Source organism: Neisseria sp. HMSC056A03 (assembly GCF_001815685.1).
In the GTDB taxonomy this organism is placed as follows: domain Bacteria; phylum Pseudomonadota; class Gammaproteobacteria; order Burkholderiales; family Neisseriaceae; genus Neisseria; species Neisseria subflava.
On the sequence record NZ_KV821587.1, the window covers coordinates 66,341 to 114,597 of the forward strand.

Genomic DNA, 48,257 nt, shown 5'->3' on the forward strand with positions numbered 1-48,257 from the left:
ACCAAATTTCCAGTTTTCAGACGACGTTTTCTGCTCATAAACCTAAGCGTTATTTCTCTGCTTTCAACACCCGCTGACGGCGCGTTTCGCTCAATACCATGCCTGCGCTGACGGAAACGTTCATGCTTTCTACCGTGCCAAACATCGGAATCGATACCAGCATATCGCAATGTTCGCGCGTCAGGCGGCGCATGCCTTCGCCTTCGTTGCCCATTACCCAGGCCACGCTGCCGGGCAAGTCGCAGTGGTAAAGGTCGGAGTCGCCGCCCATGTCCGTGCCGACAATCCAAATGCCGTATTCTTTCAGCTCACGCAAAGTACGGGCAAGATTGGTTACGGTAATATACGGCACAGTTTCCGCTGCGCCACAGGCAACTTTGCTGACAGTCGCATTCAGGCCAGCGCTTTTGTCTTTGGGCGCAATCACGGCATGCACCCCCATCGCATCGGCAGTACGCAGGCACGCGCCGAGGTTGTGCGGATCGGTAATGCCGTCCAATACCAGCAAAAACGGAGGTTCGCTCAGGTTTTCCAACACATCTTCCAAGTGAACATGGTTTTTGGAAGCATCGATAAACCCTACTACGCCCTGATGGCGCGCCCCTTTGCTGATGGCATTCAGGCGGTCGGCATCGGCAAAATGTACGCGCACGTTTTCAGAGGCCGCTTTATCCAATACATCGCGGGTGCGCGCATCGGATTTGCCCTCTTGGATATAGAGTTCGGTAATCGATTTCGGGTTTTGCCACAAACGGGCATTGACGGCGTGAAAGCCATAGATGAGTCGTTGGTTTGCCATGTTTTTGCTTTATCAAAAAATTCAGACGGTCATTATAACAAGTAAGGCCGTCTGAAAATTTTTTATTTCATCAAATAACCGAGTATGCCCGAAGTGCCAACGCCGATTAATACCGTTACCAACATCGAAAACCGGCTGGCGGCCAATACCGTCAAAGCAATAGCAATCAACTCATGCAGTTTATCCGATACAAAATAAGGCGCAATCACAGAAATCAACACACAACCCGGCGCAGCCTCCATAACCACTTGCGCGCGACGGCTCAATGTACGGTTGCGCAAGGCAAAAAAGCCGATTAATCGGGTTGAATAAGTAACGGCCAACATGCTTAAAAACAGCAGAAACGATTGCAGCGACAACAAATCCTTCATTTTTGCTCTCCCCACAAATACGCCGCCAACAAGCCCGACAACGTTCCGGCAGGAACATACCATGCGCCATCCACGGTCAAATAGGTTACGCACGCCACAATCAGGCTGACAAACCAAGGGCGAGAAGCTGCAAAGCTTTTCCACATCCCGCGCAGCAACACCAAAAACACCGCAGGAAACGCCATGCCGAAGCCCCAAGCCGCCACATCGCCAAACATCGGGCCGATTGCCGCGCCAAATGCCGCAAAACCAATCCAAGTCACATACAAAATAAAGCACACGCCCGCATAAAACGGCATATTGAACGCTGGCAAACCTGCCGCCTTACGCTTTTGAATTTCAGCAAACGCCATTGCCCAGCTTTCGTCGCACATAAAAAACAGCGCGGGCATCGCCTTTTTCAGCGGCATATCCCTCATATACGGCGCAATTGCCGCACCCATCAGGATATGGCGCGAATTGATCATAAACGTAACCGTTGCAATCAGCAGAATCGGCAAGGGATTTGCCCACAAATTGACTGCGGCAAATTCAGAGCCTCCGGCAAAGTTCATACCCGTCATCAACAACATTTCCAGCCAACTCATGCCTTTCTGCCCGCCCTGCATACCCAAAATCAGCGCCCACGGCAACAAGCCAATCAGCATGGGGGAGCATTCTTTGATACCGCGCAGAAATTCCGAGCGAGGAGAAGCAGTGTGATTCATTTTGATTGGAATGGTTTATTAAAAAGAAGCGACGTATTATAAAGCAGGCCGTCTGAACAAGGTATAATACGGAAAAATTAGATTTATTTACGGAAACCGATATGACCCACACCGTCCATTTGCAGTTTGAAGAAATTGACAATACCGTGTTGCAACGCCTGTGCGGCGCGCTCGACAGCAATCTCGAAGCCTTAGGCAAAGCCCTTGATATCCAAATCAGCCGCCGCTTCGAACATTTCACCTTCATGGGCGAGTTGGCACACGCCGGCCGTCGTGCCTTGCTGTCGCTTGCCGAAGCCGCAGAAAAAGGCGACTTGGACGACAACGCCATCAGCCTCGCGGCCGTCGAAGCAAAAACCGCAGATGAAAAACACGAAGAAAAACACCACGACCAACAATACTATTTCCGCACCAAACGCGGCAGCATTGGCGGCCGCACCCCGCGCCAAAACGGCTATATCCGCGCCTTGCTCAACCACGATGTCGTATTCGGCTTAGGTCCTGCCGGTACAGGTAAGACCTATCTTGCCGTTGCCGCTGCAGTCGATGCCATGGAAAAACACCAAATCGAACGCATCGTTTTGGTGCGTCCCGCAGTCGAAGCAGGCGAAAAATTAGGCTTCCTGCCGGGCGATTTGGCGCAAAAAGTCGATCCCTACCTGCGACCACTTTACGATGCACTGTATGATTTAATGGGCTTCGACCGCGTAACCAAACTGATGGAAAAAGGTTTGATTGAAATTGCGCCGCTGGCCTATATGCGCGGCCGCACCTTAAATGGCGCGTATGTCATTTTGGACGAAGCACAAAACACCACGCCCGAACAAATGAAAATGTTCCTGACCCGTATCGGCTTCGGTGCCAAAGCAGTCATTACCGGCGACATCAGCCAAATCGACCTGCCGCGCAACATCAAATCCGGCTTGAAAGATGCACACGAAAAACTGTGCGATGTAGAAGGCCTGTATTTCCACACCTTCACCAGCGAAGACGTTGTCCGCCATCCTTTGGTGCAGAAAATCGTCGAAGCCTATGAAGCAGCAGAAGAACAAGCTGAAAAGAAAAACGGCGAATAATCTTTTCAAACACTCAAGGCCGTCTGAAAATCAAATTTCAGACGGCCTTACTACATCATTCTCCCCATAATACTGCTATAATCCAAAAATCAAGTAAAACAACGACTTCAAAAGGAAAAATATGACCCTCAAGCCACCCGTCCGAATCGCCGTTACCGGCGCGGCAGGCCAAATCGCCTACGCCACCCTCTTCCGTATCGCCGGCGGCATCATGCTCGGACGCGACCAACCCGTTATCCTGCAGCTGCTCGACCTGCCGCAGGCACAACAGGCATTGCGCGGCGTGATTATGGAAATGCAGGATTGCGCCTTCCCACTCCTTGCCGACATCTTCGCCACAGACGACCCCGAAGTCGCCTTCAAAGATGCCGACATCGCCCTCTTGATTGGAGCGCGCCCGCGCGCACAAGGCATGGAGCGCGCCGATTTGCTGCACGCCAATGGCGAAATTTTCAAAGTGCAAGGCGCGGCATTGAACAAAGTTGCCAATCGCAACGTTAAAGTCCTCGTCGTCGGCAATCCGGCCAATACCAACGCCTACATCGCCATGAAATCCGCACCCGACATCCCGCCGGAAAATTTCACCGCCCTGATGCGTCTTGACCACCACCGCGCCTTCAGTCAAATTGCCGAAAAAATCGACCGCCCGATTACTTCCATCGAGCAAATGTGCGTCTGGGGCAACCACAGCCCGACCATGTACGCCGACTACCGCTACGCCACCAGCAACGGCGAGTCCGTCCAAGATATGATTACCGAACCCGACTGGAACACCGAAGTTTTCATGCCGAAAATCGCCGGACGCGGTGCCGCCATTATCGCCGCACGTGGCTCATCATCTGCGGCCTCCGCCGCCAATGCCGCCATCTACCACCTGCGCGACTGGTTGCTCGGCAGCAGCGGTAAATGGATAACCATGGGCGTTCCATCCGACGGCTCTTACGGCATTCCCGAAGGTTTGATTTTCGGTTTCCCCGTCATTTGTGACGAAGGCAGCTACCGCATCGTCCAAGGCTTGGATTTGTCGGACGAATTCAGCCAAAAACGTATTGCCGCCACGCTGGCCGAATTGGAAGAAGAGCGTTCAGCCATCCAGGATCTACTCTAAAACAAAGGCCGTCTGAAAACCAAATTTCAGACGGCCTTTACCGTGCAGCCTTATTCCGCTACATCAATGCACAAATATTTCAGTTCCAAATACTCATCCGCACCATATTTGCTGCCTTCACGTCCCAAACCGCTGCGTTTCACGCCGCCAAACGGTGCTACTTCATTACTGATTAAGCCCGTATTGATGCCGACCATGCCGTATTCCAAGGCTTCGCCGACGCGCCATTGGCGGGCAGTGTCGGAGGTGAAAAGGTAAGCTGCCAAACCGTATTCCGTATTGTTCGCAGCCTCGATGACTTCGGCTTCGGTTTCAAAACGGAACACCGGACACAAAGGCCCGAAGGTTTCCTCGCGAGCTACCGCCATTTGCGCCGTAACGCCGCTTAAAACAGTCGGCTCAAAAAACGTTCCGCCCAACGCACTGCGTTTGCCGCCGGTCAGACAACTTGCGCCTTTAGCCAATGCGTCGGCGATGTGCTGCTCAACTTTCTCCACTGCTTTTTCCTCAATCAACGGTCCTTGGTTTACTCCATCCTCCAAGCCGTTGCCCAATTTGAGCGACGCCACTTTTTCACTTAATTTGCGGCAAAATTCGTCGTAAATGCCGGATTGGGCGTAAACGCGGTTGGTGCAGACGCAGGTCTGACCGCTGTTGCGGAACTTACTGGCGAGCGCGCCTTCAACGGCTTTGTCCAAATCGGCATCATCAAACACAATAAACGGCGCGTTGCCGCCCAGCTCCAAACTCAGTTTTTTAATGTCTGCCGCGCTGTCGGCAAAAATTTTTGCACCGACTTCGGTCGAACCGGTAAAACTGATTTTGCGCACGGTCGGGTTCGTGGCAAATTCATGGCTGATTTCCGAAGCGCGACCGCTAACGACGGGAAGCAAATCCTGCGGCACGCCAGCTTCGTAAGCCAGTAGCGCCAGCGCATATGCGCTCAGAGGAGTGAGCGATGCAGGTTTGACAATCATCGCGCAGCCCACTGCCAAAGCAGGCGCGGCCTTGCGTGCAATCATCGCAGATGGGAAGTTCCACGGTGTAATCGCGGCGGTAACGCCGACGGGCTGTTTCAACACGACCAATTTTTGCGACGCTTTCACGCTTGTCAGCACATCGCCGTCAATCCGCCGCGCTTCTTCGGCAAACCAGCGCACAAACGAAGCCGCATAATCGATTTCGCCGCGCGCCTCGGTCAGGCTTTTGCCCTGCTCCATCGTCATAATACGCGCGAGTTCTTCTTTGTTTTCTTTAATCAAAAAATACCAACGCCACAACACATCGGCGCGCTCCAACGCAGTTTTTGCCGCCCATAATTTTTGTGCGGCTTCCGCCTTTTGAATCAAAAGCTTCAGGCCGTCTGAATCAGTCTTACGGACAAATGCCAAAGCCTCGCCCGTTACCGGATTGCCAACTTTGAGGCCGTCTGAAATCGGGGAAAAGGAAATATCGGGGTGGTTGAGCAGTTGGGAAAAGGTTTTCATGGGAAACGACCTTTCTAAAACCGAGGATATATGTTCATTATCATATTCACACCATGAAAGCGCAACTGAATTGCAAAATAAGCCGACAGCAAATGCCGTCTGAATATCTTACAGCCGGCCTTTGTTTTAGCGACATCATATCCATCTTAATAACGAATGAAATACGATTATTAATACTCTACCTCAAAAGGATAAGACACATGTATTACAACAATTTGTTATAATACGAAACTCATCTCAACCCTCATCCAAAATTCCATTTTCAGACGGCCTTTGTCTGTTTATAAGGCCGTCTGAAATGTTTTCCGTCCATCCTCTTCTGTCAAGCCATGATTCCATCTGATTTCATTGACGAGCTTTTGTCCAAAGTCGATATTGTCGATATTATCGACGAGCAGGTTCCGCTGAAGAAAGGCGGGGCGAACTATATGGCCTGCTGTCCGTTTCACAAGGAAAAGACACCGTCGTTTTCGGTCAGCCCGACCAAGCAGTTTTACCATTGCTTCAGTTGCGGTGCTCATGGTTCGGCGATTGGTTTTGTGATGGAACATCAGGGGCTGTCGTTTCCGGAGGCGGTGCAGTTTTTGGCTGATCGCGTCGGTATGACGGTGCCTAAAGTTCGCGGGCAGGAAGACAATCCCGAAATCCGTGCCGAACGTAAAAAAAAGCAACAAACTTTGGAAGAAACAACAGCGGCGGCAGCGGATTTTTATGCGCAACAGTTGAAATTCAATCCAGCGGCGAAGGCTTATTTAGACAAACGCGGCTTGAGTGCGGAAGTCATCGCGCATTATGGCTTAGGCTATGCGCCTGACGGTTGGCAGCCTTTGGCACAAGTGTTCCAACCCTATCCTAATACTGCGTTGGTGGATACGGGCATGGTCATTGATAACGAAGGCAAACATTACGACCGCTTCCGTCATCGGATTATGTTCCCTATCCGTAATCCTCGCGGTCAGGTAATCGGTTTTGGCGGCAGGGTGTTGGACGACTCCAAACCCAAATACCTGAACTCGCCCGATACGCCGTTGTTTGACAAAGGGAAAAACCTTTACGGGCTATATGAAGGGCGTGCTGCCGTAAAAGAAGCTGGACGGATTTTGGTGGTCGAAGGCTACATGGACGTAGTCGCATTGGCGCAGTTCGGCGTCGGCTACGGCGTAGCGGCTTTGGGTACGGCAACCACGGCGGAACACGTCAAAATCCTGATGCGTCAGGCAGACAGTATTTATTTTTGTTTTGATGGCGACAGCGCGGGACGTAAAGCGGCTTGGCGCGCGCTGGAAAATGCATTGCCGCAATTAAAAGATGATAAATCGCTGCATTTTTTATTCTTACCCGAAGAACACGACCCAGACAGCTACATCCGCGCCTATGGCAAAACGCAATTTGAAGATGCCTTGTTAAACCAAAGCAAGCCCCTATCGGAATACTTTTGGGAACATCTTTCAGACGGCCTCAACCTCAATACGCAAGAAGGCAAAGCAGAATTGGTCAAAACCAGTTCTCCGCTTTTGGCTCAGATTACCGCGCCGGCATTGGGCTATCTTCTGAAACAAAAACTCAGCGAGCTGGTGGGCATTGACCCAGACAACCTTGCCCAGTTACTCGGACAAGAAGCGCCAAAGCGGCACGTCAAACAAAAAAGTTACAAACTGCCGCCTATTTCTGTCAAACAACCAACCATGCTGACACTGGTTCAAAGACAGATACGCAGCCTCTTGATAAATCCGGCTTGGGCTTCATATATAGACCTGCCCGATTATCTGGCTTTAAGCGGCGACTTTGCCTGCCTTGCCAATTTGGCCGAAACCATCAAGCATCATGATACGACTCCTGCAACTGCACAAGTGCTTGAATATATGCGCGGTTCGCCCTATGAGGAAACCGTCAATCAAATCTTTTTATCGACCCTTCGCTCTGAAGAAATGGAAGGGGATAACGAAGAAGATTGCGAAAGTTTCCAAATCGGCATGAAAAAGTTGTTAAATGAATTAAAATACAGTCAAATCGAAACTTTAAAGCAAAAAAGTATTCAAACTGGTTTGACCGAAAATGAAAAAAGACTATTGCTGTCGCTTTTGACGGCAAAGCAAAACTAACCCCTCAGGCCGTCTGAACAATCTAAATACACGCTGCGAAACATGACACGTAGAACACTCCATCTGTAATATTTTCAGACGGCCTCAGAGTATTAAAGTGAAATCTGATTTCACAACAAAAAGCTCTGCTCCGCCTTCAGGTACGGCCACATCACCGTAAACCGTCGGCATCCTATCAACCTAGAGAGCAATCCATGTCTAAAAATCAAAACTACGAAGAATACCAAGACCAAGACGACAACCGTCCCTTGAGTATCGAAGAGCAACGCGCGCGTCTGCGCCAACTCATTATCATGGGTAAAGAACGCGGCTACATCACTTATTCCGAAATTAACGACGCCCTGCCCGACGATATGTCTGATGCCGAGCAAATCGACAACATCGTCAGCATGATTTCCGGCTTGGGCATCCAAGTAACCGAGCAAGCCCCTGATGCTGAAGACATCCTCTTGAGCGACAACGCCGCCGCCATGACCGATGACGATGCCGTTGAAGAAGCCGAAGCAGCACTCTCCAGCGCAGATTCAGAATTCGGCCGCACTACCGACCCTGTGCGCATGTATATGCGTGAAATGGGGCAAGTCGATCTGTTGACGCGCGAAGACGAAATCATCATCGCCAAAAAAATCGAAAATGCACTGAAAAACATGGTGCAGGCAATCTCAGCCTGCCCAGGCTCGATTGCTGAAATTCTGGCTTTGATCGAGCAAGTCCGCAACGATGAAATCCGTGTGGATGAAGTCGTTGAAGCCATCATCGACCCTAACGAAGTCTTATTGAACGAATTGGGCTTGGGTCATTTGGAAAATGCCAAACCAGATAACGAAGAAGGCGAAACCGATAGCGATGATGAAGATGGCGACGATGAAGATGAAGACGGTTCAGGTAGCGACTCTGAAGCCATATCAGCCGCCCATTTGGCCGAACTGAAACAAAAAGTTTTGGAACACTTCGCCTTTATCGAGAGCGAATACGGCAAAATGATCAAGCAGTTGGAAAAACACGGCAGCCAACATGCCAACTACCTGAAACACCGCGATGCCATTGCCAACAAACTGTTGGAAGTCCGTTTTGCCACACGTCAAATCGAAAACCTGAGCAGCAACCTGCGCAGCCGCGTTGAAAACATCCGCAAACTCGAACGTGAAATCCGCGACATCTGTATCGACCGCGTCCGCATGGAACGCGACTACTTCATCAAAAACTTCCTGCCCGCCATTACTGATTTGAAATGGGTAGAAGAAGAAGTAGCCAAAGGCCGTGTATGGGCAAATGCGTTGGATCGTTTCCGCCACGCCATCCTCGAAAAACAAATCGAGCTGGCAAATATGGAAGCCGAAACCCGCATTTCCATCGAAGAGTTGAAAGAAATCAACAAAAACATGGTGTTGAGCGAAAAAGAAACCTCAGCAGCCAAACAGGAAATGATTCAAGCCAACCTGCGCCTGGTGATTTCCATCGCCAAAAAATACACCAACCGTGGCTTGCAGTTCCTTGATTTGATTCAGGAAGGCAACATCGGCCTGATGAAGGCGGTCGATAAATTCGAATACCGCCGCGGCTACAAGTTCTCAACTTACGCCACATGGTGGATTCGTCAAGCAATTACCCGTTCCATTGCCGACCAAGCACGTACCATCCGTATTCCGGTTCACATGATTGAAACCATCAACAAAATGAACCGTATCTCGCGCCAATACCTGCAAGAAACCGGTGAAGAGCCTGATTCTGCCAAACTGGCCGAGCTGATGGAAATGCCGGAAGACAAAATCCGCAAAATCATGAAAATCGCCAAAGAGCCGATTTCCATGGAAACACCGATTGGCGATGACGATGATTCGCACTTGGGCGACTTCATCGAGGATGCCAACAACGTTGCGCCGGCAGAAGCTGCGATGTACACCAGCCTGCACGAAGTAACCAAAGAAATCCTCGAGAGCCTGACACCGCGCGAAGCCAAAGTTTTGCGTATGCGTTTCGGTATCGATATGAATACCGACCACACTTTGGAAGAAGTCGGCAAACAATTTGACGTAACCCGTGAACGTATCCGTCAAATCGAAGCCAAAGCCCTGCGCAAGCTGCGCCACCCAACTCGCAGCGACCGCCTCCGCAGCTTCCTCGACAGCGAAGAAAACAAATCGTAAAAGCAAACCGCAGGTTGAAAGACCTGCGGTTTTTTATTGAAATACGAAAAGGCCGTCTGAAAAACCAAATCTCAAAAGATTCAATGGTTTCAGACGGCCTTAAATTTATTTTGATAACTTATTCAGCCTCAGTGGTTTTCTTTTTCGGACGACGGCGGCGACGTTTGGGTTTTCCATCAGTTGATCCACTTTGTTTCTGACGTTTGTGATCATTGGCCGCAGTCATTTGCTGACGGGTTTCCTCATCGGCATGTTGGAAAGTTGTCCACCAAGAAGCCATCTCTTTATCAACCTCGCCAACCTCGCTACGCAAAATCAGGAAATCATAAGCGGCTCGGAAACGGGCTTGTGATAGCAGGCGATACGGGCGTGCGCCGCGCATATTGTCAAATTGCGGCTGAAATTGCCAGATTTCACGCATGGTTGCAGAAAATCGTTGCGGCACGCCCCAACCTTTCTCTACCGTATCCCGCATAGTGTTCATCGCATCCATCAATGCAGGGACTGATTTTTGTCCATTACTCAGATTTCGTTGCCACATAACATTTAGTGTCGGCCACAATACCGCCGCCAATACGAAACCGACGGAAACGGACTTATCCGCACGGATACGCTCATCGGTATTTTTCAACGCCAACATAATCATACGTTTGTCGGCCGCTTCGGCAGTTTTCAAAGCATCTAAAAGCAGATGGATGCCTTCGGGAATGCCCAACTCGTTCAACTGTTTCAAACAGGCACAGGAATAACCGGAAAACAGGATTTTCAGAATTTCATCAAAAAGACGGGCCACCGGCTCATTTTTCAGACGGCCTGCATATTCGGCAATCGGCAAAGCAGTTTGCTCTTCTACTTCAAAACCCAACTTGCCCGATAAACGTACAGCGCGAAGAATACGGACAGGATCTTCCTGATAGCGTTCGGCAGGATCGCCTATCATCACCAATTTTTTATCGGCAACATCAGCCACGCCCTGATGGAAGTCCCAAATCTCCTCTTTAATCGGGTCGTAATACAGCGCATTGCAAGTAAAGTCGCGCCGCATGGCATCTTCTTCAATACTGCCGTAAGTATTGTCCTTCATAATACGGCCTTGCGCATTTTGCTGAACCTTATCGCCACCGCGGAACGTCGTGACTTCAATGGTTTCAGGTCCGATCATCACATGAACGATTTGGAAGCGGCGGCCGATAATGCGGCTGCGGCGAAATACTTTGCGGATTTGCTCCGGTGTGGCATCGGTTGCGATATCAAAGTCTTTGGGCTCGACCCCGAGCAACAAATCCCGAACGGCACCGCCCACAACATAAGCCTGAAAACCGGCTTCATGCAGGCGTTTGGCAATTTTCTCCGCGGCAAAGCTCAACATATCCGCACGGATACCGTGTTGCTCAAGCGGGATAATTTCCTTTTCGGGTAACGATTTGACGTGTTTTTTAGGCAACACTTTATGTAGCCATTTTTTTAACATAAGCAGCTCTTTTCACAATAAAAAAAGGCCGTCTGAAACTTGTCTGGCTTAAGCCTTTGCACAATATTCTGCCGCAGAAGGGGCAAAACATTGAGCAAAGGCTTCAGACGGCCTAAAAAAGACGTGCCATTATACCTTATGGAAGTTCAATTAATTAGCGTATTGGCAAAAAATATCGGCTATAATGACGGTCTGACAACGATTCAGGCAGAACATCATGTACCACTACAAATCCGAAGCTACCCAATTCCTCGACAAACTCATGGAAGACAATCCCGAAATGGAAGCGCAACGCCTCGAAAACCGCCATTTGCTGTGGGATGTTACCCTCAATCCGACTGAACAGGCTGAATTTGAAGCGGCCAAAGTCAACAAAAAACCCTATACCTACTACCAAGACTAATCCCGTATCGGCATGACGACCAACACGTACAATACCGATCCGGCATTACAACATTACCTCAACAGCATCGGTCAATCCGAACATCCCGTTTTGACCGCATTGCGCAAGCGTACCCAATCACATCGTCTGGGAAAGATGGCCATCGCCCAAGAGCAGGCAGCAATGTTGGTGTGGTTGGCCAAATTATTGAATGCCCAAAAATATTTGGAAGTTGGCGTCTTTACCGGTTACAGCAGCACCGCCATGGCGCTTGCCCTCCCCGAAGACGGCAAAATCACGGCCTGCGACATCAATGTAACCTTTACCGATATTGCCCGCGAAACATGGCAGGCAGCAGGCGTAGCGCATAAAATCTTGCTTCATCTGCAACCGGCTTTGCTGACTTTGGACGATTTGATTGCGCAAGGCGAATCGGAAAGCTACGACTTGGCGCTTATCGATGCCGACAAACCGCCTACGCCGAAATATTTCGAACGCTGTTTGCAACTGGTACGGAGTGGCGGCGTGATTGCCATCGACAATATCTTGTTGGGAGGACGCGTCATGAATGAAGCTGCCGAAAACGATCCGCCCAGCTTGGATATCCTGCGCCATTTCAACCAAAATCTGCCGCACGATACACGCATTATTCCCATTACCCTGCCTGTCGGCGACGGTTTGACATTGCTACTAAAAAAATAAAACGACACAATCCGATGAAAACATTATCACATTCCCTGTTTCTTTTGCCGCTTACTCTATTGGCCGCATCGTGCGCCGTTTCCCATCCTCCCCAACCTGCCGACAATCCAAACTTTGTCCTGCCGGATATTCCGCGTGAGCCTTTGCCTGAAAAAAGTATCCCTTATCCGCGCTTGGACGAACAAACCCAGATTGACCACTTAGGTATACAAATTGCCCGACTGGAACGCACGGTTGAAGAATTAAATCAACGCTTACACACATTGGAACAACAACGAAACATCAAACGTCCGACTACTTCAGCTTCCAAACCCAAAGCCCAGCGATTAGACGATCACAAGCTGAAAATGAACTATTTGGCCAATGGTGGCGGCGTGCCGTCAGAAACAGACTCAGCTTCGCAAAACGAACTGCGCCTTTATAATCAGGCGCAAAAATACTATCAGCGCAACAACTTCTCTGCCGCAGTGGCCATTTTGAAAGAGGCTGACGGCGGCAACGGTAGCGAAATTGCCCGCCGCAATATGTACCTACTCCTGCAAAGCCAACAACGTCTGGGCAACTGCGAATCTGTTATCGAAATCGGCAACCGCTACGCCAACCGATTCCGCAACAGCCCGCAAGCTCCCGATGCCATGTACAGCATCGGCCAGTGCCAATACAAACTGCAACAAAAAGACATCGCCCGCAGCACATGGCGCAAACTGATACAAAGCTTCCCCAACAGCAAAGCGGCAAAACGCGCTTCCATCAGTCTCAAACAAAGATAAACGTTCAGACGGCCTTGTCATCCCCAAGGCCGTCTGAATATTTTTTACCCTTAATCCATTCAAGCAAAAGGAACTCCTCATGATCCAAGTCGGCATTATTATGGGCAGCAACAGCGATTGGCCGGTGATGCAGCAGGCAGCACAATTTCTCAAAGAATTCGGCGTTGAATACGAAGCGCGTGTCGTCTCTGCACACCGTACGCCTGATTTGATGTTTGAATACGCCGAAACCGCACGCGAACGCGGCATCAAAGCCATCATTGCCGGAGCAGGCGGCGCGGCGCATTTGCCGGGCATGGTTGCAGCCAAAACCACAGTTCCCGTCTTAGGCGTTCCCGTTCCCAGCAAATATCTGCGCGGCGAAGACTCCCTGCTTTCGATTGTGCAAATGCCCAAAGGCGTTCCTGTTGCCACATTTGCCATTGGCGAAGCCGGTGCGGCCAATGCAGCGCTATTTGCCATTTCACTTTTGTCCAACGAAAATCCTGAGTTGGCTGAAAAACTGGCGGCCTTCCGTGCCAAACAAGAACAAACCGTTCTAGCCATGGAATTGCCCGAAGCATAAGGAACTAAGGCCGTCTGAAAGTTGTAAATGGAAACTTTGATTTCGTTTTATGATTGTTCAGACGACCTTTTTTCTTTTATCAAATTAAATTAATGCCATGAAAACCCTAGCATTCGTCCTACTCTCCACCCTGCTTTGTGCCTGCCAAATTCCAAGCACTCCTACTCAATCAACTGCCACCCCATCTCAGCAGCAAGCCCAAGATACAACCGGCAACCTGATTATCTTCTATGATGCCCAAACCGGTTCTGAGCTATTGCTAAAAGCAGTGAAAACCTCCGGTGCAACTTTGGTTTACGAATACAAAAACCTGAACGGCATTGCTATTCGTCCGTCCTCCAAGACCAGTATTGAAGATGCTATTGCCTATTTCAAGAAAGTAAACGGCGTATTGTCTGTCGAACAAGACCGACTGCTTAAACTTCAATAAACAAACTATTTTTTGACCAAATAAAAAAGGCCGTCTGAAACGCATCACTACGATTTCAGACGGCCTTTACCTTTTCAATAAATCAAATCATGCCGCTGCCTTGCGCTTTAGGCTTGGCTTGACCGAATTCCAATTTGCTCAGTGCAGACAGATAAGCCTTGGCAGTCGCCACCAACACGTCGGTATCTGCGCCTTGACCGTTGACCACTCGATCGCCACGTTGCAGGCGGACAGAAGTTTCGCCTTGGCTTTCTGTACCTTGTGTCACCGCGTTGACAGAGTAAATCTGCAAGGTCGCGCCACTTTGAGCCACGCTTTCAATGGCTTTAAAGATCGCATCAACAGGGCCGGAGCCGGTAGCGGTAGCGTGTTTTTCTTCGCCGCGAATACTGAACACGATATTGGCACGAGGCTCTTCACCAGTTTCGGTGCTGATTTTTTGAGAGATGAATTTGTAGCTTTCAGCATTCAGGCTGCCCATTTCATCAGACACCAAAGCGTGCAAGTCTTCATCAAAGATTTCGCGTTTCTTATCCGCCAGCTCTTTGAAGCGTGCGAATGCCGCATTCAACGCCTCTTCGCTTTCCAACTCGATGCCTAAATCAGCCAGCTTGGTTTTGAAAGCATTACGGCCGGACAATTTGCCTAAAGTCAGGCGGTTGGTTGACCAGCCGACTGATTCGGCAGTCATGATTTCATAGGTTTCAGGGTGTTTCAACACGCCGTCTTGGTGGATGCCTGATTCGTGCGCAAAGGCGTTTGCGCCGACTACTGCTTTGTTTGGCTGAATCGGATAGCCGGTGATAGTAGATACCAGTTTGGAAACCGGCACAATTTGCGTGGTATCGATGCCGGTTTCCAAGCCAAACAAATCATGACGCACCTTCAACGCCATCACGATTTCTTCAAGGCTGGCATTGCCTGCGCGTTCTCCCAAACCGTTGATGGTACATTCCACCTGACGCACACCTGCCTGAACAGCAGCTAATGAGTTAGCAACCGCCATACCCAAGTCATTATGGCAGTGGGTCGACCAAACTACTTTGTCGCCATTGGGAACGCTTTTGATGATGTTGCTGATACGCTCGTACCATACGGAAGGGATGGAGTAGCCGACAGTATCGGGAATGTTGATAGTAGTCGCCCCCGCTTCGATAACCGCCGTAAAGATTTTGGCAAGGAAGTCCAAATCCGAACGCACTGCGTCTTCGGCAGAAAATTCCACATCGTCAGTGTATTCTTTGGCAATTTTCACCGCTTTGACCGCCGCATCGATGACCTGCTGCGGCTTCATTTTCAGTTTGTGCTCCATGTGGATCGGGCTGGTAGCGATAAAAGTGTGAATACGTTTATTCGGAGCGGGGGAAACAGCTTCGCCTGCTTTGCGCACATCGTTTTCAACGGCACGCGCCAATGAGCAAACTGTAGATTTGGTAATGATTTTGGCAATCGCATTAACCGATTCAAAATCGCCCGGACTGGCTGCTGCAAAACCTGCTTCAATCACATCGACACCCATCTTTTCCAACTGGCGGGCAATACGGATTTTCTCCTCTTTGGTCATGGATGCACCGGGCGACTGCTCGCCATCGCGCATGGTAGTGTCAAAAATAATTACACGATTGGTCTGTGTCATTTCTGTTCTCTCCAGATATTCGTTTTTTTGTAAAAAAGCATTCAAATCAAGCGGTCTGCCTTGCGCTTCCGCCAAAGTGGTCAGTTTTTGCAACTGAGCCAAAGGCAGGGAACCGCGTGTACGCCATTTGTAGATAGCCGCTGTGGTCGCAGCATTTTCTGGGTCGTGCTGTTTCAGGGCTTCGGCCAGCGCGTTTACGCCGCCAAAATAGGCAACCAAACGGTCAATGTCTAATTGCATGATGTTCCTTGTCCAAATCTGATTAAGATTATTGTGTTCTGGTTGTGCATTATACTCATTTTAGACAAAACGACAATCTATTTTTATCAAAATATTGGTATAAATTTTAAAACCTGAGAAATTTTTATACATTTTGTCTAATTTAGACTATTAAAAGCTCCTCTCAAACCGAACATATCCTAAATATAGTAAACTAATCCCCTATTTCCCCGATTTGAAACACATTATGCCCCACACCATCCCTACCAACCGCTCCGACATCGAATGGCGCAACGAAAGCACACAAAAGCCGCCCAAGCAGGCGGTTTACATCCAAGAAGCAGGTGCAGCAGAAATTTTAAAAAATGCCCACGAACAAACTGCAGCTGTTTGGACTGGCGATTTTCACAATGCCAAGCAAGTCTTGGTCGCAATGAAAAAACGTATCCGCAGGCCGTCTGAAAAAAAGAAAAGCGCACCTGCCGATATTCAGACGGCCTTTCACGCCCACCGTATGAAACAGGCGCAACAAAGCCGTTTGCTCAATATGCTTGCCGTTGAAATCCAACCGAATTTTCAACTGGACAATGCACGCGCACCCGACATCTACGCCGCCCTGTACGATGTTTACGACACACCAAACGACAAACCGTTTCTCTTACCGCTGAATCAATTACTGGGCTTTATCGGTGCGCACGAATGGCACAAAAAAGGCATAGACATTCCGCAGCTTGACGGAAAAATCCATGTTCCTTTCGGCGTATTCTCTCCACTGCGTGGCGAATATTTGGATTTAATCGCCCAAGCGCCACTCACTCCCAATATTCAGACGGCCTTTGACATCGGCACCGGCTCAGGTGTTATTGCCGCAGTTTTGGCCAAACGAGGCATACCCGACATCATTGCCACAGACACCAACCCCAAAGCAATTGCCTGCGCCACAGCAAACCTCGAACGCTTAGGCTTGGATAAAGCTGTCAGCATTCAATCGATTGATTTGTTTCCAGAAAGTTGCGCCGACCTTATCGTCTGCAATCCGCCTTGGCTGCCGGCAAAACCGACCTCCGCCATCGAGACTGCCCTTTACGACCCCAATCATGCCATGCTGACTGCGTTCCTCAACGGCGTACGCAAGCACTTAAATCCAAACGGCGAAGCCTGGCTGATTATTTCCGACTTGGCAGAACATTTACATTTGCGCGATAAAGACTTTTTACAACAATGCTTTCAGACGGCCTCGCTCAATGTAGTTGATATTTTGAAAACCAAACCGCAACACAAAAAAGCAATAGATGAATCCGATCCTTTGGCGTTTGCCAGAAACAAAGAAACTACTTATCTATACCGTTTGAAAGCGATATAAAATCAAGGCCGTCTGAACATTCAGACGGCCTTTAAGCATTTCCATAAAAGAAAACGGCATATCCGTAAAGATATGCCGTTGATGGGAGCAGGGACTGCTATATTTGGCAGTAGTTTGTGTTTTAGTCCTCTTGCGCCGCTGTTTGCAGGTAGTTTGGCAAACCAACTTTGCCAATCAATTCCTGCTGAGTTTCAAGCCAGTCGATGTGTTCTTCGTTGATGTCTTTTTGTTTTTCCAACAAATCACGGCTGACGTAGTCTTGTTGCTCTTCTGCAAGAGCGATGGCTGCAACCAGAGCATCATGTTTTTCATACTCTTTTTTCAGATCGCAGGCAATGATCTCTTCGGTAGATTCACCGATCAGCAGTTTACCCAATTCTTGCAGATTAGGCAGGCCTTCCAAGAATAAAATACGCTCGATCAAATCGTCTGCGGATTTCATTTCACGGATGGACTGTTTGAAGAAATGTTCACCTAATTCTTCAAAGCCCCAGTTTTTCAAAATACGGGCATGCAGGAAATATTGGTTGATGGTAACCAAGAGCAAGCCCAAGTTTTTATTCAATTCGCGGATAACTAAGCGATCGCCTTTCATTTTCAGCTCCTTATACGCTTAATTACAGTTGGCTTTGGTAGTAGTTGCCTTCGCCGACGAGTTCGATCAGGCGCAGTTGTTGTTCCAGCCAGTGCGCGTGATCTTCTTCAGTGTCTTTCAACTGGGCAGTCATCAAATCACGGGTAACGTAGTCTTGTGCTTCTTCGCACAGTTTGATGCCTTTTTTCAACGCATCGCGTACTTCGTATTCGGTGTTCAAGTCCGCTTTCAGGCAGGAAACCACGTCGGTACCGATGTTCAGTTCGGCACGGGTCATTTTAGGTGTGCCGCCCAGCATCAGGATACGGCGGATGAAGTCTTCAGCGTGAGTGGTTTCTTCTTCCATCTCGTGGTTCAGACGTTCGAACAGTTTGGTGTAGCCCCATTCGGAGTACAGGCGAGAATGGATAAAATATTGGTCGCGAGCAGCCAACTCGCCAGACAATAATTCGTTCATGTAATCAATAACTGCTTGGTTGCCTTGCATAATTCTTTCTCTTTCTTTTAAAAGTTGACGATCACGAAATGAAGATTCATGTGTTGTTATGGAATGACGTAATTGTATGCATAAGCAGCACTTTTGACAAATTTTCTATTTAAAATACAAACAATTATCAAAAAATTTAACCCGCCTAAAAGGCCGTCTGAAAAATTAATTGCCTGTTTTTAATAACATTTTTTTGACATTAGTATTAAGAATTTATTGCATTATTCAAAAACATTTACATTCGTTAACCATAAATAAAAGCAAATAATCCAACAAAATCAATCAAATTTAATTATGAATTATTCTCAACTGCTTTTGCCTCATTTTTTTGAATCTTCTACTCCGTCAACATTTAGGAATCGTGCTATAATTACCAGTTATCTTTTTTTTAAGCACCTAGCTGAAACACATAAATCATCATGAAACAAATCCGCAATATTGCCATCATCGCCCACGTCGACCATGGCAAAACCACATTAGTTGACCAATTGCTGCGTCAGTCCGGTACATTCCGTTCCAACCAGCAAGTAGAAGAGCGCGTAATGGACAGCAACGATCTTGAAAAAGAGCGCGGCATTACCATTCTCGCTAAAAATACTGCCATCGAATACGAAGGCTACCACATCAACATCGTAGATACCCCGGGACACGCCGATTTTGGTGGCGAAGTGGAACGTGTATTGGGCATGGTTGACTGCGTCGTACTGTTGGTTGACGCACAAGAAGGCCCTATGCCGCAAACCCGTTTCGTGACCAAAAAAGCCTTGGCTTTGGGTCTGAAACCTATCGTTGTCATCAACAAAATCGACAAACCGTCTGCCCGTCCAAGCTGGGTTATCGACCAAACATTCGAATTGTTCGACAACTTGGGCGCAACCGACGAACAATTGGACTTCCCTATCGTCTATGCTTCCGGCCTGTCCGGCTTTGCCAAATTGGATGAAAACGACGAGAGCAGCGATATGCGCCCTCTGTTTGAGACCATTTTGAAACACACGCCTCCTCCAAGCGGTAACGCAGACGCAACACTGCAACTGCAAATTTCCCAACTGGACTACGACAACTACACCGGCCGCCTCGGTATCGGCCGCATCCTGAACGGCCGTATCAAACCCGGCCAAGTCGTTGCCGTCATGAACCATGAAGAACAAGTTGCCCAAGGCCGTATCAACCAACTTTTGGGTTTCCAAGGCTTGGAACGCGTACCTTTGGAAGAAGCTGAAGCTGGCGACATCGTGATTATTTCCGGTATCGAAGACATCGGTATCGGCGTAACCATTACCGACAAAGACAATCCTAAAGGCTTGCCTATGTTGAGCGTGGACGAACCGACCCTGACCATGGACTTTATGGTCAACACTTCCCCTCTGGCCGGTACTGAAGGCAAATTCGTAACTTCCCGCCAAATCCGCGACCGCCTGCAAAAAGAATTGCTGACCAACGTTGCCCTGCGTGTTGAAGATACAGCCGATGCCGACGTCTTCCGCGTTTCCGGCCGCGGCGAATTGCACCTGACCATTTTGTTGGAAAACATGCGCCGCGAAGGCTTTGAATTGGCAGTCGGCAAACCGCGCGTGGTATTCCGTGAAATCAATGGTCAAAAATGCGAGCCTTACGAAAATCTGACTGTGGACGTACCGGATGAAAACCAAGGCGCCGTTATGGAAGAACTTGGCCGTCGCCGTGGCGAATTGACCAATATGGAAAGCGACGGCAATGGCCGTACCCGTCTGGAGTACCACATTCCTGCCCGCGGCCTGATCGGTTTCCAAGGCGAATTCCTAACCCTGACCCGCGGTACCGGCTTGATGAGCCATGTTTTTGACGACTACGCACCGGTTAAACCTGATATGCCCGGTCGTCACAACGGCGTACTGGTTTCTCAAGAGCAAGGTGAAGCTGTTGCTTACGCCCTGTGGAACTTGGAAGACCGCGGCCGTATGTTCATTTCTCCAAACGACAAAGTCTACGAAGGTATGATTATCGGTATTCACAGCCGCGACAACGACTTGGTGGTAAACCCTCTGAAAGGTAAAAAACTGACCAATGTCCGTGCCAGCGGTACAGATGAAGCGGTGCGCCTGACTACGCCTATCAAATTGACTTTGGAAGGTGCGGTTGAGTTCATCGACGATGACGAACTGGTTGAAATTACGCCACAATCCATCCGCCTGCGTAAACGCTACCTGAGCGAATTGGAACGTCGCCGTCATTTCAAAAAACTGGACTAATTCTGTTTGATTGATACGTTTTAAAATTAAGGCCGTCTGAAAAGTGTTTCGGAAATCTTAGATTTCATTTTTACACTTTCAGACGGCCTTTTATCATCTGTTCAAATAAAGTAAATCGGTAAAGTAAATCGGCATTTCTTCTGCTTGTACCGCCGGTTCATCAGCGCGATCATTCTTACGATATTGCCCCGGCGATATCCCATATTGCTTTTTAAATGCCTTGCCAAAATGCGTTTCCGATTGAAAACCCACCGAGAGTGCAACCGATAAAACCGAATCCGCCGTCTGTTTCAACAATAATGCCCCCTGCTGCAAGCGGATACTGTTAACAAAGGCATGTGGACTTGTTCCCGTCTGCTGCTTAAATACCCGCATTAACTGGGCGCGAGATAAGTTGGCAATCGCAGTCATTTTCTCGATATTCCATTCCTCTTCCGGCTTATCCACTACTGCCTGAAGCAGATTCCGCAAGCGTTTGTCCTGCCAACCATTCAGCAAACCGCTTAATTGCGCTTCCCCATTTTTCTCCAGGCTGGCTCGAAGTAGAAATACCAGTAACACCGAAGCCAACGCGTTCACAACTGCTACCGATCCGGACAAAGCCTGACCGCTCTCATATTGCAACAATGCCACCAAATACTGCAAAGAAGGATGGTTAATATTTAGTAAAACCGTATCAGGCAGCCCCGCCATAATATCTGCCTGCGCTTCATATTCAAACCGCGCGCAGAAAAGATGCAAGGCCGCATCGCCTCCTGCATGACTCTGCTTGACTTTAAATGCGCCTTTTTCACTCGTCAGCACGTTGACACCGAGATTTTCACAACTGCTATCGCTGCTCAAAGTATGCCCTACGCTGCGCGGAAAAAAAACGATATCCCCCGCACTCAGCAGCCTGGCCTCTTGCTCCCCGTCAATTCGGATATAACCCGAACCGGCAGTTACGATATGCACCAAACCATGCGCACGCTTTGGTTCATGCCGCACATACCATTCCCCCTGAAACAGACATTGAACATCCACGCTGCCTTTTACCTGCGCCAATTCGACCAGCCTATCCAAAATATCCATAGTGTTTTTTTTACCAATAAATGAGATGTTTTGATGATTTAAATCTTCCAATTATTGCAATAATACACACACCAAACACAAACGGATAGGATTTTTTTATCTTATCCACTCACATTAAGAAAGGACATATTATGTTTAAAGACTGGCCTGAACATACCGCCTTGGTAAAAAAATCATTCGGCGAACTGGGTAAAAACCATCCTAAAATGCTGCAAGCCTACGGCGCACTGGATCAAGCAGCCGCCGCCGAAGCACTGGATGCCAAAACACGCGAACTGATCGCCATTGCCGTTGCCATTACCACACGTTGCGAAAGCTGCATCAGCGTGCATGCCGCCGCAGCAGCCAAAGCAGGTGCAACCGAAAGCGAAATCGCCGGCGCCTTGGCCACCGCTATCGCATTGAATGCTGGTGCCGCTTATACCTACGCTTTGCGCGCTTTGGAAGCAGTAGAAACCCAACGCTAATCGGTTTGTAAAATCAGGCCGTCTGAAAGCTGACTCCCCTTTCAGACGGCCTGATGAAATGCTAGACTGATAAAGTTATCATATTGTTTTCTGTCTAATAGGAGATTGAACCATGAAGAAACTGCTGACCGCCGTACTTTTTGCCGCCGCTATTGCCACTCCTTTGGCCGCTTCCGCAGCCTCTATGCCTAAGGTTGAAAAAAGCGCGGCACAACCTGCAAAAGCAAAAGGCGTTTGGATTGATGTCCGCTCTGCCGAAGAATTCAAAGAAGGCCATTTGCAAGGTGCACTCAATATTCCGCATGACCAAATCGTTGACCGCATCAAATCCGTCAGCCCGGATAAAAATGCGCCGGTAAACCTCTACTGCCGCAGCGGCCGCCGTGCAGAAGCCGCGCTGGCTGAGCTGAAAAAAGCCGGCTACACCAACGTAACCAACCATGGCGGTTATGAAGACTTGGTGAAAAAAGGTTTGAAATAAACCTAGTTGATTTTAAAAAGGCCGTCTGAAACTTTTCAGACGGCCTTTTTTGCCATTACAGACAGCAACTTCCAAATCTCAAACGTTTGCTGAGACCGGTTTCGTGAATCAATTGTTTGATAACCAAGATATTGGTGTTATCGGCCAATGCGCGAATGCTGTGTGCTTCCATCGGCTCAAGACGGATAACTTGCAAGCCTTCGGTTTGCAAAACTTCGTCCACCGTTTTGATTTCGGCTTTTCCGTTTAAAACCAAAAGCAAAATAATCGCATCCGCCTCATAGGCCGGAATTTCATTATCCTTCTGCAGTGAAAGCTGAACAATCTCCTGATTGCCGTCTGAAGCAATCACGCCGCCCAATAAAGCTTTGGGGTCTAACTCATAATGTTTCATTATTATCCTTTCCGCCCAAACGTTGCCGATTCATGGACAATCGCTCAAGCAAACCAGTACAATACCGCCCATCTTACCGATAGACACAATATTGTCACATGAACATATTAATCTCAAACGACGATGGTTATCTTGCGCCCGGTTTGGCTGTTTTGGCAAGAGTGTGCGCAGAATTTGCCAATGTCAGGGTGGTTGCGCCCGAACGCGATCGCAGCGGCGTCAGTAATTCCCTGACTTTAGACCGTCCTTTACAACTGAAACAGGCGGAAAACGGGTTTTACTATGTCAATGGCACTCCTACCGACTGTATTCATGTCGGCCAGCACGCCCTTGCCGACTTCAAACCCGACTTAGTCTTGTCCGGCATTAACAACGGCGCAAACATGGGCGACGATACACTTTATTCCGGTACGGTTGCCGCCGCAACGGAAGCCTATTTAATGGGCATTCCCGCTATTGCTTTCTCGCTTGCCGATTCCAGCGGCCGTTATTGGGAAACCGCGGAAAAAGCCGCTTGGATACTGCTTTCCTACTTTCTCAAACGTCCTATTTCCGAACCCATCTTATGGAACATCAATATCCCTGCCGTCGCACCTGAGGATATCCAAGGCATAAAAATTACACGGCTCGGCCGTCGTCATCATGAACAAAGCATTGTTCCCATGTATAATCCACGTGGCGAACAAATTTATTGGATTGGTCCGGTCGGCGATGTTTCCGACAGCGAAGAAGGTACCGACTTTGGCGAATGCGCGTCCGGCTTCATCACGATTACCCCCCTGCAAGTCGATTTGACTGCCTACGGACAAATGGAGCAAACCGCTTCCTTTTGGTCAGAAATCCCTGCGCCTTAACAGTCCCTAACAGCCGAACACTTGAGAAACAAGCATATTTTTATTATGATATGCCTCGACGAGAACAATTACCCGAATACGAAAGTCATTAACATGTTGAAAAAAAGTGTATCTTATGCCGGATCGGCAGCTTTGGTTTTATTACTTGCAGCCTGTGCCAGCCAACAACCGGCTCCTGTAGTCGTCGGCACACAAAGCGGTGGTTCAACAACAAGCTCTACCGCTGACAATCCTTACGGTGCAGCGCCTTACAATACCAACACCAGCCCAGCGGCAGATGCTCCATACACTCCGCCGGCAAGTACACCTGCTCCAACGTACAACAGCGGCAGCACCGGCACTTACACGCCTTCTTACGCACCTGTTGATATTAATGCAGCGACACATACTGTTGTTCGTGGTGATACCGTTTACAACATCTCCAAACGCTACAACATTACCCAAGACAATCTGCGTGCATGGAATAACCTAGCCGACAACACCATCAGCATTGGTCAAACCCTGCGCGTAAAACCTGAAGGCTACGTTGCACCTGCAGCTTCTGCAAGCAAACCTTCTACTCCAACAACGACAACCACTGCTCCAACCCCAAGCACTCCTGCTAATACACCAACCGTGTCTACCGGCAGCAGCCGCAACGTCAGCGGCATCACATGGCAGCGTCCGACTACTGGTAACGTTATCGCCAACTTCGGCGGTAGCAACAAAGGTGTAGATATCGCCGGTACGCAAGGCCAGCCGGTTGTTGCAGCGGCAGACGGTAAAGTCGTTTACGCAGGCTCAGGCTTGCGCGGTTACGGCAACTTGGTCATCATCCAACACAACTCCTCATTCTTGAGCGCATACGGTCACAACCAACGTCTGCTGGTTAATGAAAACCAAACCGTTAAACGCGGTCAAACCATTGCGCACATGGGTAATACCGATGCATCTCGTACCCAGTTGCACTTTGAGATCCGTCAAAACGGCAAACCGGTCAATCCGGCAAATTATGTTGCCTTCTAAGCTGATTCAAGCAACCTAATTTCAATTCAATCCCTGCCTAAATGTCATTTAGGTAGGGATTGTTTGTACCGGTTTCCCATGAAATTTCATCTTCCCTTTCTTTATGCCCTGCTATTGGGCGGTTGCGCCGCGTTTTTGCCATCATTGGACGAACGCACCCAAAGCAGTTATCTTGACATACCTGCAACCCCACGGCTGGACAGCGCATTAGGCATTCCTTCTACGTCCTCCAAGACCGATGTTTCCCATATCTATCTGCTGAACGATGCCCATGAAGCCTTTGTCGCCCGTGCAGCCCTGATTGAATCCGCCGACCATACCCTCGATTTGCAATACTATATCTGGCACAACGACATATCCGGCAAGCTTCTGTTCAACCTGATTCATCGCGCGGCCGAACGCGGCGTCCGTGTGCGTTTGCTTCTGGACGACAACAACACCAACGGCATGGATGATCTCCTGCTGGCACTCGACAATCATCCCAATATCGAAGTACGTCTGTTTAATCCCTTTATTTTCAGAAAATGGCGTGCACTCGGCTACGTTGCCGACTTTCCGCGACTCAACCGCCGAATGCACAACAAATCGTTTACCGCCGACAACCGTGCCACCATTTTGGGCGGACGCAATATCGGCGACGAATATTTTAAGGTTAACGACGATACCATCTTTGCCGACCTCGATATCCTCGCCACAGGCCGCGTCGTAACCGAAGTTTCCCAAGATTTCGACCGCTATTGGGCAAGCCACTCCGCCTACAACGCGACCAGCATCATCAAGCGGGGAAACCTGCAAAAAGGATTGGCAGAGCTCAATTACACCGACCAAGATAAAAACCAAACGCTCATCCGCTACCGTCAAAGCATCGAACACTCCAACCTATATCAAAAAATGCAGAGCAACCTTATGGAGTGGCAAAGCGTCAGCACACGCCTGATCAGCGATGACCCGGCCAAAGGCTTAGACCGCGACCGGCACAAACCGCCTATTTCCGAACGCCTACAAGATGCCCTCAAGCAACCCGAAAAAAGCGTTTATCTTGTTTCCCCTTATTTTGTACCCACAAAATCGGGCGTTAAGGCCATAGAAAAGCTGATTCACAACGGCGTGGATGTTACCGTCCTGACCAATTCCCTCCAGGCAACCGACGTTGCCGCCGTCCATTCCGGCTACGTCAAATACCGCAAGCCCTTGCTTAAAGCAGGAGTCAAACTTTACGAGCTCCAGCCCAACCACGCCGTTCCGACCTCCAAAGACCGCGGCTTGACCGGTAGCTCCGCCACCAGCTTGCATGCCAAAACATTCATCGTGGACGAGAAACGCATTTTCATCGGTTCATTCAACCTCGACCCACGCTCCGCACGCCTCAATACCGAAATGGGCGTCGTCATCGAAAGCCCCGAAATCGCAGGCCAAATGCAGCGTACCCTCGTAACGACCACACCAAGCTACGCCTATCAGGTAACGCTTGGCAATTACAACAAACTATACTGGTATGACCCAAGCGAAAAACGAACTTACGCACACGAACCCGAAGCCAAGTTCTGGAAACGGATTACTTCAAAAATCCTGTCCATCCTACCCATAGAAGGATTATTATAGAGGCCGCCTGAAAACAGAAATCATGCGGCCGGAGGAATTTACCATGTCTCGACTCATCTGCAAAACCCTATTTGTTTGTACCGCCAGCCTATTGTTGGCCTCCTGCGGCACTACCGGCAAACACAAATCCCACAAGCCGCAAACAACCGCCAGAAAAGTCCAACCTGTCCGCATTTCCCATATCGACCGCACCCAAGGTTCGCAGGAATTGATGCTTCACAGCCTAGGCCTGATCGGCACACCCTACAAATGGGGCGGCAGCACCACAGCCACAGGCTTTGACTGCAGCGGTATGATCCAATACGTCTATAAAAACGCCCTCAACGTCAATCTGCCACGCACCGCGCGCGATATGGCCGCAGCCAGCCGAAAAATTCCCGACGGCAAATTGAAAGCCGGCGATCTTGTCTTTTTCAATACCGGCGGCGCACACAAATACTCCCATGTCGGCCTCTACATCGGCAACGGCGAATTTATCCACGCCCCCAGCAGCGGCAAAACCATCAAAACCGAAAAACTTTCCACTCCGTTCTACGCCAAAAACTATTTGGGCGCACATACCTTTTTTACTGAATAAATCAAGGCCGTCTGAAAGGTTTTGCCCCGTCATTTTGAAAGTAAAAACCATCAAGGATATATCATGCACACAGAATCCGTTCTAACCCTCCTCAAAACCCTGCAAAACCAAATCTGCGCCGCGCTGGAGCAAGAAGATGGCGAAGCCAAATTTGTGCATGAAGCATGGACTGGGAAGCTGGGCATTGGCGAAACCCGCGTATTGAAAAACGGCGCAGTATTCGAGCAGGCCGGTGTGAATTTTTCGCATGTAAAGGGAACAAAAATGCCGGCTTCTGCCACGGCCCATCGTCCGGAATTGGCAGGCGCGGCATTTGAAGCCATGGGTGTGTCGCTGGTCATTCATCCGAAAAATCCTTATGTCCCGACCAGCCATGCCAATGTGCGCTTTTTCATTGCCTATCCTGAAAATGCCGAGCCGGTTTGGTGGTTTGGCGGCGGCTTTGATTTGACGCCGTTTTATCCTTTTGAAGAAGATATCGTGCATTGGCATACAGTGGCGCTGGACGTATGCGCGCCATTTGGCGAATCGGTTTATCCTGAATTCAAACAATGGTGTGACGAATATTTCTATTTGAAACACCGTAACGAAACACGCGGCGTGGGCGGCCTGTTTTTTGACGATTTAAACCGCTGGAATTTCGATACCTGCTTGAATTTTATCAAGGCAGTCGGGGAAGGCTATATCGCAGCGTATCTGCCGATTGTGGCAAAACGCAAAAATACGCCTTATGGAGAACGTGAACGAGATTTCCAACTCTACCGTCGCGGACGCTATGTGGAATTTAACTTGGTTTGGGACAGAGGCACGCTGTTCGGCCTGCAAAGCGGCGGTCGTACGGAAAGCATTTTGATGTCCATGCCGCCTTTAGTACGCTTCGAGTATCAATATGCGCCGGAAGAAGGTTCTCCAGAAGCCGCATTAAATCAATTTTTGGTAGCGCGAGACTGGCTGCAGGAATTCGGAAAATAATATCTGTTTGCAATCAGGCCGTCTGAAAAGCTGTTTTTAATCATAAATCCTGCTTTTTCAGACGGCCTTTGCTTCAATTGCTTTGAATTTGCATACCTTTGCCTATTGCGCTGTTTCATCTCTATAGAGTTTTTGAGACAATGCGCCCATATAAAAATCACCTCACAAACCACACTAAAAAGGAATAATCGGTGAAACGCATTTTCTTATTTATTGCGACCAATATTGCAGTTTTGGTTGTCATCCGTGTTATTTTGGCCATCTTGGGCATCAACAGTACCGACCAAGTCGGCAGCCTGTTGGCTTATTCCGCCGTCGTCGGCTTCAGCGGCTCGATTGTCTCCCTGCTGATGTCGAAAACCATCGCCAAACATTCGGTCGGCGCCGTCGTCATCGACCAGCCCCAAAGCGAAGAAGAAGCTTGGCTGTTGGCAACTGTTCAAGCGCAAGCCCGCCAATGGAATTTGAAAACGCCGGAAGTCGCCATTTACGACTCTCCCGAGCCTAACGCCTTTGCAACCGGCGCAACCAAAAACAGCTCGCTCGTCGCCGTCAGCACCGGCCTGCTCGACCACATGACCCGCGATGAAGTCGAAGCCGTTTTGGCGCATGAAATGGCGCACGTCGGCAACGGCGATATGGTAACGCTGACGCTGATTCAAGGTATTGTGAATACTTTTGTCGTCTTCTTGGCGCGTATCGTTTCCAGCATGGTGGCGCGCAACAATGACGGCAGCACTTCGCAAGGTACATATTTCATGGTCAGCATGGTATTGCAGATCGTATTCGGCTTCCTCGCCAGCATCATCGTGATGTGGTTCAGCCGCCAACGCGAATACCGCGCCGATGCGGGTGCTGCAAAACTGGTGGGCGCGCCGAAAATGATTGCCGCCCTGCAACGCTTAAAAGGCGGTACCAGCAACCTGCCGCAAACCATGACCGCAATGGGCATTGCCAGCGAAGCCAAAGATTCTTGGTTCAGCACCCATCCTTCTTTGGACAACCGCATCAACCGTTTGAAAAACCGCTAATCGAAAACATCAAGGCCGTCTGAAACATCCATTTCAGACGGCCTTTTTTTATTTCTTCATCAAAGCCCGCTTGATGATAATCATCCAGTCTTTCTTATCCAACAGCGGGCGCTGGTTAAACACGTCATATTTGCAACCGTCCAGCTTCTGCAAAATCAACTGGCCGCCGACAATAATCATGCGCAGTTCAAAACCGATTCGCCCTTTGAGGGTTTTGCCCAACGGCGAGCCTGCCTTCAGCATTTGAAAGGCACGTTGGCACTCGTGCGCCATCAATCGTTGAAAAGCAAAATCGGCTTTGCCGGCCGCAATCTGCTCTTCACTGACTTTGAACTTCTGCAAATCTTCCTGAGGAATGTACACGCGCCCTTTTTGCCAATCTACCGCCACGTCCTGCCAGAAATTAATCAGCTGCAAGGCAGTGCAAATGCCGTCACTTTGCGCCATACTCACTTCATCGATTTGCCCGTACAAATGCAGCATAATGCGCCCCACCGGATTGGCGGACAAGCGGCAATAGGCAATCAATTCGCCAAAGTTTTCATAACGGGTTTTGACCACATCCTGACTGAACGCCGCCAGCAAATCATAAAACGGCTGCAACGGTAATTGAAACGGCTCAATCGCTTCGTTATGCAAACGCTGCATCAATACCGTTTGCGGCTTCCCGCCTTGTGCAATGCGGTCTAACTCTGCCTTCAGTTCGTCCAATTGGCGCAGGCGTTCGGCTGCTTCGGCATTGCCTTCGTCGGCAATATCGTCTGCCGTCCGCGCAAAAGCGTAAATGGCGTGAACCGGCTTGCGCAAACGGCGCGACAGCACAATGGAGCCGACTGGGAAGTTTTCGTAATGATTGACTGACATGGGAAATCCGAAAATTTAAAATAAAGTGTTTTTGCTGACAGGCCGTCTGAAATTCAGACGGCCTTACGTTTGGCCGCAAAGAAATCCTGCAATACGTTTTGGCATTCTTCTGCCAATATGCCGCCCAAAATTGCAGTATGCTTGTTCAGACGTTTGTCGGCAAACAAATCGACCACGCTGCCTGCCGCACCGGTTTTGGCTTCGGCCGCACCATAAATCACGCGCCCGACCCGCGCCTGTATCAAGGCAGATGCGCACATGGGGCAAGGCTCTAAGGTAATGTACACATCGCAATCTTCCAAACGGTAGTTTTGCAAGGCCTTACCTGCGACGGCAAGCGCATTGATTTCGGCATGGTGGCTGACATTGTGGTCGCCAATGCAGGTATTATGTGCCGCAGCGATTGCTTCGCCTTGATATACGATGACTGCGCCAACGGGCACTTCACCCAAGGCCGCCGATTGTCTGGCCTGTTCTATCGCCAGCCTCATAAAGGCTTCCATATCGCTTTGCGAAGGGAAAACGGCAACAGGCGGATGGTTTTTCAAAGCCTCGCCCAGCTCCGTCTTTCTCTCCTCGGAAATATGCCGGACATCCACACCTAAAACCAGCGCATCCAGTTGCCATAAGGTGCTTTTGGTTACGGTCAAACCCGACGCTTTCAGCAATAGAAATGCGCGGACTGCGCCGATTTCCTGTAAATCTTCCAGTGTACGAATACCCAATTCTTTTAGTGTGGACAATGTTTTAGGCGCAAGTGGTGGCGTAGTCAGCATGGATTATTCCTGAAAATGCTGACGCGCCAAGGCCAAGGCCGTCTGAACATAATCGCTGTCTGCGTAAGGATCTAACGTGTGCGCCAAAGGAATTTTCCGCAACCAGGTCAACTGGCGTTTGGCAAGCTGGCGCGTGGCGACAATGCCTTTTTCGACAAAGGTGTCATAATCGGTTTCGCCTTCGAGATAATCCCAAGCCTGACGGTAGCCCACGCAGCGCATAGACGGCATATCGGCATGCAGCTGCGGATAATCGCGGCGTAAGCCGTGCATTTCATCTAGGAAACCGTGTTCCAGCATATTTAAAAAGCGTTTTTCGATTTGGCGGTGTAACAAATGACGGTCTTCGGGGATAAGGGCAACCGTGCATAAATCCAATAAAGGCGCAGCCTGCTTCTGCTCTGTGAAATGTTCGTTCAAAGGCTTGCCGGTCAGAAGATAGACTTCCAAAGCGCGTTCAATACGCTGGCTGTCATTGGCTTTCAGACGGCCTGCCGTAATCGGGTCAACTTCCTGCAAACGGCGATACAGGCCTGCCAGACCGTGTTCGTTTTTTTCTGCCTGAAGTTGTGCGCGCACCGCCGCATCCGCGCTGGGCAAATCGTTCAAACCTTCCGTCAGCGCGTGGAAATACATCATCGTGCCGCCAACAATAAACGGATAGCGACCGCGTGCATGTATTTCGTTCACCAAGCGCACGCAATCGCCGACAAAATCCGCCGCGCTGTAACTTTCCAGCGGCGAGATAATATCAATCAAATGATGCGGTACGGCGGCAAGCTCTTCGGCAGTCGGCTTGGCCGTACCGATGTCCATGCCGCGATACACCAGCGCGGAATCCAAACTGATGATTTCTACCGGCAACGATTGGGCAATATTTAAGGCCAGTGCGGTTTTACCGCCGGCGGTCGGGCCGAGTACGGCGAAGGCTTTGGGCGCGTTCATAAGAAAACGGAAAAATTAAAAATGCGATTATAGCAAACCCGGGCAAACCATATTTCAGGCCGTTTGAAACATTTGCTCTACATTATCAAAAGCGTTACACTTGCTGCGCCGTTTCAGACGGCCTTTTATATTGATTTCAAACCTGCTGCTGCCGTCATTGCGCCGGCAGTCAAGCCGTCAGCGACACTGCGTCGCTGTAAACACGAAAGAACACACTATGACCGTATCTCCCGTAGCCTTGCGCCGTCAAACCGAGCGCAAGCCGCATCCGACTGCGCGTTATTGGAAAAAATGCGATGTCGAGGCTTTGTTTGGACTGCCTTTCCTCGACCTCGTTTTCCAAGCCGCCGAAATCCACCGCCAAAACTTCAACCCGCGCGAAATCCAACTCTCCACCCTGCTCTCCATCAAAACCGGCGGTTGCCCCGAAGACTGCGCCTACTGCCCGCAATCGGCACACCACAACACCAATCTGGGCAAAGAGCAAATGATGGATGTGGACGAAATCGTCGAAAAAGCCAAAATTGCCCAATCTCGCGGCGCCAGCCGTTTCTGTATGGGCGCAGCATGGCGCGGCCCCAAACCCAAAGACGTGGCTGTCGTTTCCGAAATCATCAGCGCGGTGAAAAGCTTGGGCATGGAAGTGTGCGGCACCTTCGGTATGCTCGAGGACGGCATGGCTGAAGACTTCAAAAAAGCCGGCCTGGACTACTACAACCACAACCTCGACACCGACCCCGAACGCTACAACGACATCATTCACACGCGAAAACACGAAGACCGCATGGACACTTTGGGCAAAGTCCGCAACGCCGGTTTGAAAGTCTGCTGCGGCGGCATCGTCGGCATGAACGAAACCCGCGCCGAACGCGCAGGCCTGATTGCCAGCCTCGCCAACCTCGACCCGCAGCCCGAAAGCGTACCGATTAACCAGTTGGTCAAAGTGGAAGGCACGCCGCTTGCCGATGCCGAAGATTTAGACTGGACGGAGTTCGTGCGCACCATCGCCGTGGCACGGATTACCATGCCGCACAGCTACGTCCGCCTGTCGGCAGGCCGCAGCAATATGCCGGAATCCATGCAGGCCATGTGTTTCATGGCTGGTGCAAACTCGATTTTCTACGGCGACAAGCTGCTGACTACGGGCAATCCGGACGAAGACGGCGACCGCCTGCTGATGGAAAAATTGAATTTGTATCCACTGCGCTTTGAATTGGAAGAGGAATACAAAGCCGCGCAGGAAACGCCTAAAATCAAAGTCGACTATTAACCGCCATCATAAAAGGCCGTCTGAAACTTTTTCAGACGGCCTTTTATCGTTATTCAACATTAAAACTTTCAATCTTCCGTATCCACTCTTCCTTTTCCGCCTCGCTCAAAAACGAAGCGCGGAACGAATTGGCGCACAAGGTTTTGATTTCTTCCGCACTCAAATCTAAAGCCTCGGCAAGCGCTTCAAAATTGCGGTTCATATAGCCGCCGAAATATGCCGGGTCATCGGAATTGACGGTTACCAATACGCCGCGTTGCAACATACAGCGCAAATTATGTTTTGCCATTTCAGGGAACACTTTTAATTTCAAATTGCTCAACGGGCAAACGGTCAACGGCATTTGCTCTGCAATCAAACGCGCCATCAAGGCCTTGTCTTCTTCCGCCCGTACGCCATGATCGATACGGCGGACATGCAGCAAGTCCAAAGCCTCATAAACATATTCCGGAGGGCCTTCTTCTCCGGCATGTGCCACCGTCAACAAACCCTCCGCCCGCGCCTGCGCAAACACGCGCCCAAACTTGGATGGCGGATGCCCCAGCTCGCTCGAATCCAAGCCTACGCCGATGATGTGTTCTTTATAAGGCAAAGCCTGATTTAAGGTTTCAAATGCGCTTTCTTCCGACAAATGCCGCAGGAAACACATAATCAAACGCGTACTTATACCCCATTGCTGCTCGGCTTCACGGCAGGCGCGGACAATGCCGTTAATCACGGTTTCAAACGCCACGCCACGCGCAGTATGGGTTTGCGGATCGAAAAATATTTCCGTATGCACGACATTGTCTTCGCGGCAACGCTCAAGATACGCGCGGGTCAAATCGTAAAAATCTGCCTCGTGCAGCAAGACGCCGGCACCGGCATAATAAATATCCAAAAACGACTGCAAATTGTGGAAATCATAAGCCTGCCGTACCGCATCGACATTTTCATAAGGAATCGCTATGTGGTTGCGCTTGGCGATTTCAAACATCGACTCCGGCTCAAACGTCCCTTCGATATGGACGTGCAACTCGGCTTTGGGCAGGGCTTGGATAAATTGTTTGATATTCATATTTTCTCTGATTTTCGGTTTATATTTAATATTGAAGGCCGTCTGAAACTTTCAGACGGCCTTTGACCATTTATCTGTTAAAAACCATTTTCCATCATGATTTCGCCGGGGATGCGGTTGCGGTGCATGGCGTAGCCCAAATCCATCAGGGCTTGGAAAGTGTCTTTGACCATTGCCGGATTGCCGCAAACCATAAAGCGCGTATCAGCCTTGGTAAACTTGAAGCCGACTTTTTCTTCCAGACCGCCATTCTTCAGCAATTCGGGAATACGTTTGCCGCTCAATGCACCTTCTGTTTCCTCGCGTGTGGTAACCGGAACAAAAGTGAATTTATGGAAATATTCTTCAATCAGCGGATGCTCTTTCAAATCGGCAAGGCGCTGGTTGAAAATCAACTCGTCGGCGTAAGAGACGGAATGCGCCAAAACCAAACGGTCGAAACGCTGCCAGATTTCAGGCTGCTCGATAATGGAGAGGAAAGGCGCAATGCCGGAACCCGTGCAGAGCATGACCAAATCTTTGCCATCGGGGAAACGCTCGGGCAAGAGGAAACCGGTAGCCGTTTTATCCAGCAAAATGGTATCGCCCTCTTTCATCGCAGCAAAACGCGCCGACATCGGACCGCCTTCGATTAACACCGCGAAATACTCAAGCGTATCGGCGTATTCGGCAGACACGACAGAATACGCGCGCCAAATAAAGCCCTCGCCGTCACGGAAACCAAGGCGCGAAAACTGCCCTGCCGAAAAACGGTAGGATTCGGGACGGCTGATGGCAAAAGTCATCAGCTTAGGCGTATGGTGTTTGATCCACAAGACTTTTTCTTCGGTAAACTTGGCTTCTGGAGAAGCTGCCATAATAGGTTTCCTTGATATTCGGTATCAGTTTCAAATAGGGCTTATTATAAAGATTCAAAAGGCCGTCTGAAATATTTATTTTCAGACGGCCTTTAAGATTATTCACGGCGCAAACGGATACTGATGCCTTTTTGTTCCAAAATCAAATCGTTACCGTCAAAACGATAGTTCCACACGCTTTGTTTGCGCAAAAACGCATCTTCCAGCTTCATGTCTTCACACAGCATCATGCTTACCGCAATATGGCCAAAATCAATTTTGTCCGAACCAATCGTATTGGCTTGGAACATCATACCGTTACACCCCATCTTGCCATACGCCTTAGGCATCTCGCTCAAATCCAGATAGGCATCAGTACCGGCCAAATCTTTTTCGGTGAATTTATTGAAAGCGACAACACGCCATTTGGCGGCTAAAGTAGGCTGCGCCGTTTGTTGAGTTTGTACCTGAGATTTAGAGGCTTGTTCAGACTGAGATACTGAAGAAGATGTACAAGCTGCCAAAGCCACCATACTCATCAATGCACCGAATAATGTTTTCATATCCATTCCTTATGTATTACTAAAGGCCGTCTGAAAAACGATTCACCTTCAGACGGCCTTTACGTCTTATTTACAAAGTCGTATCCAATGCTTTGGAAATATCATTCCAAATATCGTCAACATCTTCGATACCGACAGAGAAACGTAGCAGGCCGACTTTGATGCCCATCTCCATTTTCACATCATGCGGCACGCCGCTGTGAGACTGGGAATAGCAATGGTTGACCAGACTTTCCACGCCGCCGAGGCTGGAAGCCATTTTGACCAGTTTCATGTTTTTAATCACGCTATTGGCCGCTTCACGCGTGTCATTTTTGAGATAAACCGTAACCACGCCGCCGATGCCTTTGGGCATTTGTGCTTGGGCGAGTTCATAATGTTCGTGCGACGGCAGGCCGGGATAGAACACTTTTTCTATGGCAGGATGAGCTTCCAAACGACGCGCAATTTCGAGTGCGTTTTGGCAATGGGCGTTCATGCGCAGAGCCAGCGTTTTAATACCGCGCAAAACCAACCAGCAATCCATCGGGCCTGCAATCGCGCCGGTATGCACCATCATGTCGTGCAAAGGCTGAGCCAGCTCTTTGGTTTTGGCAACGACTACGCCCATCAGTACGTCGGAATGGCCGCACAAATATTTGGTAGCGGAATGGAACACAAAATCGCAACCCATATCCAACGGCTGTTGCAAATATGGCGTGGCAAAGGTGTTGTCGATACCGACCAGCGCACCGGCTGCTTTGGCTTTCGCTGCGAGGACTTTAATGTCTACCAAGCGCAAAAGCGGATTGGACGGCGTTTCCAGCCAAACCAATTTGACATTGTGCGCTTTGAGCAGCTCGTCCAGATTATCCGGATTGCCCAAATCGGCAAAAACAACGTTCACACCCCATTTTTGATAAACATCAACCAATAAATCATAAGCACCGCCGTAAATATCGGCGACGGCAACAATGGTATCGCCCGGGCACAGGAAAGTACGCCACACGGCATCAATCCCCGCCATACCGCTGGAAAACGCAAAGCCGGCCGCACCGTGCTCCAAATCGGCAACGGTATCTTCCAATACCTGACGGGTCGGGTTGCTCAGGCGCGAGTAGCGGTAAGGCACATTTTCGCCAATCTCGTGCAACGCAAACATACTGTTTTGATAAATCGGCGGCATCAGCGCACGGTTGTGTTCGTCGCAATCGTAGCTGGAATGAATGGCTTTCGTGGCGAATTTCATTTGGTCTCTGCCTATGTAGATGTGAATAATCGAAGATTTTATCACTATCTGAAAAATAGAAACAATCAATGCAGGGGGATAAAGCAAGTGATATAATCTCGCATTTGCAAATCGGTCGACACGAGCCGATTCCCTCCACACGCATCTCAACAATCCTATCATGAAGGACATACCACGCATGAACGCCATTGCAGACGTGCAATCCAGCCGCGATTTACGCAACCTGCCGATTAATCAGGTCGGCATCAAAGACCTGCGCTTTCCAATCTCCCTTAAAAGCAAAGAAGGCGAACAATCCACCGTCGTCCGCCTGACCATGACGGTTTTCCTGCCTGCCGACCAAAAAGGCACGCATATGTCGCGCTTTGTCGCTCTGATGGAAAAACAAACCGATGCTTTGGATTTCGATACGCTGCACAAGCTGACCGCCGATATGGTTGCCCTGTTGGATTCGCATTCCGGCAAAATCAGCGTTTCCTTCCCGTTTTTCCGCAAGAAAAGTGCGCCTGTCTCCGGCATCCAATCGTTGCTTGACTATGATGTCACCCTGACCGGCGAAATCAAAAACGGTACATACAGCCACAGTCTGAAAGTGATGGTTCCGGTTACTTCATTGTGTCCGTGTTCCAAAGAAATTTCCCAATACGGCGCGCACAACCAACGTTCGCATGTGACCGTCAGCCTGATTGCAAACGCGGATGTAGCCATCGAAGAAATCATCGATTACGTTGAAGCGCAGGCAAGCTGCCAGCTCTACGGTTTGCTCAAACGCCCTGACGAGAAGTATGTAACGGAAAAAGCATACGAAAATCCGAAGTTTGTCGAAGACATGGTTCGCGATGTGGCCACTGTGCTGATTGCCGATAAACGCATCGAATCTTTCGTCGTCGAAAGCGAAAACTTTGAATCGATACACAACCATTCCGCTTACGCTTATATCGCTTATCCTTAAAGCCGAGCCGAAGAGAAACAAAGGCCGTCTGAAAATTTCAGACGGCCTTTGCATAGATTGAACGATAACATGAGACTATCGGTCATATATGGGCAACCCTATTTCGATATAATTCAAAAGTATTAGATTTCTCTCGCAATATTTGACATAAATTAAGCCGATTGTTTTTCCATCATTTATAATGACGGTTCCTCAACGGCATCTCCGTAGATACTATGAAAAAATTCCTTTATTTCCTCATTGCATTTTTAGGATTGAGCAGCTTCGCATTCGCAGTAGACGCCAATGATTTGCTGCCTCCAGAGCAAGCCTTTGTACCTCAAGTCAATGTAACTGATCAAGGCATCAGCGTGCAGTTCAAAATCGCTGACGGCTACTATATGTACCAGTCCAAAATCGTTGCAGCGACCAATCCTGACAAAGTCTTGGGCGAACCCAAATTCAGCAAAGGCGAAGAAAAAGAAGACGAATTCTTCGGCAAACAAACGGTTTACCACCATACCGCACAGGTTGACCTGCCTTACAAACAAGCCGCACCGCAATACAAACTGACGCTGACTTATCAAGGCTGTGCCGAAGTGGGTGTGTGTTATCCGCCGGTGGACACCGAGTTTGACGTAAAAGGCAACGGGGTTTATCAGCCTCAAAGCGATGAGCCGGTCTCTGCCAAAGACCGATTCTTGCAACCATCCGCCTCTTCAGACGGCCAAATGCCCGCCCAACCCAGTACAAACAATCCCGACAGCAGCCGCTTCAAGCTCTCTTGGGATACTTTAAACGCTAACCTGTTGGCGTTTTTTGTCGCAGGTTTGGGCTTAAGCTTTACCGCCTGTATGTATCCGCTCCTGCCGATTGTTTCCAGCATTGTCGTAGGCGATAAAAAAGCCGGAAAAGGCCGCGCGTTCACCTTGTCGATGGTGTATGTACAAGGTTTGGCATTGACCTATACCTTGGTTGGCGTGATTGCCGGTTTGACAGGCGCGCTCTTGACCGTATGGCTGCAACAGCCTTGGGTTGTGCTTGCCGCTGCCGCATTGATGGTGGTACTGGCGATGTCCATGTTCGGCCTCTTCAATATCCAACTGCCAAACTCCGTCCAATCCTATTTCCAAAACCAAAGCAACAAACTCTCCGGCGGCAAAATCATTTCCGTTTTCATCATGGGTATTTTGTCCGCCCTGATTGTCGGCCCTTGCGTTGCGCCTCCACTGGCATTTGCTCTGGGCTATATCGGCCAGACCGGCGATGCCGTATTGGGTGGCCTTGCGCTCTATACATTAGCACTCGGCACAGGCGTACCGCTCATCATCATCGGTACATTCGGCGGCCATATCCTGCCTAAAGCAGGCGATTGGATGAACGGCATCAAATACGCATTTGGCTTTATTTTGCTGGCCGTTGCCGTATATCTTGCCACACCGCATCTGCCTTATTTCGCAGTAGTCAGCCTCTACACCTTGCTGATGATTGTTCCCGCCCTTATGCTTTTGGCGAAATCCGGCAAACAAAAAGGCCGTCTGAAAACAGTTGCCGCCGTATTGGGCTTTTTACTGCTGATTGGCGGCTCATGGTTTGGTTGGCAAAGCTTCAATAAACAAACCACCGCCCTGCACCACTTCTTAACGCTGGTTCCGCCATCCGAAGCCGGACAAGAAACCGACCACGGCAAGATGTTTACCGATGTCGGCGAACTCAAAGCCGCTATGGACGCCGCTTTGAAAGCTGATCCAAGCAAGCCCGTGCTGATTGATTTCTACGCCGACTGGTGCGTATCCTGCAAAGAAATGGCCGCCTACACACTCAACCAACCACAGGTACACGAAGCAGTCGATATGCAGCGCTTTTTCCAAATCGACGTGACCGCCAACACTCCCGACCATCAGGCCTTACTGAAAGAATACGGCCTCTTCGGTCCTCCGGGCGTGTTTGTTGTCCGTGCCGACGGTAGTCATAGCGAAGCCTTATTAGGCTTTGTCAAACCCGATGCATTCATTGAATGGTATCGCAAAAACGAGAAATAGCCGTCTATAAAAAGGCCGTCTGAAAACAGATTTTCAGACGGCCTTTTCTTATGTTTAAAAATTAAAATTCATCTTGATGCCAACGCGTAGAACGCAAAATGCTGGAATCCACATCTTGAATATTGCGGTGACCGGTAAACGCCATGGAAATATCCATTTCTTTATACAGGATTTCCAGCGCACGAGTTACGCCTTCTTCGCCATACGCACCCAAACCATACAGAAACGCCCGGCCTATCATCGTACCTTTCGCACCCAAAGCCCAAGCCTTCAAAATATCCTGACCGCTGCGGATACCGCTGTCCATCCAAACCTCGATGTCGCTGCCCACCGCACTGACCACATCAGGCAAAGCCTTAATGGCAGACACAGTATCGTCAAGCTGACGGCCGCCATGATTGGAAACGACCAATGCGTCCGCTCCGCTTTTCGCTGCCTTTTCCGCATCTTCAGGTTCCATAATGCCTTTAATAATCAGCTTGCCGCCCCATAAATCTTTAATGCGCGCCACATCGTCCCAGCTCAGGCGCGGGTCGAATTGTTCGGAAGTCCATGAAGACAGCGAAGACAAATCACCAACGTTTTTCGCATGACCGACGATATTGCGGAAGGTGCGGCGTTCCGTGTTCAGTATTTTCATACACCATTCCGGTTTGGTCGCCAAATTGATTAAATTGGCAATGGTCGGTTTCGGCGGCGCAGACAGGCCGTTTTTAATGTCTTTGTGGCGCTGACCTAAAACCTGCAAATCGGCAGTCAAAACCAAAGCCGAACAATTAGCATCCTTCGCACGCTTAATCAAGTTCTCCATAAACTCGCGGTCGCGCATCACATAAAGCTGAAACCAAAACGGCGAGCTGGTGTTTTCAGCCACATCTTCAATCGAACAAATGGACATGGTCGACAGCGTAAACGGAATACCAAATTTTTCCGCCGCCCGCGCCGCCAAGATTTCGCCGTCGGCGTGCGCCATGCCCGTGAAACCGGTCGGTGCAATCGCCACCGGCATTTTCACATCCTGTCCGATCATTTTGGTCTCAAGGCTGCGTCCTTCCATATTAACCAATACTTTTTGACGGAAACGGATGTCTTTAAAATCCGAAGTATTTTCACGATAAGTGGTTTCCGTCCAAGAGCCTGAGTCAATATAGTCATAAAACATACGCGGCATTTTACGTTTGGCAACAAGGCGCAAGTCTTCGATACAGGTTATTTTGCTTAAATCAGATTTCATTGTCGATTGCCTCTGTTAAGGTAAAGATGGACGATCAAGGCCGTCTGAACATTTCAAACACCTCATTTATTTTACTCCATCAAAACAACTAAATTTTAAGAATAATTTTGATAATCTATATCAGTATCAATATTAAATCAAAACATTTTAACCCTGCCATCCGTAGGGTTGATAGCCTTTTTTCAGACGGCCTCAAATCCAAATTACAGAAAAATAAAGAAAATATTTTCCGATTTAAAAATCAGCCAATGCCACCATTTAAACAAACAATCAAACCGAGCCGCCACATACTTGACTGAAACACTCAGATATTAGACAATTCTCCCCACTAATAAAAACGCCCCACACAGGCAACCACACCATGAGACTGACTACCAAAGGGCGATTTGCAGTAACCGCCATGATAGATTTGGCGATGAACGCGCAAACCGGCGCTGTTAAACTCAGTGCCATCAGCGAACGACAAAGCATATCGCTTTCCTACCTCGAACAATTATTTAGCAAACTGCGCCGTGCCGGATTGGTTGAAAGCCTACGCGGCCCCGGCGGAGGCTACATCCTTGCCGCTCCCGCCGAGCAAATCAATATTGCACAAATCATCTCCGCAGCCGAAGACCGACTGGATGCCACGCAGTGCGGCAGCAAAGCAAACTGCAACCACGGCGCCCCCTGTCTGACCCACGACCTTTGGGAAAACTTAAACAAAACCATCAATGATTACCTCAGCGGCGTTACGCTGCAAAGCATCATTGAACAAAAAAACTGCAGCGACAGCAGTCATGTCGTTACCTTTACACACATTCATTAAACCGACTTGCGGCAAAGACCGCAGGCAGATGACCAAACGAAAGAGCAAACCATGACCGTCAAAACCCCCGTATACCTCGACTACGCCGCCACCACTCCCGTAGACCGCCGCGTTGCCGAAAAAATGATTCCCTACCTGTCCGATATTTTCGGCAATCCAGCTTCTAACAGCCACAGCTTCGGTTGGGAAGCAGAAGAAGCCGTAGAAAAAGCACGCTCAGACATCGCAGCCCTGATTAACGCCGACCCTAAAGAAATCGTTTTCACCAGCGGCGCAACCGAGTCCAACAACCTCGCCATCAAAGGCGCCGCGCACTTCTACAAATCTAAAGGCAATCACCTCATCACCGTCAAAACCGAGCACAAAGCCGTACTCGATACCATGCGCGAACTCGAACGCCAAGGTTACGAAGTAACTTATCTGGACGTACAAGAAAACGGTTTGGTTGATTTAGACGTACTGAAAGCCGCCATCCGCGAAGACACCATCCTCGTTTCCGTCATGTGGGTAAACAACGAAATCGGCGTAGTTCAAGATATTCCTGCCATCGGCGAAATCTGCCGCGAACGCAAAATCATTTTCCACGTCGATGCCGCCCAAGCCTGCGGCAAAGTGCCTGTTGACGTAGAAGCCGCTAAAATCGACCTGCTGTCCATGTCCGGTCATAAAGTGTACGGCCCCAAAGGCATCGGCGCACTGTACGTCCGCCGCAAACCCCGCGTCCGCCTCGAAGCCCAAATGCACGGCGGCGGCCACGAACGCGGCTTCCGCAGCGGCACCCTGCCGACCCACCAAATCGTCGGCATGGGCGAAGCCTTCCGCATTGCCAAAGAAGAATTGGCACAAGACACTGCGCACTACTTGAAACTGCGCGATATCTTCCTCAAAGGTATCGAAGGCATCGAAGAAGTTTACATCAACGGCGACCTTGAACACCGTGCTCCAAACAACCTGAACATCAGCTTCAACTTCGTCGAAGGCGAAAGCCTGATTATGGCAGTGAAAGAACTCGCCGTATCCAGCGGCTCCGCCTGTACTTCCGCAAGCCTTGAGCCAAGCTACGTTTTACGCGCACTCGGCCGCAACGACGAATTGGCGCACTCTTCCCTGCGCATCACCTTCGGCCGCATGACCACCGAAGAAGAAGTGCAGTTTGCAGCAGAACTGATTAAATCCAAAATCGGCAAACTGCGCGAACTGTCGCCACTGTGGGAAATGTTTAAAGAAGGTATCGATTTGAACTCGATTGAATGGGCGGCGCATTAATCCGCATTTATAAAAGACCGTCTGAAAATCAAATTGAGAAAGGTTTTCAGACGACCTAAATATAAAAATTTTATTTCATATTGAACACTGATTACAAATGGAAGAAATAAATACTGTTATTAATATTATTGCAGGTCTTGTCAGTATTTTCTCGGCTGTTAAAGCATGGGGATGGAAAAATGAAACAGAGAAATTAAGAGATGAAATATCTAATCGTAGAGATTTGCATGATATGGTTTTGAATCTACGCTACTGTTATGAAAAAATTGGGAAATTACCTGCTAAACATTTACGAGGAGTGAAAATTGATGCAGAGATCGCAGAAATTGAGAAACTTATGGCAACAGTATCGCAATTAGCTATTGCTAGTGATGATAAATTTTCGAATCCTGTGCTGGGACAAAAGATCAATGGTTGGAAGAATACTCTCGCTAAATATAATCGCTATTATGAACAAGAAAATTCGGAAGAGTCTATCCTGGAAATTAAACATACCTTGCAATCAGATATTGCATCAATGATTTCAAATGGAAATAAATATTTATAAAAGGATAAAAAGATAAAAGGATTTTATGATGTTAGATGAAAGACAGTATTTTGACGTACAAAAACTTCTAGAAAATCAAAAGGAAGAAATTGCAAAAATTAAATTTCATATAAGTATGTTGAATAACTATCAAAATTATGTGAATAATCCGATCGGATCGTTAGTTATTGAGTTTGATTGGTCTGAAGAAGATTTAGATAAAGCCCATGATATATTTGAAAAATATGATAAGAAAATACTTGAAGGAGGACTAGACGGTAATCTACATTCCTTGATGGAAAAAGATTTTAATGAGGATTTAAATCTTGGTTATCAAGAGGTTAAATCTGTTGTATTAGCTTTCTTTCGAGAAAGTCGGTGGGTTAATGTCTGTGTGGAATTTGTAAAATCATATGAATATGAACCAATTGAATTTAGTGAGATTATTTCTTATATCAAAAAATTAAATCAGCAAGCGTAGGTTGGGTTGAAAACCCAACAAGCCTATCAATCTACTCGAAATGTTGGGCTTAACAACCAAACCTACCTAATAAATAAAAAGGTCGTCTTGAAAATCCCAAAAAACCTTTTTAGACGACCTAAAAACCACCACATTAGAATTAAAACCAAGGATATAGAACCATGAACGAACAAGAGCTCGACCTCGACAATCTCGACAACCTACTCGAAGATTTTGACGGCGTTACCGTAGAAGGCGGCGTTGATTCAGAGAATGATGACGGCTGCGAAGGCGGCGCGTGCAAAATTTGAATTTCAGGTCGTCTGAAAACCGGCAAACAAACCACTTAAACCATCAAAAAACATTAAGGAAACCACATCATGGCATACAGCGATAAAGTAATCGACCACTATGAAAACCCCCGCAACGTCGGCACATTCGACAAAAACGACGAATCTGTCGGCACCGGCATGGTCGGCGCGCCGGCCTGCGGTGACGTAATGCGTCTGCAAATCAAAGTGAACGACGAAGGCATCATCGAAGACGCTAAATTCAAAACCTACGGCTGCGGTTCGGCCATCGCTTCGTCCAGCCTGATTACCGAGTGGGTCAAAGGCAAAAGCTTGGATGACGCGCTGGCAATCAAAAACAGCGAAATCGCCGAAGAGTTGGAATTGCCTCCAGTTAAAATCCACTGCTCTATCTTGGCTGAAGATGCGGTAAAAGCAGCCGTTGCCGACTATCGCAAACGTCAGGAAAACAAATAACCGGATTCAACGACCCCTTGTCGGCAGGTGCCCAAGACTCCTAGCGAGTCTTCGAGAAAAGCAAATCTGGTGATTTATTCCCCTCTTAAGCAGACAGGGTGAATTGAGAGCACAGAAACTTCATCCTTTTGAAGTTGCCGCCAAATTTGGGACTGCCTGCCAATCTATCCCCTCTCCCCGCGGGAGAGGGCAATAAATCGCAGCTTATATTTAATTTAGTCGTTATACCTGCAAAATCAAAGGAGGCGAAATGCCTTTTACTGATGAAGAAGTCCAATCCCTACTTGCTGTCGAAGGCATAGATAAAACCATATTGCAGCGTTTGCAACAAATGGGATTAGATGATATTGCCAAGCTGGCGGCGGCAGATTTAGACGATATTTTGGAACGGGGCGCACAATTAACCGGCTCGACCTGTTGGAGAAATAGTCCGCAGGCTAAAGCTGCCATTGCCGCCGCAATAGAGTGGGCAAAACAGCGTTTTCAGACGGCCTGATAATCAAGATGCCGTCTGAAATAAAAAAGCAGGCAAAACAGAAAATGATTGCGAAATGAGGAAAAAAGCATGATTACTATCACAGAAAACGCAGCCAAACACATCAACAGCTACCTGACCAAACGCGGCAAAGGGTTGGGTGTGCGCTTGGGTGTGAAAACCAGCGGCTGCTCGGGCATGGCATACAACCTTGAATTTGTCGATGAAGTGAACGAGGATGATCTGATTTTTGAAGAACACGGCGCGCGCGTTTATATCGATCCAAAAAGCTTGGTTTATCTAGACGGCACGCAAGTCGATTACACCAAAGAAGGCTTACAGGAAGGTTTCAAATTTGAAAATCCGAATGTCAAAGACTCTTGCGGCTGCGGTGAGAGCTTCCACGTTTAAAATATAAAAAATGGCGGGAAAGTATCAAAACCATCCCGCCATTTTTTGACTTCTTGCCTATTATAGCTGCCCTTGCCTTTTCTTTTTCGTTCTACTTTGTGTCGGAACAAATCAGATTTGACTAAGGCTTTTAAGGCATTGTCTCGTATTTTGCCTTTATTGTGTTGTACCTTACCGGTCATATTGTTTTCCTTTCGTATAAACAGTTTTTGGATTATATCGTAAAATAATCTTCTTCTTTAGATTTTTTCCTTTAATATCATGTCTCAATACTTCAACCTCTTCCAGCTTGAGCCATCTTTCAATATTGATACCGAAGCACTCGAACAGACCTATCGAGCTTTAGCTGCCCGTTTTCATCCCGATAAATTTGCTTCCGCCTCAGCTTTTGAGCAAAAACAAGCCGTCATGATGTCTTCTACAATTAATGATGCCTACCGCACATTAAAAAGCCCTATTGATCGGGCTGCTTATCTCTTGAAAAGCCAAAATATCGATGCTGATGCACCTGAACACACTTCGTTTTCACCAGAATTCCTCATGCAGCAGATGGAATGGCGAGAAACATTAATGGATGCACAAATGGAACAAAACCATGATGCCATCCGAGCGCTGGATCAAGAAATCCAAGAAGTACAAAGCAACCTATATCAAGATTTGCAACAAGCATTTGAACAACAGGATTATGAATCGGCCGCACAATGGGTACGGCATGGACGCTTTCTTAATAAACTTCGTAATGAAATTGCTTCAATCTTATAAAGTACATATGCTGTTACGTTTACCCAAGTTTTATAGCAAATGATTTTATATGCAAAACAAAAACCGTATCAGATAAATCTGATACGGTTTTCTTATGTTAACTACCTATTAACGTTTTTTACCGGTAACAGTAGCAACAGCCAGGTTTTCGTTACGTTTCAGAGAAACGCTTTCAACACCTTCCGGCAGTTTGATGTCTGACAAGTGCAGAATGTCGCCGGCAACTACTGATGCACAATCCAATTCCAAGAAAGCAGGAATATTTGCAGGCAAAGCAACTACTTCAACAGAAGTGTTCAACAGAGATACGCGGCCACCTTGCAGTTTAACAGCTTGAGAGTTTTCAGCGTTAACAATGTGCAGAGGAACGCGGATGCGTACAGGTTGATCAGCTTTTACAGCTTGGAAGTCGATGTGTTGAACTTCGCGACGAAATGGGTGCATTTGGAAGTCACGCACGATAACGTCTTTAGTTTCACCGTTCAAAGACAGTTTAATCAAAGCAGTATGGAAAGATTCTTTTTCCAATGCGTAGAATACAGTTTTGTGGTCTACAGCGATAGCAACAGGCTCTTGACCTTCACCGTACAGGATGCCAGGGATTTGGCCTTCGCGACGCAGGCGGCGGCTCGCACCAGTGCCTTGGGCTTCGCGAACAGAGGCTTGAATTTCGTAAGTCATGTTTAATACTCCAATTTAAATAAAATTGTCGTCATCGGCCGCGACCAGCTTAAGACGACATCGGGTTATGGCAGCAACATGCCGCCAGTCATCACATCTTCATTGAAAAGATATGAGACGGATTCTTCATTGCTGATACGGCGTACCGTTTCAGCCAGCAAACCGGCAATGGTAACTTGACGGATGCGTTCACATTTTTTAGCTGCTTCAGACAACGGAATCGTATCTGTCACAACTACTTGGTCAATTTCGGAAGAAGCAATTCGATTAACTGCTTCGCCGGAGAATACTGCATGGCTGGCGTATGCCAGTACACGATCTGCACCGCGCTCTTTCAGGGCGACGGCTGCTTTACACAAAGTATTTGCCGTATCGATCATATCATCTACGATCAAGCAAGTACGGCCTTGAATATCGCCAATAATGTTCATCACTTCAGCCACGTTGGCTTTAGGACGACGTTTGTCGATAATGGCCAAATCAGCATTTAAAGATTTAGCAACAGCACGTGCACGTACAACACCACCGATATCAGGGCTGACAACAGTCAGATTGTCGATACGTTGTTGTTTAATATCGTTCAACAAAATCGGGGTGGCGTAAATATTATCTACCGGAATATCGAAGAAACCTTGAATTTGGTCAGCATGCAAGTCAACAGTCAATACACGGTCGATACCTGCTGAGTACAACATATTCGCTACCAATTTAGCAGAAATCGGTACACGGACAGAGCGAGGACGGCGATCCTGACGCGCATAGCCAAAGTATGGAATCGCGGCAGTAATACGACCGGCAGAAGCACGTTTAAGTGCATCGGCCATAGTCAAAATTTCCATCAGGTTGTCATTGGTTGGCGCGCAGGTAGGTTGCAAAATAAACACATCGCGACCACGCACATTTTCCAACAATTCAATGGCTACTTCGCCATCAGAGAATTTGGAAACAGTGGCTTCACCGAGCGAAATATCCAAATGTTTGACAACACGTTGCGCCAATTCCGGATTTGCATTACCGGTAAACACCATTAAACTGTCATAAGCAGCCATATCTTCACCTGATTCTAAATTCGATTTACGCTCAGAAAACATTACGCTTCCCTTTGCCCCATGTCTAAGACACTAATTATGCAATTATACGCGTAAAGACGGGTAAAAAGAAGTTTTTCAGCGTTATTTTGCTCTTAGCATAAAAAAGCGTGTAAGAAAACTTACACGCTTTTATTTGGCTGGGGAGGAAGGATTCGAACCTTC

The 48,257-nt window shown here is 48.6% G+C and carries 51 protein-coding genes and 1 pseudogene; 31 read left to right on the forward strand and 21 right to left on the reverse strand.

Features of this window, described 5'->3' with window-relative positions:
• Positions 1 to 49: 49 nt before the first annotated feature.
• The 3 genes from rlmB to HMPREF3052_RS00950 form a co-directional block, all read right to left on the reverse strand.
• Complete coding sequence (gene rlmB / locus HMPREF3052_RS00940; protein ID WP_070747872.1) at positions 50 to 799, reverse strand: 23S rRNA (guanosine(2251)-2'-O)-methyltransferase RlmB; 750 nt, start codon at positions 797 to 799, stop codon at positions 50 to 52.
• 62 nt (positions 800 to 861) lie between these two features.
• Positions 862 to 1,170: an AzlD family protein gene (locus tag HMPREF3052_RS00945; RefSeq protein WP_003686428.1), complete on the reverse strand. Its 309-nt coding sequence runs from the start codon at positions 1,168 to 1,170 to the stop codon at positions 862 to 864.
• Positions 1,167 to 1,877, reverse strand: a complete 711-nt coding sequence (locus HMPREF3052_RS00950) for an AzlC family ABC transporter permease (RefSeq protein ID WP_070747875.1) — start codon at positions 1,875 to 1,877, stop codon at positions 1,167 to 1,169. The genes HMPREF3052_RS00945 and HMPREF3052_RS00950 overlap by 4 nt, the downstream gene beginning before the upstream one ends.
• A gap of 101 nt (positions 1,878 to 1,978) precedes the next feature.
• Here HMPREF3052_RS00950 and HMPREF3052_RS00955 point away from each other — a divergent pair, with 101 nt between their 5' ends.
• Positions 1,979 to 2,953, forward strand: coding sequence for a PhoH family protein (locus tag HMPREF3052_RS00955; protein WP_070747878.1), 975 nt, complete (start codon positions 1,979 to 1,981; stop codon positions 2,951 to 2,953).
• A 121-nt stretch (positions 2,954 to 3,074) separates the two neighbouring features.
• Entirely contained in the window at positions 3,075 to 4,061 is a 987-nt protein-coding gene (locus HMPREF3052_RS00960) for a malate dehydrogenase (RefSeq protein WP_070747881.1), read from the forward strand.
• A 50-nt stretch (positions 4,062 to 4,111) separates the two neighbouring features.
• On the opposite strand, the gene HMPREF3052_RS00965 is transcribed toward HMPREF3052_RS00960, so the two are convergent.
• Positions 4,112 to 5,548 (reverse strand): NAD-dependent succinate-semialdehyde dehydrogenase, encoded by a 1,437-nt coding sequence (locus tag HMPREF3052_RS00965; RefSeq protein WP_070747884.1) that lies wholly within the window; start codon positions 5,546 to 5,548, stop codon positions 4,112 to 4,114.
• 329 nt (positions 5,549 to 5,877) lie between these two features.
• Between HMPREF3052_RS00965 and dnaG the strand changes: the two genes are divergently transcribed.
• Both dnaG and rpoD read left to right on the forward strand, forming a co-directional pair.
• Positions 5,878 to 7,650 carry a DNA primase gene (gene dnaG, locus HMPREF3052_RS00970; protein WP_070747887.1) on the forward strand — a complete coding sequence of 591 codons (1,773 nt, stop codon included), beginning with the start codon at positions 5,878 to 5,880 and terminating at the stop codon, positions 7,648 to 7,650.
• A gap of 194 nt (positions 7,651 to 7,844) precedes the next feature.
• Entirely contained in the window at positions 7,845 to 9,797 is a 1,953-nt protein-coding gene (gene rpoD, locus HMPREF3052_RS00975; RefSeq protein ID WP_070747890.1) for an RNA polymerase sigma factor RpoD, read from the forward strand.
• A 118-nt stretch (positions 9,798 to 9,915) separates the two neighbouring features.
• Here the strand turns inward: rpoD and HMPREF3052_RS00980 are convergent, their stop codons facing one another.
• Positions 9,916 to 11,268, reverse strand: a complete 1,353-nt coding sequence (locus HMPREF3052_RS00980) for a polynucleotide adenylyltransferase PcnB (protein ID WP_070747893.1) — start codon at positions 11,266 to 11,268, stop codon at positions 9,916 to 9,918.
• Between the two features lie 217 nt (positions 11,269 to 11,485).
• On the opposite strand from HMPREF3052_RS00980, the gene HMPREF3052_RS00985 reads away from it, so the two are divergent.
• From HMPREF3052_RS00985 to HMPREF3052_RS01005, 5 genes are all read left to right on the forward strand, one after another.
• The gene (locus HMPREF3052_RS00985) at positions 11,486 to 11,671 is read left to right on the forward strand and encodes a DUF3460 family protein (protein WP_003680728.1); all 186 of its coding nucleotides are present in this window, start codon (positions 11,486 to 11,488) and stop codon (positions 11,669 to 11,671) included.
• Between the two features lie 12 nt (positions 11,672 to 11,683).
• Complete coding sequence (locus HMPREF3052_RS00990; protein WP_070747896.1) at positions 11,684 to 12,352, forward strand: class I SAM-dependent methyltransferase; 669 nt, start codon at positions 11,684 to 11,686, stop codon at positions 12,350 to 12,352.
• Between the two features lie 14 nt (positions 12,353 to 12,366).
• Positions 12,367 to 13,122: a tetratricopeptide repeat protein gene (locus tag HMPREF3052_RS00995; protein ID WP_070747898.1), complete on the forward strand. Its 756-nt coding sequence runs from the start codon at positions 12,367 to 12,369 to the stop codon at positions 13,120 to 13,122.
• Between the two features lie 79 nt (positions 13,123 to 13,201).
• Positions 13,202 to 13,687, forward strand: coding sequence for a 5-(carboxyamino)imidazole ribonucleotide mutase (purE, locus tag HMPREF3052_RS01000; protein ID WP_070747900.1), 486 nt, complete (start codon positions 13,202 to 13,204; stop codon positions 13,685 to 13,687).
• 97 nt (positions 13,688 to 13,784) lie between these two features.
• Positions 13,785 to 14,117, forward strand: coding sequence for a hypothetical protein (locus HMPREF3052_RS01005; RefSeq protein ID WP_070747902.1), 333 nt, complete (start codon positions 13,785 to 13,787; stop codon positions 14,115 to 14,117).
• Positions 14,118 to 14,199: 82 nt separating this feature from the next.
• Here HMPREF3052_RS01005 and HMPREF3052_RS01010 read toward each other — a convergent pair whose 3' ends face one another.
• Complete coding sequence (locus HMPREF3052_RS01010; protein ID WP_070747904.1) at positions 14,200 to 15,993, reverse strand: 2-isopropylmalate synthase; 1,794 nt, start codon at positions 15,991 to 15,993, stop codon at positions 14,200 to 14,202.
• 226 nt (positions 15,994 to 16,219) lie between these two features.
• Between HMPREF3052_RS01010 and HMPREF3052_RS01015 the strand changes: the two genes are divergently transcribed.
• Complete coding sequence (locus HMPREF3052_RS01015) at positions 16,220 to 17,335, forward strand: methyltransferase (RefSeq protein WP_070747906.1); 1,116 nt, start codon at positions 16,220 to 16,222, stop codon at positions 17,333 to 17,335.
• Positions 17,336 to 17,456: 121 nt separating this feature from the next.
• On the opposite strand, the gene bfr (HMPREF3052_RS01020) is transcribed toward HMPREF3052_RS01015, so the two are convergent.
• Entirely contained in the window at positions 17,457 to 17,930 is a 474-nt protein-coding gene (bfr, locus tag HMPREF3052_RS01020) for a bacterioferritin (RefSeq protein WP_003686403.1), read from the reverse strand.
• A 22-nt stretch (positions 17,931 to 17,952) separates the two neighbouring features.
• Positions 17,953 to 18,417, reverse strand: coding sequence for a bacterioferritin (gene bfr, locus HMPREF3052_RS01025; protein WP_070747908.1), 465 nt, complete (start codon positions 18,415 to 18,417; stop codon positions 17,953 to 17,955).
• A 419-nt stretch (positions 18,418 to 18,836) separates the two neighbouring features.
• Here bfr (HMPREF3052_RS01025) and typA point away from each other — a divergent pair, with 419 nt between their 5' ends.
• Complete coding sequence (typA, locus tag HMPREF3052_RS01030) at positions 18,837 to 20,648, forward strand: translational GTPase TypA (protein WP_070747910.1); 1,812 nt, start codon at positions 18,837 to 18,839, stop codon at positions 20,646 to 20,648.
• Between the two features lie 93 nt (positions 20,649 to 20,741).
• Here typA and HMPREF3052_RS01035 read toward each other — a convergent pair whose 3' ends face one another.
• Positions 20,742 to 21,719, reverse strand: a complete 978-nt coding sequence (locus tag HMPREF3052_RS01035; RefSeq protein WP_070747912.1) for a cupin domain-containing protein — start codon at positions 21,717 to 21,719, stop codon at positions 20,742 to 20,744.
• A gap of 131 nt (positions 21,720 to 21,850) precedes the next feature.
• On the opposite strand from HMPREF3052_RS01035, the gene HMPREF3052_RS01040 reads away from it, so the two are divergent.
• Positions 21,851 to 22,186: a carboxymuconolactone decarboxylase family protein gene (locus HMPREF3052_RS01040; protein ID WP_003680742.1), complete on the forward strand. Its 336-nt coding sequence runs from the start codon at positions 21,851 to 21,853 to the stop codon at positions 22,184 to 22,186.
• A gap of 112 nt (positions 22,187 to 22,298) precedes the next feature.
• Positions 22,299 to 22,667 (forward strand): rhodanese-like domain-containing protein, encoded by a 369-nt coding sequence (locus HMPREF3052_RS01045; protein ID WP_070747914.1) that lies wholly within the window; start codon positions 22,299 to 22,301, stop codon positions 22,665 to 22,667.
• A gap of 55 nt (positions 22,668 to 22,722) precedes the next feature.
• Here HMPREF3052_RS01045 and HMPREF3052_RS01050 read toward each other — a convergent pair whose 3' ends face one another.
• Positions 22,723 to 23,061, reverse strand: a complete 339-nt coding sequence (locus HMPREF3052_RS01050) for a cupin domain-containing protein (RefSeq protein WP_049329421.1) — start codon at positions 23,059 to 23,061, stop codon at positions 22,723 to 22,725.
• 98 nt (positions 23,062 to 23,159) lie between these two features.
• Here HMPREF3052_RS01050 and surE point away from each other — a divergent pair, with 98 nt between their 5' ends.
• The 6 genes from surE to htpX all read left to right on the forward strand — a co-directional run bounded on the left by surE (position 23,160) and on the right by htpX (position 29,102).
• On the forward strand, positions 23,160 to 23,915 hold the full coding sequence (gene surE / locus HMPREF3052_RS01055) for a 5'/3'-nucleotidase SurE (protein ID WP_003686460.1): 756 nt from the start codon (positions 23,160 to 23,162) through the stop codon (positions 23,913 to 23,915).
• Between the two features lie 93 nt (positions 23,916 to 24,008).
• Positions 24,009 to 24,920 (forward strand): peptidoglycan DD-metalloendopeptidase family protein, encoded by a 912-nt coding sequence (locus HMPREF3052_RS01060; RefSeq protein WP_003686291.1) that lies wholly within the window; start codon positions 24,009 to 24,011, stop codon positions 24,918 to 24,920.
• A 78-nt stretch (positions 24,921 to 24,998) separates the two neighbouring features.
• Entirely contained in the window at positions 24,999 to 26,522 is a 1,524-nt protein-coding gene (locus tag HMPREF3052_RS01065) for a phospholipase D family protein (protein ID WP_070747916.1), read from the forward strand.
• 43 nt (positions 26,523 to 26,565) lie between these two features.
• Positions 26,566 to 27,099 (forward strand): C40 family peptidase, encoded by a 534-nt coding sequence (locus HMPREF3052_RS01070; RefSeq protein WP_070748067.1) that lies wholly within the window; start codon positions 26,566 to 26,568, stop codon positions 27,097 to 27,099.
• Between the two features lie 63 nt (positions 27,100 to 27,162).
• Entirely contained in the window at positions 27,163 to 28,071 is a 909-nt protein-coding gene (hemF, locus tag HMPREF3052_RS01075) for an oxygen-dependent coproporphyrinogen oxidase (protein WP_070747918.1), read from the forward strand.
• Between the two features lie 191 nt (positions 28,072 to 28,262).
• Complete coding sequence (gene htpX / locus HMPREF3052_RS01080; protein ID WP_070747921.1) at positions 28,263 to 29,102, forward strand: protease HtpX; 840 nt, start codon at positions 28,263 to 28,265, stop codon at positions 29,100 to 29,102.
• Between the two features lie 48 nt (positions 29,103 to 29,150).
• Here htpX and hpnC read toward each other — a convergent pair whose 3' ends face one another.
• From hpnC to miaA, 3 genes are read right to left on the reverse strand one after another with little or no spacing between them, the layout of a single operon-like run.
• Positions 29,151 to 29,966: a squalene synthase HpnC gene (gene hpnC / locus HMPREF3052_RS01085; RefSeq protein ID WP_070747923.1), complete on the reverse strand. Its 816-nt coding sequence runs from the start codon at positions 29,964 to 29,966 to the stop codon at positions 29,151 to 29,153.
• Between the two features lie 53 nt (positions 29,967 to 30,019).
• Entirely contained in the window at positions 30,020 to 30,742 is a 723-nt protein-coding gene (gene tadA, locus HMPREF3052_RS01090) for a tRNA adenosine(34) deaminase TadA (RefSeq protein WP_070747925.1), read from the reverse strand.
• A 3-nt stretch (positions 30,743 to 30,745) separates the two neighbouring features.
• The gene (gene miaA / locus HMPREF3052_RS01095; RefSeq protein WP_003685622.1) at positions 30,746 to 31,687 is read right to left on the reverse strand and encodes a tRNA (adenosine(37)-N6)-dimethylallyltransferase MiaA; all 942 of its coding nucleotides are present in this window, start codon (positions 31,685 to 31,687) and stop codon (positions 30,746 to 30,748) included.
• Between the two features lie 217 nt (positions 31,688 to 31,904).
• On the opposite strand from miaA, the gene bioB reads away from it, so the two are divergent.
• Entirely contained in the window at positions 31,905 to 32,957 is a 1,053-nt protein-coding gene (bioB, locus tag HMPREF3052_RS01100; RefSeq protein ID WP_003746495.1) for a biotin synthase BioB, read from the forward strand.
• A gap of 49 nt (positions 32,958 to 33,006) precedes the next feature.
• Here bioB and HMPREF3052_RS01105 read toward each other — a convergent pair whose 3' ends face one another.
• From HMPREF3052_RS01105 to HMPREF3052_RS01120, 4 genes are all read right to left on the reverse strand, one after another.
• Positions 33,007 to 34,014 carry an adenosine deaminase gene (locus tag HMPREF3052_RS01105; protein ID WP_070747927.1) on the reverse strand — a complete coding sequence of 336 codons (1,008 nt, stop codon included), beginning with the start codon at positions 34,012 to 34,014 and terminating at the stop codon, positions 33,007 to 33,009.
• Positions 34,015 to 34,091: 77 nt separating this feature from the next.
• Entirely contained in the window at positions 34,092 to 34,871 is a 780-nt protein-coding gene (locus tag HMPREF3052_RS01110) for a ferredoxin--NADP reductase (RefSeq protein WP_070608885.1), read from the reverse strand.
• A gap of 98 nt (positions 34,872 to 34,969) precedes the next feature.
• A complete protein-coding gene (locus HMPREF3052_RS01115; RefSeq protein WP_070747929.1) occupies positions 34,970 to 35,413 on the reverse strand; it encodes an META domain-containing protein in 444 nt (147 codons plus the stop codon).
• Positions 35,414 to 35,483: 70 nt separating this feature from the next.
• Positions 35,484 to 36,641, reverse strand: a complete 1,158-nt coding sequence (locus HMPREF3052_RS01120; protein ID WP_070747931.1) for a trans-sulfuration enzyme family protein — start codon at positions 36,639 to 36,641, stop codon at positions 35,484 to 35,486.
• Positions 36,642 to 36,819: 178 nt separating this feature from the next.
• Here HMPREF3052_RS01120 and folE2 point away from each other — a divergent pair, with 178 nt between their 5' ends.
• A complete protein-coding gene (gene folE2 / locus HMPREF3052_RS01125; RefSeq protein ID WP_070747933.1) occupies positions 36,820 to 37,593 on the forward strand; it encodes a GTP cyclohydrolase FolE2 in 774 nt (257 codons plus the stop codon).
• Between the two features lie 215 nt (positions 37,594 to 37,808).
• Positions 37,809 to 39,614: a protein-disulfide reductase DsbD gene (dsbD, locus tag HMPREF3052_RS01130; RefSeq protein WP_070747935.1), complete on the forward strand. Its 1,806-nt coding sequence runs from the start codon at positions 37,809 to 37,811 to the stop codon at positions 39,612 to 39,614.
• A 61-nt stretch (positions 39,615 to 39,675) separates the two neighbouring features.
• Here the strand turns inward: dsbD and HMPREF3052_RS01135 are convergent, their stop codons facing one another.
• Positions 39,676 to 40,848: an alpha-hydroxy acid oxidase gene (locus tag HMPREF3052_RS01135; protein ID WP_070747937.1), complete on the reverse strand. Its 1,173-nt coding sequence runs from the start codon at positions 40,846 to 40,848 to the stop codon at positions 39,676 to 39,678.
• 361 nt (positions 40,849 to 41,209) lie between these two features.
• Between HMPREF3052_RS01135 and iscR the strand changes: the two genes are divergently transcribed.
• The 8 genes from iscR (at position 41,210) to iscA (ending at position 45,561) form a co-directional block, all read left to right on the forward strand.
• Positions 41,210 to 41,656 (forward strand): Fe-S cluster assembly transcriptional regulator IscR, encoded by a 447-nt coding sequence (gene iscR / locus HMPREF3052_RS01140; RefSeq protein ID WP_003680774.1) that lies wholly within the window; start codon positions 41,210 to 41,212, stop codon positions 41,654 to 41,656.
• A 51-nt stretch (positions 41,657 to 41,707) separates the two neighbouring features.
• Positions 41,708 to 42,922, forward strand: coding sequence for an IscS subfamily cysteine desulfurase (locus tag HMPREF3052_RS01145; RefSeq protein WP_070747939.1), 1,215 nt, complete (start codon positions 41,708 to 41,710; stop codon positions 42,920 to 42,922).
• Between the two features lie 97 nt (positions 42,923 to 43,019).
• Positions 43,020 to 43,469, forward strand: coding sequence for a hypothetical protein (locus tag HMPREF3052_RS01150; protein ID WP_070747940.1), 450 nt, complete (start codon positions 43,020 to 43,022; stop codon positions 43,467 to 43,469).
• Between the two features lie 25 nt (positions 43,470 to 43,494).
• A complete protein-coding gene (locus tag HMPREF3052_RS01155; RefSeq protein ID WP_141756585.1) occupies positions 43,495 to 43,929 on the forward strand; it encodes a hypothetical protein in 435 nt (144 codons plus the stop codon).
• Positions 43,930 to 44,090: 161 nt separating this feature from the next.
• Positions 44,091 to 44,219: a hypothetical protein gene (locus tag HMPREF3052_RS11965; RefSeq protein ID WP_003712319.1), complete on the forward strand. Its 129-nt coding sequence runs from the start codon at positions 44,091 to 44,093 to the stop codon at positions 44,217 to 44,219.
• A 69-nt stretch (positions 44,220 to 44,288) separates the two neighbouring features.
• Positions 44,289 to 44,675 (forward strand): Fe-S cluster assembly scaffold IscU, encoded by a 387-nt coding sequence (iscU, locus tag HMPREF3052_RS01160; protein WP_003674559.1) that lies wholly within the window; start codon positions 44,289 to 44,291, stop codon positions 44,673 to 44,675.
• Positions 44,676 to 44,925: 250 nt separating this feature from the next.
• Positions 44,926 to 45,171: a recombinase RecA gene (locus tag HMPREF3052_RS01165; RefSeq protein WP_070747944.1), complete on the forward strand. Its 246-nt coding sequence runs from the start codon at positions 44,926 to 44,928 to the stop codon at positions 45,169 to 45,171.
• 69 nt (positions 45,172 to 45,240) lie between these two features.
• A complete protein-coding gene (iscA, locus tag HMPREF3052_RS01170) occupies positions 45,241 to 45,561 on the forward strand; it encodes an iron-sulfur cluster assembly protein IscA (RefSeq protein ID WP_003685774.1) in 321 nt (106 codons plus the stop codon).
• Here iscA and HMPREF3052_RS01175 read toward each other — a convergent pair.
• A pseudogene (locus HMPREF3052_RS01175) lies at positions 45,521 to 45,743 on the reverse strand (alternative ribosome-rescue factor A). The gene iscA and the pseudogene HMPREF3052_RS01175 sit on opposite strands and share 41 nt — an antisense overlap.
• 79 nt (positions 45,744 to 45,822) lie before the next feature.
• Between HMPREF3052_RS01175 and hscB the strand changes: the two are divergent.
• Positions 45,823 to 46,323 carry a Fe-S protein assembly co-chaperone HscB gene (gene hscB, locus HMPREF3052_RS01180; RefSeq protein ID WP_049351512.1) on the forward strand — a complete coding sequence of 167 codons (501 nt, stop codon included), beginning with the start codon at positions 45,823 to 45,825 and terminating at the stop codon, positions 46,321 to 46,323.
• A gap of 108 nt (positions 46,324 to 46,431) precedes the next feature.
• Here hscB and HMPREF3052_RS01185 read toward each other — a convergent pair whose 3' ends face one another.
• The gene (locus HMPREF3052_RS01185) at positions 46,432 to 47,004 is read right to left on the reverse strand and encodes a 50S ribosomal protein L25/general stress protein Ctc (protein WP_004519902.1); all 573 of its coding nucleotides are present in this window, start codon (positions 47,002 to 47,004) and stop codon (positions 46,432 to 46,434) included.
• A 65-nt stretch (positions 47,005 to 47,069) separates the two neighbouring features.
• Positions 47,070 to 48,053, reverse strand: coding sequence for a ribose-phosphate pyrophosphokinase (locus HMPREF3052_RS01190; protein WP_101755247.1), 984 nt, complete (start codon positions 48,051 to 48,053; stop codon positions 47,070 to 47,072).
• Positions 48,054 to 48,257 lie beyond the last annotated feature (204 nt).

What these genes read in the sequence shown, in the direction of transcription:
- tadA (WP_070747925.1), bottom strand. Translation starts at nt 30,742, where the DNA reads ATGCTGACTACGCCACCACTTGCGCCTAAAACATTGTCCACACTAAAA.
- HMPREF3052_RS00950 (WP_070747875.1), bottom strand. Translation starts at nt 1,877, where the DNA reads ATGAATCACACTGCTTCTCCTCGCTCGGAATTTCTGCGCGGTATCAAA.
- HMPREF3052_RS00965 (WP_070747884.1), bottom strand. Translation starts at nt 5,548, where the DNA reads ATGAAAACCTTTTCCCAACTGCTCAACCACCCCGATATTTCCTTTTCC.
- HMPREF3052_RS01070 (WP_070748067.1), top strand. Translation starts at nt 26,566, where the DNA reads ATGTCTCGACTCATCTGCAAAACCCTATTTGTTTGTACCGCCAGCCTA.
- hpnC (WP_070747923.1), bottom strand. Translation starts at nt 29,966, where the DNA reads ATGTCAGTCAATCATTACGAAAACTTCCCAGTCGGCTCCATTGTGCTG.
- iscU (WP_003674559.1), top strand. Translation starts at nt 44,289, where the DNA reads ATGGCATACAGCGATAAAGTAATCGACCACTATGAAAACCCCCGCAAC.
- typA (WP_070747910.1), top strand. Translation starts at nt 18,837, where the DNA reads ATGAAACAAATCCGCAATATTGCCATCATCGCCCACGTCGACCATGGC.
- HMPREF3052_RS01185 (WP_004519902.1), bottom strand. Translation starts at nt 47,004, where the DNA reads ATGACTTACGAAATTCAAGCCTCTGTTCGCGAAGCCCAAGGCACTGGT.
- dnaG (WP_070747887.1), top strand. Translation starts at nt 5,878, where the DNA reads ATGATTCCATCTGATTTCATTGACGAGCTTTTGTCCAAAGTCGATATT.
- miaA (WP_003685622.1), bottom strand. Translation starts at nt 31,687, where the DNA reads ATGAACGCGCCCAAAGCCTTCGCCGTACTCGGCCCGACCGCCGGCGGT.
- HMPREF3052_RS01050 (WP_049329421.1), bottom strand. Translation starts at nt 23,061, where the DNA reads ATGAAACATTATGAGTTAGACCCCAAAGCTTTATTGGGCGGCGTGATT.
- HMPREF3052_RS00995 (WP_070747898.1), top strand. Translation starts at nt 12,367, where the DNA reads ATGAAAACATTATCACATTCCCTGTTTCTTTTGCCGCTTACTCTATTG.
- HMPREF3052_RS00985 (WP_003680728.1), top strand. Translation starts at nt 11,486, where the DNA reads ATGTACCACTACAAATCCGAAGCTACCCAATTCCTCGACAAACTCATG.
- rlmB (WP_070747872.1), bottom strand. Translation starts at nt 799, where the DNA reads ATGGCAAACCAACGACTCATCTATGGCTTTCACGCCGTCAATGCCCGT.
- folE2 (WP_070747933.1), top strand. Translation starts at nt 36,820, where the DNA reads ATGAACGCCATTGCAGACGTGCAATCCAGCCGCGATTTACGCAACCTG.
- HMPREF3052_RS01150 (WP_070747940.1), top strand. Translation starts at nt 43,020, where the DNA reads ATGGAAGAAATAAATACTGTTATTAATATTATTGCAGGTCTTGTCAGT.
- HMPREF3052_RS00955 (WP_070747878.1), top strand. Translation starts at nt 1,979, where the DNA reads ATGACCCACACCGTCCATTTGCAGTTTGAAGAAATTGACAATACCGTG.
- HMPREF3052_RS01155 (WP_141756585.1), top strand. Translation starts at nt 43,495, where the DNA reads ATGATGTTAGATGAAAGACAGTATTTTGACGTACAAAAACTTCTAGAA.
- HMPREF3052_RS00960 (WP_070747881.1), top strand. Translation starts at nt 3,075, where the DNA reads ATGACCCTCAAGCCACCCGTCCGAATCGCCGTTACCGGCGCGGCAGGC.
- purE (WP_070747900.1), top strand. Translation starts at nt 13,202, where the DNA reads ATGATCCAAGTCGGCATTATTATGGGCAGCAACAGCGATTGGCCGGTG.
- bfr (WP_070747908.1), bottom strand. Translation starts at nt 18,417, where the DNA reads ATGCAAGGCAACCAAGCAGTTATTGATTACATGAACGAATTATTGTCT.
- HMPREF3052_RS01165 (WP_070747944.1), top strand. Translation starts at nt 44,926, where the DNA reads ATGCCTTTTACTGATGAAGAAGTCCAATCCCTACTTGCTGTCGAAGGC.
- HMPREF3052_RS01105 (WP_070747927.1), bottom strand. Translation starts at nt 34,014, where the DNA reads ATGAATATCAAACAATTTATCCAAGCCCTGCCCAAAGCCGAGTTGCAC.
- dsbD (WP_070747935.1), top strand. Translation starts at nt 37,809, where the DNA reads ATGAAAAAATTCCTTTATTTCCTCATTGCATTTTTAGGATTGAGCAGC.
- HMPREF3052_RS00945 (WP_003686428.1), bottom strand. Translation starts at nt 1,170, where the DNA reads ATGAAGGATTTGTTGTCGCTGCAATCGTTTCTGCTGTTTTTAAGCATG.
- HMPREF3052_RS01040 (WP_003680742.1), top strand. Translation starts at nt 21,851, where the DNA reads ATGTTTAAAGACTGGCCTGAACATACCGCCTTGGTAAAAAAATCATTC.
- HMPREF3052_RS01110 (WP_070608885.1), bottom strand. Translation starts at nt 34,871, where the DNA reads ATGGCAGCTTCTCCAGAAGCCAAGTTTACCGAAGAAAAAGTCTTGTGG.
- bfr (WP_003686403.1), bottom strand. Translation starts at nt 17,930, where the DNA reads ATGAAAGGCGATCGCTTAGTTATCCGCGAATTGAATAAAAACTTGGGC.
- HMPREF3052_RS01005 (WP_070747902.1), top strand. Translation starts at nt 13,785, where the DNA reads ATGAAAACCCTAGCATTCGTCCTACTCTCCACCCTGCTTTGTGCCTGC.
- HMPREF3052_RS01045 (WP_070747914.1), top strand. Translation starts at nt 22,299, where the DNA reads ATGAAGAAACTGCTGACCGCCGTACTTTTTGCCGCCGCTATTGCCACT.
- HMPREF3052_RS01120 (WP_070747931.1), bottom strand. Translation starts at nt 36,641, where the DNA reads ATGAAATTCGCCACGAAAGCCATTCATTCCAGCTACGATTGCGACGAA.
- HMPREF3052_RS01035 (WP_070747912.1), bottom strand. Translation starts at nt 21,719, where the DNA reads ATGGATATTTTGGATAGGCTGGTCGAATTGGCGCAGGTAAAAGGCAGC.
- HMPREF3052_RS01065 (WP_070747916.1), top strand. Translation starts at nt 24,999, where the DNA reads ATGAAATTTCATCTTCCCTTTCTTTATGCCCTGCTATTGGGCGGTTGC.
- HMPREF3052_RS01135 (WP_070747937.1), bottom strand. Translation starts at nt 40,848, where the DNA reads ATGAAATCTGATTTAAGCAAAATAACCTGTATCGAAGACTTGCGCCTT.
- HMPREF3052_RS01115 (WP_070747929.1), bottom strand. Translation starts at nt 35,413, where the DNA reads ATGAAAACATTATTCGGTGCATTGATGAGTATGGTGGCTTTGGCAGCT.
- rpoD (WP_070747890.1), top strand. Translation starts at nt 7,845, where the DNA reads ATGTCTAAAAATCAAAACTACGAAGAATACCAAGACCAAGACGACAAC.
- bioB (WP_003746495.1), top strand. Translation starts at nt 31,905, where the DNA reads ATGACCGTATCTCCCGTAGCCTTGCGCCGTCAAACCGAGCGCAAGCCG.
- HMPREF3052_RS00980 (WP_070747893.1), bottom strand. Translation starts at nt 11,268, where the DNA reads ATGTTAAAAAAATGGCTACATAAAGTGTTGCCTAAAAAACACGTCAAA.
- HMPREF3052_RS00990 (WP_070747896.1), top strand. Translation starts at nt 11,684, where the DNA reads ATGACGACCAACACGTACAATACCGATCCGGCATTACAACATTACCTC.
- surE (WP_003686460.1), top strand. Translation starts at nt 23,160, where the DNA reads ATGAACATATTAATCTCAAACGACGATGGTTATCTTGCGCCCGGTTTG.
- HMPREF3052_RS01015 (WP_070747906.1), top strand. Translation starts at nt 16,220, where the DNA reads ATGCCCCACACCATCCCTACCAACCGCTCCGACATCGAATGGCGCAAC.
- iscR (WP_003680774.1), top strand. Translation starts at nt 41,210, where the DNA reads ATGAGACTGACTACCAAAGGGCGATTTGCAGTAACCGCCATGATAGAT.
- HMPREF3052_RS01010 (WP_070747904.1), bottom strand. Translation starts at nt 15,993, where the DNA reads ATGCAATTAGACATTGACCGTTTGGTTGCCTATTTTGGCGGCGTAAAC.
- HMPREF3052_RS01060 (WP_003686291.1), top strand. Translation starts at nt 24,009, where the DNA reads ATGTTGAAAAAAAGTGTATCTTATGCCGGATCGGCAGCTTTGGTTTTA.
- HMPREF3052_RS11965 (WP_003712319.1), top strand. Translation starts at nt 44,091, where the DNA reads ATGAACGAACAAGAGCTCGACCTCGACAATCTCGACAACCTACTCGAA.
- hemF (WP_070747918.1), top strand. Translation starts at nt 27,163, where the DNA reads ATGCACACAGAATCCGTTCTAACCCTCCTCAAAACCCTGCAAAACCAA.
- hscB (WP_049351512.1), top strand. Translation starts at nt 45,823, where the DNA reads ATGTCTCAATACTTCAACCTCTTCCAGCTTGAGCCATCTTTCAATATT.
- iscA (WP_003685774.1), top strand. Translation starts at nt 45,241, where the DNA reads ATGATTACTATCACAGAAAACGCAGCCAAACACATCAACAGCTACCTG.
- HMPREF3052_RS01190 (WP_101755247.1), bottom strand. Translation starts at nt 48,053, where the DNA reads ATGGCTGCTTATGACAGTTTAATGGTGTTTACCGGTAATGCAAATCCG.
- HMPREF3052_RS01145 (WP_070747939.1), top strand. Translation starts at nt 41,708, where the DNA reads ATGACCGTCAAAACCCCCGTATACCTCGACTACGCCGCCACCACTCCC.